The 49,602-nt window shown below is 69.5% G+C and carries 38 protein-coding genes and 5 pseudogenes; 13 read left to right on the top strand and 30 right to left on the bottom strand.

What is annotated here, in order from left to right; translation table 11 throughout:
• Positions 1-235: 235 nt before the first annotated feature.
• The 8 genes from AQJ64_RS43375 to AQJ64_RS43340 form a co-directional block, all read right to left on the bottom strand.
• A complete protein-coding gene (locus AQJ64_RS43375; RefSeq protein WP_055632324.1) occupies positions 236-1,177 on the bottom strand; it encodes a fumarylacetoacetate hydrolase family protein in 942 nt (313 codons plus the stop codon).
• Between the two features lie 213 nt (positions 1,178-1,390).
• Positions 1,391-2,197, bottom strand: a complete 807-nt coding sequence (locus tag AQJ64_RS43370; protein ID WP_055632323.1) for an amidohydrolase family protein — start codon at positions 2,195-2,197, stop codon at positions 1,391-1,393.
• A 12-nt stretch (positions 2,198-2,209) separates the two neighbouring features.
• A complete protein-coding gene (locus AQJ64_RS43365) occupies positions 2,210-3,388 on the bottom strand; it encodes an alpha/beta hydrolase (RefSeq protein ID WP_055632322.1) in 1,179 nt (392 codons plus the stop codon).
• Positions 3,389-3,609: 221 nt separating this feature from the next.
• Entirely contained in the window at positions 3,610-4,542 is a 933-nt protein-coding gene (locus AQJ64_RS43360; protein WP_055632321.1) for a quinone oxidoreductase family protein, read from the bottom strand.
• Positions 4,543-4,619: 77 nt separating this feature from the next.
• Positions 4,620-5,276, bottom strand: coding sequence for a TMEM175 family protein (locus AQJ64_RS43355; protein ID WP_055632320.1), 657 nt, complete (start codon positions 5,274-5,276; stop codon positions 4,620-4,622).
• Between the two features lie 74 nt (positions 5,277-5,350).
• Positions 5,351-6,886: an FAD-dependent monooxygenase gene (locus AQJ64_RS43350; RefSeq protein WP_055632319.1), complete on the bottom strand. Its 1,536-nt coding sequence runs from the start codon at positions 6,884-6,886 to the stop codon at positions 5,351-5,353.
• Between the two features lie 172 nt (positions 6,887-7,058).
• Positions 7,059-8,945, bottom strand: coding sequence for a TetR/AcrR family transcriptional regulator C-terminal domain-containing protein (locus AQJ64_RS47425; protein WP_079062305.1), 1,887 nt, complete (start codon positions 8,943-8,945; stop codon positions 7,059-7,061).
• Positions 8,946-9,109: 164 nt separating this feature from the next.
• Positions 9,110-9,424, bottom strand: a complete 315-nt coding sequence (locus tag AQJ64_RS43340; RefSeq protein WP_063788665.1) for a putative quinol monooxygenase — start codon at positions 9,422-9,424, stop codon at positions 9,110-9,112.
• A gap of 113 nt (positions 9,425-9,537) precedes the next feature.
• Here AQJ64_RS43340 and AQJ64_RS43335 point away from each other — a divergent pair, with 113 nt between their 5' ends.
• Positions 9,538-10,236 carry a TetR/AcrR family transcriptional regulator gene (locus tag AQJ64_RS43335; protein WP_055632317.1) on the top strand — a complete coding sequence of 233 codons (699 nt, stop codon included), beginning with the start codon at positions 9,538-9,540 and terminating at the stop codon, positions 10,234-10,236.
• A gap of 26 nt (positions 10,237-10,262) precedes the next feature.
• On the opposite strand, the pseudogene AQJ64_RS43330 reads toward AQJ64_RS43335, so the two are convergent.
• Positions 10,263-10,568: pseudogene (locus AQJ64_RS43330) on the bottom strand (Tn3 family transposase); the annotation flags it as partial.
• A 101-nt stretch (positions 10,569-10,669) separates the two neighbouring features.
• On the opposite strand from AQJ64_RS43330, the gene AQJ64_RS52560 reads away from it, so the two are divergent.
• Together AQJ64_RS52560 and AQJ64_RS43320 are read left to right on the top strand one after the other, a co-directional pair.
• Complete coding sequence (locus AQJ64_RS52560; protein ID WP_079062304.1) at positions 10,670-11,161, top strand: DUF3500 domain-containing protein; 492 nt, start codon at positions 10,670-10,672, stop codon at positions 11,159-11,161.
• Between the two features lie 213 nt (positions 11,162-11,374).
• Entirely contained in the window at positions 11,375-12,367 is a 993-nt protein-coding gene (locus tag AQJ64_RS43320; protein ID WP_240512475.1) for an amidohydrolase family protein, read from the top strand.
• Between the two features lie 401 nt (positions 12,368-12,768).
• Here the strand turns inward: AQJ64_RS43320 and AQJ64_RS52590 are convergent.
• Positions 12,769-13,044, bottom strand: a pseudogene (locus tag AQJ64_RS52590) (transposase); the annotation flags it as partial.
• A gap of 100 nt (positions 13,045-13,144) precedes the next feature.
• Positions 13,145-14,330, bottom strand: a pseudogene (locus AQJ64_RS51590) (transposase); the annotation flags it as partial.
• Between the two features lie 689 nt (positions 14,331-15,019).
• Here AQJ64_RS51590 and AQJ64_RS43310 point away from each other — a divergent pair.
• On the top strand, positions 15,020-15,679 hold the full coding sequence (locus tag AQJ64_RS43310) for a TetR/AcrR family transcriptional regulator (protein ID WP_055631991.1): 660 nt from the start codon (positions 15,020-15,022) through the stop codon (positions 15,677-15,679).
• A gap of 857 nt (positions 15,680-16,536) precedes the next feature.
• On the top strand, positions 16,537-16,707 hold the full coding sequence (locus tag AQJ64_RS43305) for a hypothetical protein (protein ID WP_157880838.1): 171 nt from the start codon (positions 16,537-16,539) through the stop codon (positions 16,705-16,707).
• A gap of 313 nt (positions 16,708-17,020) precedes the next feature.
• Here the strand turns inward: AQJ64_RS43305 and AQJ64_RS43300 are convergent, their stop codons facing one another.
• Entirely contained in the window at positions 17,021-17,563 is a 543-nt protein-coding gene (locus tag AQJ64_RS43300; protein ID WP_157880837.1) for a cupin domain-containing protein, read from the bottom strand.
• Between the two features lie 460 nt (positions 17,564-18,023).
• Positions 18,024-18,662: a TetR/AcrR family transcriptional regulator gene (locus tag AQJ64_RS43295; protein WP_063788656.1), complete on the bottom strand. Its 639-nt coding sequence runs from the start codon at positions 18,660-18,662 to the stop codon at positions 18,024-18,026.
• Positions 18,663-18,953: 291 nt separating this feature from the next.
• On the opposite strand from AQJ64_RS43295, the gene AQJ64_RS43290 reads away from it, so the two are divergent.
• The 4 genes from AQJ64_RS43290 (at position 18,954) to AQJ64_RS43275 (ending at position 23,183) form a co-directional block, all read left to right on the top strand.
• Positions 18,954-19,916: an MBL fold metallo-hydrolase gene (locus tag AQJ64_RS43290; RefSeq protein WP_055631987.1), complete on the top strand. Its 963-nt coding sequence runs from the start codon at positions 18,954-18,956 to the stop codon at positions 19,914-19,916.
• A gap of 220 nt (positions 19,917-20,136) precedes the next feature.
• Positions 20,137-21,861 carry a thiamine pyrophosphate-binding protein gene (locus tag AQJ64_RS43285; RefSeq protein WP_055631986.1) on the top strand — a complete coding sequence of 575 codons (1,725 nt, stop codon included), beginning with the start codon at positions 20,137-20,139 and terminating at the stop codon, positions 21,859-21,861.
• Between the two features lie 132 nt (positions 21,862-21,993).
• On the top strand, positions 21,994-22,338 hold the full coding sequence (locus AQJ64_RS43280; protein ID WP_055631985.1) for a hypothetical protein: 345 nt from the start codon (positions 21,994-21,996) through the stop codon (positions 22,336-22,338).
• Positions 22,339-22,421: 83 nt separating this feature from the next.
• Positions 22,422-23,183, top strand: a complete 762-nt coding sequence (locus AQJ64_RS43275) for a carboxymuconolactone decarboxylase family protein (protein ID WP_240512474.1) — start codon at positions 22,422-22,424, stop codon at positions 23,181-23,183.
• A gap of 1,068 nt (positions 23,184-24,251) precedes the next feature.
• On the opposite strand, the gene AQJ64_RS43270 is transcribed toward AQJ64_RS43275, so the two are convergent.
• On the bottom strand, positions 24,252-24,734 hold the full coding sequence (locus tag AQJ64_RS43270) for a hypothetical protein (RefSeq protein ID WP_055631984.1): 483 nt from the start codon (positions 24,732-24,734) through the stop codon (positions 24,252-24,254).
• On the opposite strand from AQJ64_RS43270, the pseudogene AQJ64_RS43265 reads away from it, so the two are divergent.
• The 3 genes and pseudogenes from AQJ64_RS43265 to AQJ64_RS43255 all read left to right on the top strand — a co-directional run.
• Positions 24,728-25,021 (top strand): annotated as a pseudogene (locus AQJ64_RS43265) (alpha-L-rhamnosidase-related protein); the annotation flags it as partial. The gene AQJ64_RS43270 and the pseudogene AQJ64_RS43265 overlap by 7 nt on opposite strands.
• A gap of 152 nt (positions 25,022-25,173) precedes the next feature.
• Positions 25,174-26,613 carry an amidohydrolase family protein gene (locus tag AQJ64_RS43260; RefSeq protein ID WP_244902733.1) on the top strand — a complete coding sequence of 480 codons (1,440 nt, stop codon included), beginning with the start codon at positions 25,174-25,176 and terminating at the stop codon, positions 26,611-26,613.
• 36 nt (positions 26,614-26,649) lie between these two features.
• On the top strand, positions 26,650-27,195 hold the full coding sequence (locus AQJ64_RS43255) for a TetR/AcrR family transcriptional regulator (protein WP_055631981.1): 546 nt from the start codon (positions 26,650-26,652) through the stop codon (positions 27,193-27,195).
• A 94-nt stretch (positions 27,196-27,289) separates the two neighbouring features.
• Here the strand turns inward: AQJ64_RS43255 and AQJ64_RS43250 are convergent.
• The 4 genes and pseudogenes from AQJ64_RS43250 to AQJ64_RS43235 all read right to left on the bottom strand — a co-directional run bounded on the left by AQJ64_RS43250 (position 27,290) and on the right by AQJ64_RS43235 (position 32,981).
• Positions 27,290-29,306, bottom strand: a pseudogene (locus AQJ64_RS43250) (acetoacetate--CoA ligase).
• Positions 29,303-30,904 (bottom strand): bifunctional 3-(3-hydroxy-phenyl)propionate/3-hydroxycinnamic acid hydroxylase MhpA, encoded by a 1,602-nt coding sequence (gene mhpA / locus AQJ64_RS43245; protein ID WP_055631980.1) that lies wholly within the window; start codon positions 30,902-30,904, stop codon positions 29,303-29,305. Before mhpA ends, AQJ64_RS43250 begins: the two are co-directional and overlap by 4 nt.
• Positions 30,901-31,839, bottom strand: coding sequence for a fumarylacetoacetate hydrolase family protein (locus AQJ64_RS43240; RefSeq protein ID WP_055631979.1), 939 nt, complete (start codon positions 31,837-31,839; stop codon positions 30,901-30,903). The genes mhpA and AQJ64_RS43240 overlap by 4 nt, the downstream gene beginning before the upstream one ends.
• A complete protein-coding gene (locus tag AQJ64_RS43235) occupies positions 31,836-32,981 on the bottom strand; it encodes a VOC family protein (RefSeq protein ID WP_055631978.1) in 1,146 nt (381 codons plus the stop codon). The genes AQJ64_RS43240 and AQJ64_RS43235 overlap by 4 nt, the downstream gene beginning before the upstream one ends.
• A gap of 137 nt (positions 32,982-33,118) precedes the next feature.
• On the opposite strand from AQJ64_RS43235, the gene AQJ64_RS43230 reads away from it, so the two are divergent.
• Complete coding sequence (locus AQJ64_RS43230) at positions 33,119-33,760, top strand: TetR/AcrR family transcriptional regulator (RefSeq protein WP_079062302.1); 642 nt, start codon at positions 33,119-33,121, stop codon at positions 33,758-33,760.
• A gap of 337 nt (positions 33,761-34,097) precedes the next feature.
• On the opposite strand, the gene AQJ64_RS43225 is transcribed toward AQJ64_RS43230, so the two are convergent.
• The 12 genes from AQJ64_RS43225 to AQJ64_RS43170 all read right to left on the bottom strand — a co-directional run.
• On the bottom strand, positions 34,098-34,754 hold the full coding sequence (locus tag AQJ64_RS43225; protein ID WP_055631976.1) for a TetR/AcrR family transcriptional regulator: 657 nt from the start codon (positions 34,752-34,754) through the stop codon (positions 34,098-34,100).
• 289 nt (positions 34,755-35,043) lie between these two features.
• On the bottom strand, positions 35,044-35,994 hold the full coding sequence (locus tag AQJ64_RS43220) for a zinc-binding alcohol dehydrogenase family protein (RefSeq protein ID WP_055631975.1): 951 nt from the start codon (positions 35,992-35,994) through the stop codon (positions 35,044-35,046).
• Between the two features lie 168 nt (positions 35,995-36,162).
• Complete coding sequence (locus AQJ64_RS43215) at positions 36,163-36,843, bottom strand: response regulator transcription factor (RefSeq protein ID WP_055631974.1); 681 nt, start codon at positions 36,841-36,843, stop codon at positions 36,163-36,165.
• Entirely contained in the window at positions 36,840-38,033 is a 1,194-nt protein-coding gene (locus tag AQJ64_RS43210; RefSeq protein ID WP_055631973.1) for a sensor histidine kinase, read from the bottom strand. The genes AQJ64_RS43215 and AQJ64_RS43210 overlap by 4 nt, the downstream gene beginning before the upstream one ends.
• A 103-nt stretch (positions 38,034-38,136) precedes the next feature.
• On the bottom strand, positions 38,137-40,365 hold the full coding sequence (locus AQJ64_RS43205; protein WP_079062301.1) for an MMPL family transporter: 2,229 nt from the start codon (positions 40,363-40,365) through the stop codon (positions 38,137-38,139).
• 1,290 nt (positions 40,366-41,655) lie between these two features.
• Entirely contained in the window at positions 41,656-42,018 is a 363-nt protein-coding gene (locus AQJ64_RS43200) for a DDE transposase family protein (RefSeq protein WP_055631972.1), read from the bottom strand.
• 153 nt (positions 42,019-42,171) lie between these two features.
• On the bottom strand, positions 42,172-42,897 hold the full coding sequence (locus tag AQJ64_RS43195) for a hypothetical protein (RefSeq protein ID WP_162252481.1): 726 nt from the start codon (positions 42,895-42,897) through the stop codon (positions 42,172-42,174).
• 140 nt (positions 42,898-43,037) lie between these two features.
• Positions 43,038-43,421, bottom strand: coding sequence for a RidA family protein (locus tag AQJ64_RS43190; protein WP_055631971.1), 384 nt, complete (start codon positions 43,419-43,421; stop codon positions 43,038-43,040).
• Positions 43,422-43,452: 31 nt separating this feature from the next.
• Positions 43,453-44,943 carry a carboxylesterase/lipase family protein gene (locus AQJ64_RS43185; protein ID WP_055631970.1) on the bottom strand — a complete coding sequence of 497 codons (1,491 nt, stop codon included), beginning with the start codon at positions 44,941-44,943 and terminating at the stop codon, positions 43,453-43,455.
• A 23-nt stretch (positions 44,944-44,966) separates the two neighbouring features.
• The gene (locus AQJ64_RS43180; protein ID WP_055631992.1) at positions 44,967-45,881 is read right to left on the bottom strand and encodes an MBL fold metallo-hydrolase; all 915 of its coding nucleotides are present in this window, start codon (positions 45,879-45,881) and stop codon (positions 44,967-44,969) included.
• 431 nt (positions 45,882-46,312) lie between these two features.
• The gene (locus AQJ64_RS43175; protein WP_055631969.1) at positions 46,313-48,517 is read right to left on the bottom strand and encodes an FUSC family protein; all 2,205 of its coding nucleotides are present in this window, start codon (positions 48,515-48,517) and stop codon (positions 46,313-46,315) included.
• A gap of 782 nt (positions 48,518-49,299) precedes the next feature.
• Positions 49,300-49,602: twin-arginine translocation signal domain-containing protein (locus AQJ64_RS43170; protein ID WP_159060349.1), on the bottom strand; the 303-nt coding region annotated here is incomplete at its 5' end.

Below are 49,602 nucleotides of genomic sequence, written 5' to 3'. Positions count from 1 at the left end.
CTGAGCAGTCGATGCGTGTAGGGCGCACCACGGCTTCGAACGTGGTGTCGCTCTTCGACGGCCAGCGTGCAGCGCCCGGAAGCCGCAGCCGCCTCGACTGTGCCCAGGGCGAGGAAGACCACCGCGAGCAGCAAGGTGGGCCCGGTGGCTCCTGGCCCGCCCGGTGGCGCCGCCGACCGGGGCGCCGATCGGGTCTGCCGCTACTGCGACAGGAACTCCGCACCGGCACAGTCGATCATCCGGCGTCCCTTACGACCGTGCGCTGTCGGCCGAGGTCGATCGCGCCGCCATCGGTGGCCACGGTGGCCTCGATGACGTCACCGTCCTTGAGGTACTTCGGATTCCGGGACTGACCCTGGAAGAAGAGCTTCCACTTGGTTTCCTCAGGAATCAGGGATACGAGGGTCTGAACCGCCTTCGGGGGCGCGCTGATGGCCGTACCGACAGGTGTCCCGGTCAGGATGAGGTCGCCGGCGTCGAGTCGCTGGAAGCGTGCCAGGCTTTGCAGCGCCTCGAGGGGCTGGTAGATCATGTCGCCGGCAACCGGCATGTTCTGCCGCAGCTCGCCGTTGACCCACAGCTTGAGTCGCAGGTCGCCGAACCGCTTGAGTTCGTCGGCGTCGAGCAGCACCAGGAGGGGGCCGACGGGCGTGAAGGTCGGATAGGACTTGCCCTCGTAGTACTGCGAGCTGGGCAGCTGGACATCGCGTGCCGAGACGTCGTTGGTGACCACCAGGCCGGCGAGGTAGTCGGAGAGCGTGCCCTCGCTGATCCGGGTGCCGACCGGCAGGTGCTTGCCCACGACAAGCCCGATCTCGACCTCGTAGTCCAGCAGGCGCACATGGCTGGGCCGGATCACGTCATCGAAGGGGCCGCTGATGGAGGACGACGACTTGCGGAAGAACGCCAGCGGCGCGGATTCCGGATTTCCGCCGGTGTCCTTGACGTGCGAGACGGAGTTGATCATCTGGGCGATGAGGCGACAGGGCGCGGTGACGGGCGAGATCGGCGACAGGTCGGTGACGGCGACGCTGCCGCCGCTCGCCGCCGCCGCGGCGACTGCCTGCCGGTCGGCGAGCAGCTGCCCGGTGGTGGTGGCATCGGTGTGCACGTGCGAGGCGCCGGTGGGGGTGAGGACCCACCACGCGTCGGCGGTGCGCAGGACGGACATGCTCATGTGGGGGCTACTTTCAACAGGCCGCGATGGCGATTCAGGGCGAGTTCGTTTCGTTGTCCTCGCGCGGCGCGCTGATCATCACGCGTTCGCGGAGTGGTTCCCGGCCTGGTGTGATGCCGGGGAAGTCCTTGTCGGGTCGGCTGTCCCCCAAACGGAGGGCGTTGTCCCGCTGGGGACGTGGGTGGCGACGCGGGCACGGGCCCCTTCCGCACCTCAGCTCCAGCCGATCCAGTCGGCCACGGCGCGGCCCATGACCAGCTCCAGGTCGCGGCCTCGCAGCCAGGGCAGTTCCTCGGTGAACGTCGTCACCGCCTCGTGCCACGAGCAGTGGAGACGCGTGATGTCGGTGCCCCAGAACATCCGCTCGGCGCCGTATGCGTCGAAGACCTGCCGCAGTACGCCGTGCGTGTCGGCGAACGGGTACGGGCCCGTTGCCATGCTCGGTACGCCCGTGGCCTTCACCGCGATGTTGGGGTGGCGCGCGAGGGCGAGCAGGGTGTCGAAGTGCGCGGCCGCGTCGGGCAGTTTCGCGAAGGGGTTCACCGCGAGGTGGTCGATCATCAGCCGCATCTGCGGGTAGCGCGCGGCGATGGCGCCGACGGCGGGCAGATAGGGAGGCAGGACCATGAGCCCCACGGGGATCTCGCGGCGGTCGGCGGCCGCCCACAGCCAGTCGAGGTCGCCCGATGCGATGCGGTCGGCCATCTCCGGGGCCGCCAGCATGAAGCGCAGGCCCAGCATGCCGGGTTTGTTCAGCCATGCGTCGACGAGGGAATCGTCCGCGGTCTCGTCGAGGGGGAACCAGCCGAGGGTCGCGAAACGCTCGGGATGCTGTTTCGCCGCCTCCACGGCGTAGTCGTTCGCGTCGGTGTCCCAGACCGCCGGACAGTTGACGGCGCGGTCCACGCCGGCCTCGTCCATGTCACGCAGGGCGGTGTCGATGGTGTAGGGCGCGCGCCAGTGGTGCGGCGGCGCGTTCTCGCCGGCCCAGAGGTGGATCTGTGCGTCGATGATCTGCACGGGGCTTTCCTCTCAGTTCGTGATCTCGGGGCTCGGCAGGCCACACAGGCGTGCCCTCACCCAGTCGGCGACGAGGGCGTCGCGGTCGTGCTTGTGGTTGTAGACGCAGTGGTTGCCGTCGGAGAAGACCACCATCCGCTTGTCGTCCGTGGGGGCGCCCCGCAGAAGGATCTGCGCGAGGTCGTTCGAGACCATGGGGTCCTTGCCGCCCTGCACGACCAGCAGCGGATAGCCGGCGTTGGGTCCGTCGGCGAGCGGGGTGACGGTCTTCCACACGTTCATCGCCCGGTCCGGGTCCTCTGTTCCGCAGGCGGCCACCATCTTCGAGAAGAAGGTCCCCATGGTCGGCGGTACATGCCACGGGGCGTGGATGCCGCCGTTGTCGACGCACGCCCGGATCCGGGTGTCCTGCGCCGCGACGGCCATGGCGACGCTGCCGCCCATGCTGTTGCCGATGAAGCCGATCGGGCGGCCCGGCGAGCGCTCGGCGAGGAAGTCGACGGCTCGCCCGTAGGCGTCACGCCAGTGATCCGTGAGGTAGTGATTGTGGGTGAGCCGCGTCTCGCCCTGCCCCGGCCCGTCGAGCATCAGCGCGTCGACGCCTCGCGCCGCGAGTGCCTCGCCGATGCTGTCGAAATCCATGCCCCAGCCCTCGACGCCCCCGATGACGAGGGCCGAGGCGACCGCGGTGCCACGTGCGGGAATCAGCCATCCTGCCAAGGGACTGTGGTCGGTTTTGACCGTGACGCGCACCCGGTCGGCGCTCAACGCGGCGGCCTGTGCGTAGAGCTCCGCGGCCCGCGCGAAGATCTGCCGGCGCTCGGCGGTGTCGCACAGCATCATCATCTGACTCATGCGGAGCAGGGCGGACGCACGCCGCAGGTACCCGATCCGGGTGGGCGTCCCGGCGACCTCCGTGGCGCTCTCGACGCGACGCAGGCACACCTCCGCGAGCTCCGTGGCGGCCGATCGCCAGTCCTGCCCCTCGACCACGCGGGCCCGCACCTCGACGGCGTCCGCGTAGTCGACGCCGTAGCCGGTCATGCGCTCCAGCGAGAACTGGCGCAGCGCGGCCTGCGATTCGACCGAGAGCTTCGATGTGACGTCCTCCGTCTCCGTGCGGCTGCCGACGAAGTCGAGGGTCACGACCGGTGCCGGGCGGTCCTCGGCGACCTCCTGCTGTGTTGACATTCCTGAAGCTCCTCCTGTGCGGTCCGACGCATGGCGCTACACCCGGCGGTTGTCCGGCGTAGCTGCGGCAGCGTGAGGTGCGTCTGTGACAGCCGTCGCAGGGAAATGCGCAGCACCGGAAGGCGGCCAGTCCGGGGTGACCAACAGCCGCAATTTCGATTACAACGTAGCCGTAATGGCGTGCCTGGGCAACGGACACCCGGAGCGACGTCCGGTGAGGGTCAGGGCACCAGGACGATCCGGTCGGACATGCCGGCGGTCGCGGTCCAGGCGTGCTCGACCTCCGCAAGGGGGACAGCGCGCGCTCTGACGTCGAAAACGCCATGCGTGACGGCGGATACCAGCTTGGGGAGCTCCTTGACGAAGTCGCGGCCGGGGACCGATCCGATGCCGGAACCGACGATCTGCAGTCGCGTCGAGCGCAGCGCCGCGGAGGGGATCGGTGCCGTCGGACCGGCGACCGAGCCGATCTCGATCCAGGTCAGCGGTGCACTGCGGTTGTCGCGAGCGGTGAGCATGTCGACCATGGCCCGGGCCGTGGGCTCTCCCCACACATAGTCGATGACGATGTCGACGTCGGCCGCCAGGGCGAGTTCGTCGAAGGTGCAGGTTTCGTCGGCGCCGAGGGCCCGCAGTTCGCCAAGGCGAGCTGTGTCGCGTCCGGCCGCGATCACGTGTGCGGCCCCGAACCGTTTCGCGACCTGGATCGCCATCCGGCCGGCGTTTCCGGTCCCGCCCAGAATGAGGACGCGTTGCCGACGCCCGAAGTCGATGCGTCGGCGCAGCGCGACCCACGAGGACATCACGGGGTTCATCGCCGCCGCGATCTGGACCGGATCGATTCCGTGCGGGAGGACAACGCTGCGCCGGACGTCGATCACGGTGCGCTCGGCCATGGTGCCGAGGAGGGTGTCGTCCAGGACGGCGTACCGGATACGGCCCTTCGGGTCGCGTACGACGCCGTCGATGCCGGGGACGAGCGGGAGCTCGTCGGTGCTGGTGTAGTGCGAGCCGGACGCCTGGGAGCGGACACGCGGGTGGAGGCCGGCCGCGAGGACCTCGACGACGACCTCGTCGGTTCCACGGGCGACGGGATCGGGGTGGTCACGGTACTGCGGTGGATCATCGAACGAAGTAACGACCGCTGCATGCACGGCAACAACCTCCGGTACTCAGAGCCTCGGCTCGCCGAGGAAGGGACTGCATCTCGAAAACGGCGATTCAGTGACGCCTACTGCTTGATGACCGTGCGCCCCGGCTGAGCCCCGGGGTGGGTGGCCCACCGGGCGGCCAGCGCGGTGAGCACGAAGACCACTGCCCAGCTGTACCTGGCGCCGCTCAGACTGACGAAGGCGAACGGGATCGACAGCAGGAAGGCGGCCGTCGGGAACGTGAGGAACAGCTGGAAACGCCGCATGATGTCGGGCGCGGCGTGTGGCCGCAGCAGGCCACGGGCCCGACAGTGGTGCAGCGAGTTGATCAGAACCAGTCCGGTGCCCCCGACGGCGGCGGCGTACAGGACGGCGCTGAGCTGGTATGGGCTGTCCTCGATGAGGACCTTCGTCGCGAAGGGGATCAGGATGATGCCCAGCAGCCAGACGAAGTTCAGCCACAACAGCCGAGGGCTGAACCCGCCGATGCGGCCGAACAGCCACTTGTGCGCCACCCAGTACGCGGCGATGACCGCGAAGCTCAGCAGGAACATCGCGTAGTCCGGGAGGTGCTCCCGGAACGCCCGCCACACCTCGGCATCGCTTGACCCGTGAGGCACCGGCAGCTCCAGGGCCAGAAGGGTCAGGGCGATGGCGACGACCGCGTCACTGAAGAAGACCAGCCGCTCGTTGTCGGCCACGGCGGGGCCGTCGGTGGTCTCACTCGCCTGGGTCATGTCCGATTCCTGGTCTCGTGGAGTGGGTCGGGGCGGGCTGCGCGTCCAGCGCGCACGCGGTGCCGGGGCGGCTGTCACCTCGGGACGAATACCTTGGCTGCGGTGGCGAAGGAGGACGCCCAATCGCTCGTGATGATGCCGCCGACGTATCCGTCGGGCCGGATCAGGATCAGCGCGTCGCTGTCGACGCCGTAGGTGCCGGCCAGTTGGCCGGTGGCGTCGGTGATGTAGCCACCGTCGATTCCGCCCTCGACATGACCAGCAGCATGGCGGGCGCGACGGCCCTCGCGGACGGCGTAGCGGCGCAGTTCGGCGCCCTTGGCCGGCCAGGTCAGCTTGGGCAGGGCCTTGGTGGCCTCGGGGCCGAAGGCCAGCAGGGTGAAGTGCGGTCCCCGGAGGAGGTCGAACAGGCGGCTGGTGCCGGGTGCGGTGCACGGCGCGTCCGGCGCGCGGTCACCCACATGCAGGGTCCTGGTGGCCGGAGCGTCGGCGGGGGCGAGCGGGCCGCCACGGTAGGAGAGCGAGAGCTGACGCTCCTCGTCGCCGCGCTTCAGGCCGGCGACACGGTGGTTGCTGAGGCTCTGATAGAGCTCATTGGACTTGCCGAGGACGTTTGCGGCGATCGGGAGCCGCTCGGCCTCGTAGCTGTCCAACAGGCTGTCCGGCGCGCCGGCGAGCGCCTGGCCGAGCTTCCAGCCCAGGTTGTAGGCGTCCTGCACACCGGTGTTGAGTCCCTGCGCACCGGCCGGGGTGTGCACGTGGGCGGCGTCACCCGCCAGGAAGACCCGGCCCAGGCGATAGTGCTCGACGAGTCGGACATTGGGCCGGAACACCGAAGTCCAGGTGATGTCGCGGAGCTTGAGGCCGGTGAGCGCGTGGAACCGGTCCGCCAGGGCGGCGTGGTCGAGATTCGGTGTGTCGCCCGGCTTCAGCCGGATCATCACCTGGAACTGGTCGGAGTGCGGCAACGGGCACGCTCCCGCGGATGCCTTGGGCCACATGTGCCACCGGTCGCGGGACAGTCCGTCGATCGTGCAGTCGATGATGAGGGTCTTGTCGGACTCGTCGGTGTCCCCGACGAAGCCGAGCCCGGTGGCCACGCGGACCGCGCTCGCTCCGCCGTCGGCGCCGACGAGGTACTTGCTGCGCACCAGCTCGCCGGTGGAGAGCGTCGCCGTGACGCCGTCGGCGTCCTGCTCGAAGCCTTCCAGGGCGACCCCGTACTCGATGGTCAGTCCGAGGCGTTCGAGCAGGCGGTGCAGGATGGCGTCGGTGCGGTGCTGCGGCAGCAGGAGGATGTTCGGATAGGGCACGTCCGGGGTCGGCTTGTTCCGCTGCTGCATCTTCCATGGCGCGGTGACAGGCCCGAGGTGGAGTCCGGCGAGCGGGTAGGGTCCGCCTTCCGCTTGCGCCTCGTGGAGCACGCCGAAATCCTCGAGGACTTCCTGGGTGCGTGGCTGGATCCCCTTGGCGCGGGACCCCTCGAAGGCGTGTGGCGCCTTGTTGACGACGCGGACGCGAAGACCGCGCCGCAGCAGGTCGCAGGCCAGGGCGGAGCCGGTCGGGCCGGCTCCGGCGACGAGGACGTCGATGTCGGGAGTTTCTGTCATGGTGATCGACCTCAATGGTTCTCTCGAACGGGCAGCGAGCGGACACGCTGTGGTGTGGGGCTCTTTGAACCGGACCATGCGCCCGCTCTGGCGGCGGGCGGCGCCCCACTGCATGGAGTGGTTTCCGGGCCGCTGTCGAGCTGCCTGGTTCATCTCGTGCTCAGGTAGTGGTCTACGCGGATTCTTTTCGGATACAACGTAGCCGTTTATGGAAGAGGGGGCAAGCGGGGCGAGCTTGGGGGGCGCAGCATGCCGGGCATCCTGGTGGTGGGGGGCCGCCCAAGTCGGCTGGATCCGTCTCTGCGGGGCATCCCGGGACGTGCCCGGGTGGGCGCCTCTCCGGTTCTGTGGAGCGCCGAGGCTGTCGGCGTGCGGCCTGCTCCAGGCCGTCAAGGAGAAGGTCCAGGCCGAACCGGAATTCCTCGTGTACCGGTACGGAGGTCAGCTCGTCGGCGGCCGCTGTAGTGCTGGGGTGGATGGCCGGGCCGAGCGAGTGGAAGCAGTCCCGTTGTTGCATTTGGTCATCGGGGTTCGGTGTTCCGGGTGCGTGCTGCTGGATGGCGAAGCCGATCACGTGGTGGCTGATGGCGGTGAACGCGCGGGCAGCGAGGGGGACTGTGAACCCGTGCACCAAGAAAAGCCCGCCGAGTCGTTCTCTGGCGCGGAGACCGTGGGGGCCGATGGGGATCTGGTCGGCCAGCAGGGGAATTGCGTGGGAGTGTCGGCGCAGTGTGTGGTACAAGGCATTCGCGGCGACAGCTACGCCCTCCAGCCAGGGCAGGTCTTCCAGGTTGTCGGGTGTGACGCGAACTTCGCCCTGAATTCTCTCTGCTACGAGGATGAGGAGTTCGTCCTTGCTGTTGATGCGACGGTAGAGCGTCGCCGTCCCGGACTCGAGGGTCTCGGCGAGTGTGCGCAGGGTCAGTGCCTGGATTCCGATGTCGTCGATGAGCTTCAGGGCGGCGTCGACGATCCGGCCGACGTCCGTCTGCGGACGCCCGCGCTGATGGGCAAGTTCGGGTGCCCGGTTCGCCCACCAGGCGGGACTGCCCGGCACGGGCTGGATCTCCGAAGCCAAGTAGCAGCCCCCATCGGTGGTCGTTCTTTGAACTTGCGTGGTGAGGAGCCCGGCAAGTTTCGGAGTCATCGTATCCGTTATGAGGCTCGCGCAGTCTCCAGGGCGTCGTTGCCTGTCGGCCGTATCCCTTGGGTGTGCTCGTTGTCGTGTCCAGCCCCGGAGGGGAAGCTTGCCGATGGGGTGATGGCTTCGGCCGTGTAGTGCCTGCCTCGGGGCGGGGGTGCAAGGTCGTGCAGATGTTCTTGGCGGGTGCTTCAAGTGGTCATCGACGTACACGCAGGGTGCCATTGAGAAGATGTCCGACACGGTGGTCGCAATCCGTTGTCGGACCCCCTCCACGCATCTGAAGGTGTCGACCGGAACTATTCGCCCAGGTGTGATACCGACCGGGGTGTCTTCCGATCGGATCGCATCCGCCTCCAGGTGCCCGGTGCGCACGTCCTCGGTCTTCGCGGCCGCCACGGCGGGGCGGCGCCCGCCCTTGCCGGCCTCGGCCTTGGCGGCGCGTAGGCCGTCGTACGTGAGTTCGCGTTGGAGTTCGCCGGCGGCGGCGAGGGTCTGCACCATGAACTTCACTGTGGACAGCAGCTCGCCGGTGCGCGGGTGGCGGGCGGTGAGGTCCATGCCGGAGAAGGCGCCGTCGTGGATGCGCAGGGCGAGCCGGTCGCGGTGCAGGATGTCGAGTACGTCGAGGATGCGCCCGGTGCCGCGCACCAGGCGGAACATCTCGGAGATGTGCACGGTGTCGCCCGGCCGCGCGTAGTCGAGCAGCTTGCCGGACTTCGGCCGCTGGAGCGGGTGGAGGCGGCTGGGGGTACCGGCCTCTTCCTCGAAGCGACCGGGTCCTCGGTCCCGGCCTCGTCCAGGACGAGGTTCTGCCGGTCTGCTGGTAGGTCGAGACCCGCTTGTGGGCCAAGTTCGCCACCGAGGGCCCCTCTCCGTGCGGAGGATCGGACCCTGTCTGTCGTCAAACCCTGTCATCAATCACCATCGGATCTGATGGGATTCGGGCCGCCGTGAACCCATTGCGCGGGTTCATTGGATGCCCGCCGCGCCTGTCGTCATGCGCGTTCGACGACAGGCGGGCGGCATGCTCGTCGGGATCGGTGGGGTGCCCCTCAGGCGCGCCGGGCACCCCACCGCGCTCAAGCCGGGTCGGCGGGCAGAGCGGAGTAGGGATGGACTTCGATCCGCATGGGCGGCTCGGCGAGAAGGCCGATGATCTCGTCGCGCAGTTCATCGGCGAGCGGGCTGTTCTCGTAGGCGTCCTTGGCCTCGTGGCTGCGGAATACTTCCATGTTCCACAGCACGTCGGGGTCGGCGTCCTCGCGGGCGATGATGAACCGGTCGGAGGATCCCGACTTCTCCATCCCCTCGGTGGCCAGCGTGAACAGCTTGTCGCCGAGTCCGGGCTTGGCGCGCATCTTGATGAGGTAGGCGGGCTGGTCCTGCAGTGCCATGGTCTTCTCCTCCTGCTTTTCGCGTCGGGTGTCCGGTCCGAGCATGGCCGGTCACTGGAATGTCGTTCCAACGGAACTGTGGAACAGCATTCCATCCATGTCAAAATGAGGACGTGACATCACGGACGCGCAAGAAGCCCGAGCGGCGCCCCAGCCCTCTGACCCGCGAGCAGATCATCGAGGCCGCCATCGGCCTGCTGGACACAGCGGGTGAGAGCGGGCTGACCTTCCGGGCGCTGAGCGAACGCCTGGCCACCGGTCCCGGCGCGATCTACTGGCATGTGGCGGGCAAGGGCGAACTCCTGGTCGCGGCCACCGACCATGTCGTCGTCGCCGCGCTGAGTGAAGTGGCGGGGGCCGAGCCGACGGGCCGGATTCACGACGTCGCCCTCGGCCTCTTCGACGCGATCGAGCGGCACCCCTGGCTGGCCCCTCAGCTCACCGCTCAGATCTCCCACAACCCCGCCGGATCGGTGACGACCTGCATCTTCGAAGCCATCGGCCGCCAGGTGTACGCGCTGGACGTTCCCGCGAGCAGCTGGTTCACGGCAACCTCCGCCCTGATGCACTACATCCTCGGCGCCGCCGGCCAGAACGCCGCGAATCTCGCCCTCGTACGCAGCCTTGGTCCGGACACCGACCGCGACGCCTACATGGACTCCGTGACGGCCATATGGAAGCAACTCAGCCCGCAGGAGTTCCCCTTCGCCCGGGCGGTCGCGGATCAGGGACTCGACCACGACGACCGCGCGCAATTCCTCGCCGGCATCGACCTCATCGCCGCGGGCCTCACCGCCAGACGTACAGACTGATCAACGTCCTTGCCCGCTGCTGACGCTCACTCCGCCTCATCTTCGTCGTCCTCATCGAGCCCGGAGAAGTCCGGGTCGCGCAGCGGTCGCAGGGCGCCGGCGGCGGGGGCGGGGGCGGGGGCGGATGCGATGAAGCTGCAGCGGCCGAGCAGGTTCAGCTTGCGGTGCTTGAGCGGGGAGAGGCGGGCGATGTCCTTATCGCGGAGCTCGTGGCCTTCGGCGCGGAGCTGGGTGACGGCGGCGTCGACGTACTTCGTCGTCCAGAGCACGACGGCGTTGAGGACCAGACCGAGCGCACCGAGCTGGTCCTCCATTCCGTCCCGGTACGCCTGCTTGGAACCAACTGCCGCCGGGCTTCGGGCTGTCGGGCGTGACCGCCCTCCGCCGGTTCACCGCAGGTCGCCGAACGTGACCCCGCTGCACGTCGCCGCACGTGAATCCGAGTGGATCAGGGCTTCAAGATCATCCTGGCGGGGGAGCTTCACGGACCCGGCTCTGGCACGTCGCGTCGACGACATCGACCGCCGGGCCGAGGCGGGCAGCGGATACACCGAGGAGGACCACGCGCGCGTGGCGATCACGGTCCCTCCCCGAGGCATCAGCGCACGCGACCTGGAGGAGGAGCAATGCCAGGGGCTGCGACGACTGCTCTCCCCGTACACCGGCCGGGGCCCGGAGGACCTCGCCAAGTACCACGGCGCCCACCACGCCTCCGGCAGCGTCCTCGACGAGGTCCACTTCAGTCGGGCCGGCAGCCTGGAGGCCGGCCCAACCGCACTACTACCGACTTCACGGCCCCAACGTCCTCATCGCGTACGACGACACCCAACGGCACGCCGACCACGCCCACTCGGTTTGGCGCGACCCGGCCTCCGACTTCGGCGTGGACGTCCTCGCGGAACACCGGGCACGGACCGCCCACTGACGGCGCGCGATGTCGCCCGGTTCAGCCAGAGATCAACTCGACATCTCTGACGCTTTGCTCGGTTCACTTCGCTTCAGCTATTGACGATGATGTGCGCACACTTGATGATTTCATCATCATGATGGCGTTGCTCTGGAGACCCTTCGTTTCGAAGCGCAGGGGCCCTGCGCTTCGGTCACTCCTGGAGACGACGAACAACGCGAGGAGTAGCGCATGACACCGCCGAATGCCCCCGGACGGCCGCCGCTGGCCGGGGGCATCGACGTCCACGCCCACTACATCACCCCACGTTTGCGGGCCGCGATGGAGGCGGCGGGCCACGGGCAACCCGACGGGATGCCCGCCATCCCCGACTGGGGCCCCGAGGCGGCGCTGGCCGCGATGGACCGTACGGGGATCGCCGCGGCCCTGCTGTCGGTGTCGTCGCCCGGAGTGCACTACGGCGACGCGGATGCTGCCAGCGACCTGGCCCGTGAGGTCAACGACGAGGGGGCGTCCCTCGTCCAGGCCCACCCGGAGCGTTTCGGACTGCTGGCCTCGCTTCCGCTGCCGGACCTGCCCGGTGCACTCGCCGAGACCCGGCACGCGTTGGACGACTTGGGGGCGGACGGGATCACCCTGCTCACCTCGTACGCCGGCCGACATCTGGGCGACCCGTACTACGAGCCGCTGATGGCCGAACTCGACCGGCGCCGCGCGGTCGTCCTGCTCCACCCGACCTCGCCACCGTGCTGGGAAGCGACCAGTGCGGGCCGCCCCCGCCCCATGCTCGAGTTCCCCTTCGAGACCACGCGTGCGGTGACCAACCTGATCCTGGACGGGGTCCTCGACCGGTATCCCGCCATCCGTTTCATCGTCCCGCACGCGGGAGGCGCGCTGCCGGCTCTCGCGGACCGGGTCGCCGCGTTCGCCTTGGCCGGCGGTGGCCCGCCCGTCGACGTCTTCGGCGCCTTGCGTGGGCTCTATTACGACCTCGCCGGCTTCGCCCTGCCGCGACTGCTCCCCGCCTTGCTGACCCTGACGGACGCTGACCACCTCCTCTACGGCAGCGACTATCCGTACACCCCGGACTGGGTCGTCCATGGGCTGGCCGAGGCTCTGGCTGACAGTGACTGTCTGACCGGCAACGGCCTGGAGCCGACGCGCCGCGGCGCCGCGGCGACGCTCTTCCCCAGGCTGGCTTCGGCAACGAGCGCACGGGGCTGACCCGCACAATCGTCTCTCCCGCTCTGCTCCCGGACGGAGTCGAAGAGGGAGGTCAGGGCCGGAGTCCCGGCGAGGCTGCCCAGAAGGACATGAAGCGACTGCCGCTCCGACGTGCCCAGGTCGGCAAGGATGTCGCCGTCGAGATCGACGAGGGTGCGGTTCAGGTCGGCCAGGACCTTGCGTCCGTCGGCGGTGATGCCCACGGCGTACCGGCGACGGTCCTGTGGATCCCGGGTGCGCTCGGCATATTCGGCGCGCTCCAGGTCGTCGAGACTCGTCACCATCGTCGCCGGGTCGATGGGCACAGGAACGAGCCGAGCGCCAGTTGCGGCAGGGCTCCGTTGCGACAACACCAGCACGAACAGCGAGTTCAAGGCGGCACGGTGGCGTCGTACGCACCGTGCGACGGTGGAGTGGTCCACGCGGCGGTTCGCGGTGATGGTTCGGCAACCCACGTCGTCCCAGCAAGCCTGCTCGATGCTGCGGGAGGAACGCACTCCCTTGCCGTAGCAGTACGGGAGCAACGCAATCAGCCTCGCGGGAGGGGAGGCCGCCCCGCCCCGTCCGTCGTCACGGTAACTGTTTTCGAACGCCGACAGGTCAAGCAACTCGACGACGTCGAGCACCTTCCAGCACAGGCGCTCGGGCGGCAGCCACTCCCGCACATTCCGCGGCATCTCAAGATCACGTTGACGGTCGCGCGACAGGAAGTTTCGCCCCACCAGCCAAGAGTCCGGCGTCTCCCTGATCCCTGGAACCGAACAACGAATCGCTCTTCACCTTCACCGGGCAGGAGCCGTGCGACAGCCTCGCCAGGTGCGGGCGGAGGTGTCGGAACCCGCGCCGGACGCGAGTCGGGGTGAGAGCAACCCCGGGGCGGGTGGTTTCCTCCCAGGGCTTGCGCTGGTCGGTGGCGAGCGGGGCGGCGAGGCGGAGTTGGGTGTGCGCGGTGATCACGAGCCAGGTCCAGCGGTCCGCCGCCTCTGGTTCACGTAGCCGCGGCCGGGTCCAGCCCAGAGACTGTCTGAACAGACGAAAGGTGTGTTCCAGGTCGAATCTTCGCAGGTAGCAGGACCAGACGAAGTCGACGTCGGCCGGGCTGGCGCGCCGGTGGCCGAGGACCACGGCCAGACCGGTGGCGCGTCGCGGTCGCCGGGCGAGTGATCGACCTTGAGGCGCGGGCTTCGGCCTTGCCGTAGCGGGGTGTGTCGTTCACCGTCGCCACCGACGGTTCCGTCCAGGCCTGCGGCCTCGCGAGGCTGAACTCCTTGCCGTGCTTGGGCGGCCGGCCGCCCTTGGGCTGGTAGACGCGAGGTGGGGCCGGAAGCCGCAGGGCACGGCCCGAACGCAGGCGCCCCACCAACTCGACGGGAAGGTCGCGCAGCAGCCAGGCCAGGCGCATCACGTCGTAGCCGGCGTCCATCACCACCAGGATGTTCCGGTCGCCGCCTTGCCGTCGGCCGGCCGCGATCAGCCTCTGGACCACCTGCCGGAGCTGGCCGGCGGTGACGGCCACCGCATCGTCGGTGGGCCCGAGGCGGATCGTGTCCAGCACCGCGGTCCACGAGGTACGGTCCGGAGTCAGCGCGGCGACGAAGGAGTACGGCCAGCCGGGGATGATCTGCGCGGCCGCTTCGGAGCGGCCATGGACGTGGCAGAACAGCCGTTCCGGCGAGCACGCGGCGTCCGAGCGTAGCCACGGGTAGACGTCCACGGGTGAGCACGACCCGCCCGTCCAGGCGGCCACGGTTCAACGCACCGTACAGCGAGCCGTATCCACGCTGGTGCTCGGCGAGCAGCGACAACTCCACCGGCGTCGTGTCGGGCCGTCCGCGCACAGAAGTGCGTCGGTCAGTTCGAAGAACGCATCCGCTCGCGCGGACAGACACCCGTAGAAGACCGTCCGAAAGCGTGACAGCTCAGCGAACGCGTGCCGCTCGCTGACCTGTTGCAGCACACTCATCCCCACGGCCTTCCTTGTGAACCCCTGGATCTCGTCGCAGAGTTCAGGATCACGAGGAAGGCCGCCCTCATACCCTGCAATCACTCCGAAGAGTGACCACTCGACCGGGCCCGAGGTTAAGGAACAAGCTGAGAGAGGGTGGAGAACCGCTTGGCCGAAGACCACCACGGGCTGCTGGGCGCGCAGCAGCTCATCCGCCAGTCGGTGCGCTCGCGGAAGTGACGCATGTGCCGGTGCTCCGGAGTCGCGGTGCTTCCGGCATCGAGGCCTGTTCAGTGCCCGTTCCGGTGCGGTCCCCGCACAGTGTCCTGGAAGGGCGGGACTGCCGTGCGGGTGCGGCCTGTCGACCAAGCGCGGGTGCCGGTGTCCGGAGACCGGAGCGCCCCGGCCTGATGCATCGACGACCTCTGCGCTGACATCGATGTGCCTGCCGGCCGATGAGGTGGCGGCCCTATGGCCGGCGTTGACGATCCTGATCGGGACGTTGACGATGCAGGGCGTCCCGCCCGGCCGCCGCCGAAAACGGATACGATAAAGCCGAAACTCTTTGTATGGGACACGCGTCCTCAGTCGATCTCGCCGAAAGGGTGACCGTTTTCATGGCTTCGGAGGCCCAGCCCGTTCCGGGAAGTGCCGCCTGGTGGGCGAGCCGGACACCTGCTCCGGCGTACCGGCGCGGGCGCCCCCCGATGGACGCCGGCCGAATCGTCGACACGGCTCTGAAGCTCATTGACGAAGTGGGGATCCAGGCACTGACCCTGCGTATGCTGGCCGATGCCCTGGAGTCGGGTACGGCGACGCTCTACCGGCACTTCACGGGCAAGGACGAACTCCTCGCCCTGGTCGCCGACAGGATCCTGGGCGAAGTCCGCGTCCCGCCCGAGGAGCTGGACGGCCTGTCCTGGCGGGAAGCCGTCAACGCCGTGGCGGAGGCTTTCTATGGCACTCTGTGCCGGCACCCCAACGCGCTGTCGTTGCTGGCGGCCCAGGTTCCCGTCGGTCCCAACGCTCTGCGAGCCAGGGAACGGCTCATCACTCTCTTCCTGGGCCACGGGTTCCCGGTCGGCCTGGCCGCCCGTGCCTTCACGGCCATCGGCCACTATGTGATCGGCTTCGCCATCCAGCAGCACGGCCCCGGGGCCCCGGGGCCGGAGGACCATGCGCAGCTGCGGGACTACTACCTCTCGCTCGATCCGGCCGCCTATCCGGCCACGATGGCCGCGGCCGACGAGCTGACCTCCGTACCGGTGCACGAAGAGTTCTGGTTCGGCCTGGGCCTGCTCCTCGACGGGCTGGAACAGGCCAGAGCCGTCTCGCTGCGGGAGCCCGAAGCAGCCGCGGGGCACTGAGCCTGGCAGTGCGTGTCGTGTCCTCGGCCTCCGCCGGCGTGTCTGTAAAGAGAACCGCTCGGCTGGCAGGGCTCCGCATCGAACACGGCGAGCGCGATGACGGCGCCGGTGTGACCGATCTCGGTACGAGGTGCTCACCGTGGCGTTGCGCGCGGCGGGTATGGCGGCGGTCATGTGCGCTCGTTCGCCGTGCGGGAACCGTCGCCCAGGATGCCCGGGGCGGGCTGCTCCGCTCGTGTCGGCGAGGTCGGGACCGGGCGAGCCTGTGTGCCACGAACACTCGGACGGCTCGCGCCGTGGGGTGCTGGGCGGGGCCCCGCGATTCTGTGGAGTGGCTCGCCGGAGCGGCTGTGTGGCGTCGGCACGGCGCTCGCCCGCTGTCGGTCGTTCCGCCGCTCAGTGCCAGCCGATCCACTCGGCCACGGCGCGGCCCATGACCAGCTCCACGTCGCGGCCTGGCGGCCAGGGCAGTTCCTCGGTGAACATCGTCACCGCTCGTGCCATGAGCAGCGCAGACGTGTGATGGCGCTGCCCCAGAACCTCCGCTCGGCGCCGTACGCAGCGACTACCGCGTCGGGCAGCTTCTCGAAGGGGTTGACCGCGAGGTGGTCGATCGTCAGACGCGTCTGCGGGCGGGCGGCAATGTCTCCGACGGCCGACAGGTACGGGGCATCACCATGAGCCCCACGGGGATCTCGCGCCGGTCGCCGGCCACCCACAGCGGCCCGGACCTGGTGGTGACGTGCGCCGGAGAGGTTCCCTGCACCGACTGGCTTGCGGAGGCGGAGGCAGGGGCGGGGGCGGGGGCATGGTCGACACCGACGCCCAGGTGATCGGCCAGGCCCGCCGTGCCCGGCGTGTTCGCCGCGGGCGACGTCACCCTGCCCGACCGGCGTGCACCGTTCTGGTCCAACGCCGTCTCCCAGGGCAAGGTCGCCGCCGCCTCCCTGCTCGGCCGCCCGCACACCATGCCGCCCCTGGACGACTACTCTGGACCGAGGCCGTCGGCCTCACTTTCAAGGTGGTAGGGCCTCTGCCTCTGTCCTGAGCACTGCTCCGGACCCACCAGTGTGGCGGGCAGCGTGGTTGAAGGGCGCGCTCTGCTCACCTGGACATGGTCCGACGGGCGTTTCACCGGCGTCGCCTATGGCTTGCAGAAACCGGCCACCGCGCTCCGCGCACCGGCTGGTCGGGCGCGCACCTGAGCAGCCATGGCCTTCTGGCGGAACATCCGCCCATCGGCGGCATGAGAACGGGACAGGCAACGCCTCATGGCCGAGCCGGAAGTCGGCTTCGAAGCCCTGGGGCTCCCCAAGGGCTTCGAGCAGCAGATGGTGGGGCCTATTCGGGGAGTTCCCGCGGCAGTGCGTCGGTCATGCTGCCCAGTATCAGGCACGGCTCGGTGCCGCGGTTGCTCCAGCCGTGACTGGTGCCCTGGATCACCACCGTGTCGGACGGCTTCAGCAGGATCTCGTCCTCGTCGAGGACGAGGTAGATCTCGCCCCGGACGATGTGGAAGACATCCAGTGTGTCGGTCTTGTGCATCGTGGGGTGGCGCGGCTTGTCGGCCTGTGTGGGCTGGTGGTTCTCCGCGGCTACTTTGTTGAGGTCGGCGAACAGCTTCTCGGCTGTTTCCGGGTCGGGCTCCGGCCAGAACTCCATGGCGCGTACCAACATGCCGTTCGGGAACGGGGAGCGGGCTGCGCCACCCTCGACCGAGCGATCTCCGGCGATGCTGTTGTCGACCGGGGTTTCGCGGGTCTTCCACAGCGTTGCGCGCCAGAAGAACCCGGGAAATTCCTGCTGGTTGGATACGCCCGTTTGGAGAACGGCCGATTTGCCCTTGTCGTCGAGGCCGACGACGTAACGCTTCAAGTCTGCCATGGTGATCCTCTGAGTGATTGCGGAACGCAGGTGAGCACGCGCCGGAGAAACCGCTGGACAGAGCGGTGGCCGATATGAGGAGAACTGGCCTCGGCTGCGGCGGTGAAGGGGCCGACCCGTTTCGAATACATTGTTGCCACTATTGATTCGTTGCGTCAAGGGGCGATTAATGAATGGTGCGTGCTTGTGGAGGGCGCAGCAGGGTAACCGTGTGCAGGGCTGGAGATGCCAGCTGAAATTCCGCGTGCTCGACGGCTGCACCCATGACCGGCTGGATTTTTCACCGGCTGAATCACGGTGAAGTAAGCGTAATTCCGTATGCGGTTCGGGAACGCGGAAAGGGAAGTGGGGCGGAGGGTGCCGTCGCGGCTCGCGACGTGATGGACCTCCGCCTATTCGAAAGCGAACAGCCTGCTGAGGCGCTGTTCGAAGCCGCCCTCGCGTGCATGCTGAGAGCGAATTACTCGCCCAGTTGTCCTGCGGTATGTGGAGTGGTCGTGTGCCTCTCTCCCCCCGGCCACAGTGCGCGGGCGGCGTCCGGCAGGCCGTCAACTCCCGAGGGGCCCAGAACCGTCAGCTGGAGAATGAAACCGGGCATGATTGTCGCGATCAACTGTGCGAGTTCTTCCGCTGTGGCTCCCTGGGGCAGGGCGCCGGCGTTTTGGTGCTCCCGCACGATCTTGACGACCTCGGCGCAGGCCTCGACGATTGTGGCCTTGATCCGCTCGGTCAGCGCCGGGATGTACAGGGATTCGGACCACACCAGCAGCGTGAGGGCGGCGAAGCCGTTCTCCGCGTGCTTCGCCTTGATGACCTCGAAGAGGTCGGCGAGCGCTTCTCCGATGCCGACCGTGGGTCTTTGATCGGCAAGTTTGCGGACTTCGGCGACCACCTCGCCGAGGTTCTCCTCGGCGATCGCGACAATCATGTCCTGTTTGCCGGCGAAGTACCTGTACACGGCTCCCGTGGACAGGCCCGACTCCCTCAGCACGTCCTGCATGGTCGTCGCGTGGAAGCCGTTGCGCACGAAGCAGCGCCTCGCGGCACTCAGGATCTCCGCACGGCGGGCGTCTAGGTACTCCTGGCTCACCTTGGGCATGCTGGCAGCGTACATGGAAAACGAGCGGTCGTTCTCCTTGACGCCGAGCCGCGATCCGTGCACAGTGGGAAAAGACAACGGGCGTTCGTTTTTTTACGTCTGGCGTGCTTCAGTAGACCCCTGACCGGGCCCCCTCAAGCACAGGACGGCAGCCGTGCGGCTGCGTACCCGAGCCAGCCAGGCACGGCCGGCCACTCAGCGCTCCGAGCTCGCTCGTCGGCCCGTGTCCCCGCTCCTGGAACTCCCCGCCGAGCCGTGGGCACCGCGGACCCGCCAGAAGGAGAAGGAATTATGAAGAAGCGATTCATCGTCGCCGCGGCCGCCGCGGTGCCCGTGGCGCGCCTGGCCCGCAGCTTCGCCTCTTCGCCACTGACTGCGCCTCCCCCTCTGCCCGACTCGATTCCGATTCCCGAGGCCAAACCACCGGCGGACCTGGACGTCGTCGCGGTGCCGACCGGCGTCAACAAGCGTGTCGCCGCCTACGGATACCGCGGCGGGTCGTTCTTCGAGAAGCGCGACTTCAACATGGGTGCCGTCCTCATCCGGCACCCCAGCGGCGATCTGCTGGTCGACACCGGGTTCGGACGCGGTATCGACCAGCAGATGACCACCATGCCGCCCTTGTTCCAGCGCATGACCAAGTACGAGGTGTGGAAGCCGGCCCGGGACCAACTGGAGTCCGCCGGCTACGACTTCGGCCGGCTCGCGGGCATCCTCCTCACCCACGCGCACTGGGACCACGTGAGCGGCCTCCCGGACTTCCCCGAGGTGCCGGTGCTGGTCACCGAGCGGGAGAAGGCCGCCTTCGACAGGGAAGGCCTGCACGGCTACCTCGGCGCACCCTTCAGCGCGAGGGGCATCCCCTGGCGCGTCATCCGCTTCGAGTCCGGGCCCTACCTCGGCTTCCCTCGCAGCCACGACGTTCACGGCGACGGATCGATCGTCTGCGTGCCCGCCCCTGGGCACACCCCGGGCAGCATCATCGTGTTCGTGACGCTCGCCCACCACGTGCGGTACGCCCTGGTGGGGGACCTTGTGTGGCAGCGCGAAGGTCTCACCCGGCTGGAAGAACGCCCCTGGCTGGTGCGGAAGTTCGCCGATCTGGACGCGGACGGCAACCGACGCAATCTCCTGCGGATGGCCTCCGTCCTCCAGCGCATTCCCGACATGATCGTCGTACCCGCCCACGACCAACGCGCCTTCGCCGAGATGACCACCCTCCCCAACGTGATCACCAAGGGCCGCATCCTCTGACCGCGCACGGCCGTGGCTCGAAGAAGGCCGCCGACACCTCGTACCGGACCGTAGGCGTCCGAGGGGGCCCGACGGCTGAGGCCGAGCTTCGACCGACCCCAGCGTTCCACCGAAACCGCTGATACGACCCTCTTGCGACCCGCGGTCTCGATGACGGCCAAGGTGCCGCGTACCAGCGGTGAAGCACCCACACGTTCTGAGCCGATGAAGAGAGAAACTCGTGACGAAAGCAAGCGGTGACACCGCAACGGAAGACAAGACCGAGACGGACGGGTCCCTGGTCGCGCACGCTGTGGCGAGGGCCCTGAAGGACAACGGGATCGACCGTATCTTCCTGGTCACGGGTGGCGATCTGCTGCTCTGGCAGGCGCTGCGCGATCACGGCATCGCCATGCACCTCGCCCGCAGCGAAGCCGCCTCCGTCGTCATGGCCGACGCGTACGCCCGGGTGACGGGCAAACCCGCGGTGGTCTACGGACAGTGGGGGCCGGGTGCGGCGAACGTCGCCGGCGCGCTCGCGGACGCCTGGTGGGCACACAGCCCCCTCGTCGCGATCACCAGCACGGTGTCCACACAGGTCGAGTACAAGAACGAGTACCAGGAGCTCGATCAGCCGCCGATGTTCCAGGCGGTCACGAAGTGGCAGGCGCGTGTCACCCGGGCGGACCGCGCCGGAGAACTCGTCGCACAGGCCGTGCGCACCGCGGCCGCGGGATGCCCACGGCCTGTGCACCTCGACATCCCCTTCGACACGATCATGGAACTCGCGCCGAACGCCCGCTATGCGCCTGCCTTCACGCCCACGCCGCCGGCCCCGTCGGCGAGCGCGGTCGACGACATCGTCAGCAGGCTCGCCCGCAGTGACCGGCCGATGATCCTCGCCGGGAACGGAGTGCTGCTCGCCGATGCCGCGCCCGACCTGGTCGCACTCGCGGAGACCGCGTCCGTCCCCGTCCTGACGACACTCGGCGGGAAGGGCGCCATACCCGAGAACCATCCCCTGTCGGCCGGCGTCGCGGGCCGGTACTCAAGCAAGATCACCAATGAGATCGCGCACGAGGCGGATCTTGTCCTGGCCATCGGTACGGATCTCGGAGGGCTGGCGACCGACACCTACAGGCTGCCCTCGGCCGCCACCGAGGTGGTCCAGGTCGACCTCTCGCCCGAGGCCATCGGCCGGACCCGCGACGTGCAGGCGGGCGTGGTCGCCGATGCCGGCGAGTTGTGCCGCTCACTCGCCGCGGCGCTGGCCTCGGAGCCGGTCACCGACGCGCGCCGCACGTGGTGCGAGTCCGTCCAGGAAAGGCGCGCCGCCTGGAAAGAGGACTTCCAGGCCGTGGCGCGCCGACCTGCCACCGGGCACGTCCGGCCCGAGGCCATCGTCTCGATCCTCCGGGAACTCACCGACGAGCGCGACCTGCTCGTCGTGGACACGGGCTTCATGGGCGCCTGGGGCGGCGCCCTGTTTCCCGTCCACTCGCCCGGCCGGACGTTCCTGCGCGCCGCCGGCACACTCGGCTGGGCCTTCCCCGCCGTACTCGGAGCCCAACTCGCGGCGCCGGCGGGGCAGCGTGCCTTCGCACTGGTCGGCGACGGCGGCTTCGGTTACAACGTCGGAGACCTCGAGACCGCGATGCGACTGGACATCCCGGCGGTGACCATCGTCCTGAACAACGCGAGTCTCGGGTACGAGCACGTCGGCTTCCAGCACGCCCTCGCAGGCGACGTCGTGCACGAGGTCTGCGATTTCATCGACGTCGACCACGCGAAGGTCGCCGCAGCGTACGGACTGTTCGCGGCTCGCGTCGATACGGCGGAGGACTTCCGGGGAGCACTGAAGCAGGCGATCGCCGGCGCCCGCCCGGCACTGATCGACGTCGTGGTCGACAAGGAACGCATCGCCCCGGTCACCACGTTCGACGCGCTGCTCAAGCGCGATGTCTGAGGCGAGCCGGTGACGGCGACGTAGGCATCGTCGACATGACGACGTACTGATCGGCCGGTCCACCGGTGTCTCACCGCCCCGGAAAGGCACCTGAACGCTCGGTGCTCGGCTGTCGAGCACAAGGAGACCACCATGCGACTGCCACTGATTCCCCCTGCGGAGCTGACCGCCGAGCAGCTTCCCCTCTATGAGGCCTTCGAGAAGATGATCCAGGCCGAGGAGTACCAGGGCTTCGAGGTCCGCGACCCCGACGGGGCCTTCGTCGGGCCGTGGGGCGTGATGCTCCACTTCCCCGACCTCGCCGTGCCGCTCGGCCAGTTCATCGACGTCGCCCAGAAGCTGCCGGGCCTGAGCGAGCGGGCGCGGCAAGTCGTCATCCTGACCATCGGCGGCAGGTCAATGTCGCCTACGAGCTCTACGCGCACACCCCGCTTGCCCTGCGCGCCGGGCTGCGCCCGGACCAGATCGCGGCCCTGAGCGCAGGCTCGCGCCCGGCCGACCTGGGCGAGGACGAGCTCCTCGCCGCGGATGTCGCCTCCGCCCTGCCCCGGGGTGGCGCGGTGCCGGGGCCGCTGTACGACGCCGCGGTCGCGAAGTTCGGCCGGCAGGGCTTCGCCGCGGTCGTTTTCATCACCGTCCACTACCTGGCGCTCGGCACCCTGCTCAACGCGTATGACGTGCCCGCCGGCCGCGCCGCGCCCCAGACCGACCAGGAGCGAATCATGCCCGATATCAACGAACTCAAGGCGATGCTCGAGCACCCGGAGGACTTCGGTACGTTCGGGCGCTTCACCGAGACACCGGTCGAACAGATGTCGCCGGAGACGCGCGAGGCCTTCGACTTCACGCTGAAGCTGCGCGGCCTCGTTCCGGGGCCGCACAAGATCTGGGCGGCGAACCCGACGCTCCTCAAGACCATCGCGCCGGTAGGGGCGTATTTCCAGACCAAGTCGACGTTGTCGAAGGCCGAGATCGAGATCGCCACCTGCGTGATCTGCGGGCGCTGGGGCGCCGCGTACGGCAGCTACGAGCACGAGAAGATCGGTGTGATCTTCGGAGGGCTCGACGCCGAGAAGGCGCAGGCGCTGATCGCGGGGCTCCCCACCGCGTTCGACGACCCGCGGCAGCAGATGGTGTACCAGCTCGCCTCGACGCTGGCCGCTGCGCGCATCGTGCCGCAGGGGATGTTCCAGCGGGCGCAGGAGCTGCTCGGTGACGCCGGCATCGTGGACGTGACGGTCCTGATGGGCTGGTTCAGCGCGGTCTCGCTCACCCTGATGGCCTTTGACGTTCCCTCGAACGCCGTCGGCCTCGACCAGTAGGCACATCGAGGCGCCTTCACCAGCAGCCTCGTCGCGTAACGCCTGGCGAGGTTCGCCCCTGGTCCTGGCGGTCCTCGAGCGCGGGGCCTGCGTGACGGTCCGCCGAGTCGGCGGACCGTCACGCAGGTCGTGATCCGGGACGGGCAGTCCTTTGACACTCGTCGTGCCACGTGGTGTCCAGTGCTGGTTCATGGTGCCGGAGGGATGCGTGGGGGCGCCCCTGCCCGAGAGCACGACTGCCACCGCGGAGTAGGCGGGGACGTCGACAGCGCGCACGGTGACGGTCCCGTCGTGGACGGGCACCCGGTTCACCTGGGTGGGCGTGACGGCGGTGTTGGTTCCGGTGTCGGCTGTGGACGTGGTCGCCGTGACGTTCTTCTTGGTGTAGCCGGTGGCGTTCAGTGTCGCGTCGACCTTCTGCTGATCAGCGGTGTCGTTGGCGAGTACGACGCCCTTCTGCCCGTGAACGTTGGTGAAGGCGACGGCGTTGGTGAGGCCGCCCGCGTCCGTGGCCACGGTGGAGAACCGGCCGTCCCCGAGGCCGGCGTCGGCGGAGAGCAGCCGGTAGGCCCGGGTCTGCGGCCACAGGGTCGCGGAGGTTCCGTCCCAGTCGTAGATCGCCTGGGCGATGACGCATCCCGGGCAGTTCTCCTGCGGGTCCAGCGTGACATTGCCCGGGAGCGCCGACATGAACGCCGCTCCGGTGATGATCGGCTGGTTCGCGAAGTTGATCAGGGTGTTGGCGACATAGGTGGTCGCCTGATTGCCGACGACCTGCGGGGCTTTCGTGTCGCCGTAGTAGTTGTGGTTCCACTCGTTGATGCGCGACAGGGTCGGCCGCGTAGGTGTGGTACGAGACGCACGGGATGTCCGTCGCCGACAGCCTCGGGTCCCGGAGGATGGTCCCCATCGCCCCGAAGTCCCCGCCCTGTTTGTCGTCGCCGTCGCCGCCCACGGTGACCGTCCGGTCGACGGCCCGGATCGCACGCACGGTGTAGAAGTACAGGTCGGCGGCAGCGGACTGCTGGGATGTGTAGGGGCTGCCCGACCGGTTGACCATCGAGGAGGTCATCGGCTCGTTGAGGATGTCGATCTGGTCGATCTTCGACGAGTAGTGCACGACGACCTTGCGGATGATGTCCTGCCTGTTGGTTCCGCATGGGTGAGCCAGGCCGGTGCCTGGAGGATGTTCGGCTGCGTGGTCGTCCGGCTCGCCTTGGCGTGATCGAGCCAGGAGAGCACACTCCAGTCCCCGTTCTCCGGGTTCTGGACGCCGTCGACGTTGCCGACGTAGTCCTGAAGGGTCGTCCCCGCGAACTTCCCGGCGAAGAGCCGGTCGACGTGCAGGGCGCCCCGTTCGAGTTTGACGCCGACACGCTGCAACTTCGGGTGGACGTCGTCCTGGTGGTCGCGGCTGGGCTCGTTGGCGAGCCCGAACAGGGCGGGTTGCGCGGCCGGGTTCACCACCTGGGCGAAGTCGGCGGTCAAGGCGGTCGGTGCGGCGGTCGACGCGGCGGACGCCGGGTTGGCCGTCGGCAGGGCGCCGACCATGGTGGCGGTTCGAGTGCTCCAACGAGCAGGTGAACCGGCTGCACGAGAACGTGGTGTGGAGCCTGCGCGGCAACTTCGTCGACCTTCCCACCGACTGCCCGCAGCGCGACGAGCGGCTCGGCTGGACCGGCGACATCCAGGTCTTCGCGCCCACCGCCGCCTTCCTGTACGACTGCCACGGCATGCTCGGTTCCTGGCTGCGCGACGTCGCCGTCGAACAGCACGACGACGGAACCGTGCCCTGGTACGTACCGGCCGTCCCCGGCGGCCCCCAGTGGACAGCAGCCCTTGACGTCACCCTCTATAATGGAAACACTGTAGCCGTTATGGCCTGCCGGGATTCCGCCTGATCCCGGCCACCGGTGCAACCTGCGGCCCGCTGATCCGCCACAAGCGCGACGGACGGCCCGCAGTCCCGCTGCCGCACGGGTTCGCGCATGTGGCGGTCTCGGCAGCCGACATGAACCGCCGCCCAGGCGATGACGCCTCTGGCAAGGAGTTGCGACATGTACGCGAAGAGTCACGCCCTCGCCGGCGCGGGGTCGGTCACATGAGCCGCACGTTGTTGCGCGGCGCGCAGGTGATCAGCATGGCTCCCGGCCGACCGGATGTGGAGCGCGTCGACATCCTGGTCGATGGCGACAGCATCGCTGCTGTGGGCGAGCACCCGGGCAGACCCGACGACGACACCGTCGACTTCTCGGGGCGCATCGTCCTGCCCGGCCTGATCAACGCACACCTGCACACCTGGCAGGCCGCGCTGCGGTGCGTGGGCGCCGACTGGACCCTGTTGCAGTACCTCACCCACCTGCACGGCGGCATCGCCCGCCACTACAGCCCCGACGACCTGTTCATCGGCACCCTCGCCGGCGCGCTGAACCAGATCAACTGCGGTACCACCACGATCGGCGACTGGTGTCACAACAGCCTGTCGCCCGCGCACGCCGACGCGGCGGTGGCTGGACTGCTGGAGTCGGGGATCCGCGCGGTTTTCCTGCACGGGACGCCCTATCGGGCGCCAGACGTCGCCCACCCGCTCCCCGAGATCGACCGGCTGTTGGAGGGCGCCGTCGGCGGGCACACCTTGCTCACCCTCGGGATGGCCGTCCAAGGGCCGCAGTATTCGACGCCCGATGTTGCGGTGGCGGATTTCCGGGCCGCCGACGAGCGCGGTGTCGTCGTGTCGATGCATCAGAGCGGCGGTGAGCCCACGGCCGCCTGGGACGCCGTGCGCACCGCCGGCCTGTTCGGGCCCCGCACCAACGTCGTCCACGGCTCCGGCCTGACCGACGACTGGGTCAAGACGCTGGTCGAGGCCGGCGTCAGCTTCACCACGACCCCCGAGAACGAACTCGGCCAGGGCCACGGCACCCCCATCACCGGACCACTGCTGCGGCTCGGCGCGGCACCCTCGCTCGGCACCGACGTCGACAGCGTCGTGCCCGGCCAGCTCCTCACCGCCGCGCGTATCGCTCTGGCTCACCAGCGCGCCCTCGATCACGAGCACCACCGGCGGTCAGGCGGCGCGGCATCCGAGCGACCGTCGATCACCGGCAAGCAGGCGCTTTCCTGGGCGACGGTCGAAGGAGCCCGAGCACTCGGCCTGGCTGATCGAATCGGCCGGATCGAGCCGGGCATGCAGGCCGACCTCGTCGTCATCGACGCCCGCGCACTGAACCTTTGGCCCGCCCATGACCCGATCGCCGCGGCGTTGCACGCCGAGATCGCCAACATCGAAGCCGTAATGATCGCCGGCCGATGGCGCAAGCGAGAGCACTCCCTGCTCGGAGCAGATGTCGCAGGGGTCAGGGGACGACTGCTGGACTCCGGGGAACGGCTTCTCCGCGTGTTGGACATGCCCGGCATACCGCGGTCCTGATGCGGTGCCACCTGTTTCGGAGGGGAGGAGCGCCCGGTGCCGCGCAAGGCTCTGAACAGGGAGCAGATCGTCCAGGCCGTTGTCGGACTGCTGGACGCTGAGGGAGCCGACTCCCTGAGCATGCGTCAGCTTGGCAGCCGCCTCGGTGCCACGGCGGCGGCGGTCTACTGGCACGTGAAGGACAAGGAAGAGGTTCTCGTGCTGGCCGCCGACGCGGTCTGGAGGGAAATTCAGCTGCACGACCTGGAGGGGAGCGGGTGGCGGGCGGCGGTCACGACCATGGCCAACGACCTGCACGCGATGACCTTGCGGCATCCGTGGCTCGTACCGGCCATGAGTTGCCATGCCCCGCACGCCCCTGGCAGAGCCCGCTATGAGGACCACCTGCGCGCGGCGTGCGAAGCCGCCGGGTTCACCGGGCGGGAAGCGGAGCAGGCGACGAAGACCGTGCTGACGTTCGTGTTCGGCACCGCCTTCGGTGAACACAAGGGCGAGGCCACCGCGTCGACCGCCGAGGATCTGGCCTTCGGCCTGCAGGTGATTCTCGACGGTCTCCAAGGCCGACTCGACGCTCGGCCATGAGCACGGCGCCGGTTCCGTAACGGTGCCCAACGGCCGCCGCCGACGCGAAGTGGCCTGCGGCAGCGGCCGCTTCGAGCAGCGAGATGAGGCGATATCACGTGCCGTGTGTCGCGTCCCGACGTGCGGCGCCGAGACGGGTGAAATACGCGAGGAGGTCGGGGTTGTCGACAGCCGCGGGGCTGACGACCTGGTCGGCGGGGGCGCCTTGGAGCAGGCGCTTGACGGGTACTTCGAGCTTCTTGCCGGTACGGGTGTGGGGGATGCCCGGGGCCTGGAGGATCTCGTCGGGCACGTGGCGGGGTGAGGCACCGGTACGGATGGCGTGGCGGATCTTGTCCTTGAGGGCGTCGTCCAGTTCCACTCCGGCGGCGGGGACGACGAACAGGGGCATCCAGTAGCCGCCGTCGGGTTCCTCGGCGCCGATGACCAGGGCTTCGGTGATCTCGGGGAGGCGTTCGACGACGTCGTGGATGTCGGCGCTGCCCAGCCGTACGCCGTTGCGGTTTGAGGGTGGAGTCGGAGCGGCCGTGCACGATCACCGAACCATGGGAGGTGAGGGTGATCCAGTCGCCGTGCCGCCACGCGCCGGGGTAGCCGGTGAAGTAGGCGTCCCGGTAGCGGCTGCCGTCCGGGTCGTTCCAGAAGTACAGCGGCATGGACGGCATCGGACGGGTGACCACCAGCTCGCCGACCTCGTCGACGACCGGCCGGCCCTCGGTGTCGTACGCGGCCAGGGCGACCCCCAGGTAGGGGACGGACAGCTCGCCCGCCCAGACGGGTGTGGTGGGGGCGCTGCCGGCGAAACCGGAGACGACGTCCGTGCCGCCGCTGCTGGAGGCGAGCTGGACGCGCTCGCCCAGGTGGTCACGGACCCAGGGATACGCGGAGGCGGGCAGGGTGGAACCGGTGCAGCCGACGGCACGGACGGACGACAGGTCGTGGACGGACGGGTCGATGCCGAACTTGGCCATGCCCAGGAGGTATTGGGGGCTGGTGCCGAAGAGGGTGACGTGGTGCCGTGCGGCCAGTTCCCACAGGATGCCGGGTCGGGTGAGCGGGGCCGGGCTGCCGTCGTAGGTGCAGGTGGCCGCTCCGGTCAGGAGTGTGGAGACGGCCAGGTTCCACATCATCCAGTGCGTGGTGGTGTACCACAGCAGGCGGTCGCCGGGGCCCAGGTCGGACTGCAGGCCCAGGGTCTTGAGGTGTTCGAGCACGACACCGCCGTGACCGTGGACGATGCCCTTGGGCAGGCCGGTGGTGCCGGAGGAGAACAAGATCCACAGGGGATGGTCGAACGGCACCGGCGTGCAGGTGAGTTGCTCGGTGCGGGTGGAGGCATCCTCCCAAGGGACAGTGAGTGCAGGGTAGTTCTCCTGGGGCCAGGCCAGTCCCACGTGGTCCACCAGGACGGTGGCCTCGAGAGTGGGCAGCGCGCGGGCCAGTTCCAGTACGGCTTCCCGGCGGTCGTGGGTGGCGCCGTTGAAGAGGTAGCCGTCGGCCGCGATCAGGACCGTGGGCTCCAGCTGGGTGAAGCGGTCGGCGGCGGCCTTGGGGGCGTAGTCCTGGCCGCACACCGACCAGACGGCACCGATGCCGGCGGCGGCGAGGAAGGCGACCATGGCGTGCGGGGTGTTGGGGAGATAGCCGACGACCCGGTCGCCGGGGCCGACGCCCAGGTCGCGCAGGGTGGCGGCGACGGAGGCGACCTGGGCGCGCAGCTGCTTCCCGGACACCTCGTGGCCGGCCCCCGTCTCGTCCAGTGCGATGATCGCGGGCCGGTCGTCGCTGAGGTGGCGCAGGGCGTGATGGGTGTAGTTGAGGGTGGCTCCGGTGAACCAGCGGGCGCCTGGCATCCTCTCCTCGGCCAGCACCTGCTCGTACGGGGTGGCCGCGTCGACGTCGAAGTACTCCCACACCGCGCTCCAGAACCCTTCGAGGTCCGTGACGGACCAGCGGTGCAGGGCGGGGTAGTCGGTGTGGTCGTGGGCGACTTGGATCCCACGCTGCCGGGTGACCCAACGACCGAAGTCCGCGATGCGGCTGGTGGTGGTGGCCTCCGGGTCAGGGGCCCAGAAGGGCTTCCCCGGCGGGGTGAGCCGTGCACTGGTCATCGTGATGCGCTCCTCGACAGGGCTGCGGTGGCGAGCGGTTCGGCGGGGGATGGGCGCCGGGTGGTGCACAGCAGCGGTGCCCAGGCGGCGGTGTCCGTGAAGTTGGCGGCGCCCGCCGGGACGACGTCCACGACGATTCGGTCGGGGCGCAGCAGGACGGCGTCCGCCCGGCCGCCGCGCAGCCAGGCGGCCAGCGTGCCGTCGTCGCCGAGGTCGTCCGTGCGGATGAGCCGTGCCCCGATCGCCTCGGCGACGGCTCGCAGCCAGGGTGCGACAGGAACGGCGCTCAGGAGGGTGAAGGAGTCGCCGAGCAGGTCGTCGAGCCGGATCCGCGCGGCGTCGACACTCACCCAGGGCTGCGGGCAGGCCGTGCCGACCAGTTCCCGCCCGCCCAGGCGGGCGCGCCGCCGTACGAGGGCGCTCCGGCTCAGGGCCGGACTGAGGTCGCGGCCGGCCGCCTCCCGCAGGGCCGGGACGCGGCAGGCGGCGCTCGTGAGGCTCCGGCGCAACGCTGCGGCACGGCCCTGGCCGCCGGTCATGGCCCAGCCCATCGCGACGGCGAGGCGGATCATGTGGCGGGCGTGCGGCTTGCGTTCGTTCTCGTAGGTGTCCAACAGGCTCTCGTGGGCGCCCTGCTGGATGACGCGGCCGATCTTCCACGTGAGGTTGTACGCGTCGCGCATTCCGGCGCACAGTCCCTGGCCGATGAACGGTGGGGTGAGGTGGGCGGCGTCGCCCAGCAGGAAGACGCGCCCTCGGCGCCAGCGGTCGGCGACACGGGCCCGGAAGGTGTACTCAGCCTGCCGGATCACCTCGACATCGCCGTCGTACGACACCTCCACCCACGGGGCGATCAGCTCCCGTACGCGTCGGTCGTCCAGCTCTTCCCCGTCCCGCAGGCGGAACTCCCAGCGGTAGCGGTCCTCACCGATCCGCATGAACGTCGCGGCCCGGGCGGGGTCGCAGACCTGCTCGACACCCTCCCAGGATCGGACGGGGAGGTGGGTGCGGACGTCGATGACGCTCCAGCGTTCCTCGAAGCGCAGGTCCTCCCATACGGCGCCCATGGCCTCGCGGGTGAGGCTGCCGGCTCCGTCGCAACCGAGGAGGAAGTCCGCTTCCAGGTACTCGGGGACCTCACTGCCCTCACGGCGGAAGCTCACCCGCACGGGACCGTCGCCGCTCGGGTCGATACCGACGACCTCCACCCCGCTGAGCAGTTCGGACTCCGGCCGTCGGGCCAGGGCCGCGCGCAGCAGCCTCTCCAGCTCCGGCTGGTCGAACATGCTGGTCTGCGGGAAGCCGTGGTGTCCGTGTTCGGAGCGCCGGAACTCGCCGATCACCCGGTGCCGTGCGTCGAGCAGCCGCAGACCTCTCGCCGGGCGGGCGAGGGCGGCGAACTCCTCGTGGACGCCGGCGGCCTGCAGGATTCGCCGGACCTCGTCGTCCGTGGCGACGACGCGCGGCAGCGGGTAGACGTCCCGGTGGCGTTCGAGGAGGACGCTCTGTACACCGCGGCGGGCGAGCAGCAGTGCGGCCGTCACGCCCACCGGTCCCGCACCGATGACGACGACGGGATGCCGGGAGCCGGCGATCACCGTGCGTCCCTGACGGGGGTGCGCTGTTCGCCGAGGTCGATGCGCCCGTCCGGTGTGGCGATGGTGGCGGTGATGACATCGCCCTCGTGCAGGTAGTGAGGGTTGCGGGCCTGGCTGTTGAAGAACGCCTTCCACTTCAGCGCGGGCGGCAGCAGCGCGCCGATCTTCTCGACCGGCTTCGGCGGCGCCTTCAGGGCCGTGCCGCCCGGGGTGCCGGTGAGCAGCAGGTCGCCGGGGTCGAGGTGCTGGAAGCGGGCCAACAGTGTCAGTGCCTCGGCCGGCCGGACGATCATGTCGGCGAGGGTCCGGTCCTGGCGCGGACTGCCGTTGACCGACAACCGCAGTCGCAGATCGGGGAGGTGAGGGAAGTCCTCCGGCTCCAGCAGCGCCAGGTAGGGCCCGGTCGGCGTGAAGGTGGGGTACGACTTGCTCTCGTAGAACTGGCTCTTGGTCAGCTGGATGTCACGGGCGCTGACGTCGTTGGTGAGGACCAGCCCGGCGACGTAGGCAGGCAGGTCGCGCTCGGCGACCACGGTGCCCACCGGGACGGGTGCGCCCATGACCAGGCCGAGTTCGACCTCGTAGTCGAGGAACTTCACGTGCGCGGGCTTGACGACGCAGTCGTGCGGGCCGCTGACGGAGCCGGAGGCCTTGCGGAAGAAGGTGGGCGGGATCTCCCCTGTGAAGCCCGAATCACGGGCGTGGCTACGGTAGTTGACCATCTGCGCGACCACCCGGCACGGGGTGGTGACCGGAGGCAGCGCGGCCAGGTCCGCGACCGGTGTGCCCGTCTCGCCGGAGACGGCTGCCTCCTCTACCGCTGCACGGTCCGCGAGCAGCTCGGCAGTGGTGACGGCCTTGGTCTCGACGCGGACGGCGCGCTCGTCGCGCACCACCCACCAGCCTTCCTCGGTACGCAGGACGTTTGTGCTCATGGGGTCATCGCTTTCAGCAGGCCCAGCATCCGGGCGGGATCGAGTTCGCTGTCGTCGCGCAGGGCGCGCAGCAGCTCGCGGAGTTTGGCGGGTGACGGATTCGTGCCGAGGAACTCGCGGGTGACGGGCGGCCCCCACTGGGCCAGCCCGCTCGCCGACAGCGGAGCCCACCCCGGCTCCACGTCGGCGGAGAACAGGTCGCCGTCCGCGAAGTGCTCCACCATGAACCGGTCCGGGTCACGCCAGTAGTCGAAGATCTGGCTGCCCTGGATGTGCCGGCCGATACCCCAGCTGCGCTGATAGCCGCGCTCGGCCAGATACTCCCCGCCCGCGGCGATCGCGTCGAGGTCGGTGACCTGGTAGGCGGAGTGGACGTAGTGCGTTCCCGGTCCCAGATGCATCGCCAGCGTGTGATGGTCCACCGGGACGCTTCCCTGGTCGCAGCGGAAGAACGCCATGACCGGGCCGCGTTCCCGCTGCCCGTCCAGGAAGTGGAAGTCGCTGATGATCATCCCGAGCGTGTCGAGATACCAGTTCATGCTCCGGGTGAACACCCGCGTCTCCAGCACCAGATGTCCCAGTCGCTGGATCCGCGACGGCTCGCGCGGCGGGCGCTGGGTGGCGTTCGTGCGGCGGTGATCCGTCCCGAAGTTGAGGACGAGAGGCCGCTGTCCGGGGAGCTCCGGCAGCTCTTCGGCGCAGTGCACCACCCGCACCGGTAGGCCGGACGGGTCCAGCAGGTCGACCCGCTTGCCGCCGCCAGGGACGTCCGCGTCCCGCACGCTGGTCCCCGTCGCACGCGCCAGCCGGTCCAGATCGGCCCGCTCCGCCGCGCGGAACGCCTGGCCGATGAAGCGGGACGTACGCCCTCGGCGGATCACCACGCAGGGCGAGCCGGCGAAGGTGCCGCGCAGCCAGAGGGCGCCCGGCGTACGGGCGGCGACGGAGAACCCGAAGTCACGCGCGAAGACCTCGGCGCGGTCGAGGTCGGGCTTCTCGAACTCCACCCAGGCGATGTCGGCGACCTTGATCACCGGATTCCGGGCGCGCCCGGGGTGCTCGCCGCGCAAGGCCCCCTGCTCGCTGTGGAGATCCTGGTGTGCGGTCCTGAGGTCGGCCGGGGCGGTTGGGGTTTTGGACATGGCGTCCTCCAAGCAACATTGCCTTAATGAGGAAATCATCAACTCTGCATATTCCGTCGTCAATGGTTGGAGCCTGGTTAACTGATGAAAAAGTCAGAGATGCTGACTTGGTCATGAAGGTTGCTGGACTCTTCTCCATGTGCACATCAGCGCCGCCTGGCAACCGGTTCGAGAGGCGCCGTGCAGCGACCCGCAGCGCCCTCGTGTCCGCGGCCCGGCAGATCCTCGTGGAGACCGGTGACACGGGGGTCAGCATCCAGGCCGTCGCCGACCGGGCGGACGTGGGATTCGGGTCCTTCTCCAACCACTTCGAATCGAAGGCGGAGCTGTTCGACGCCGCGGTGTCGCAGGCCCTTGAGGAGTTCGATCAGGTCATCGACGAGCGGCTGCGGGGGACCGACGACCCGGCCGAGCTCGTCGCGGCAGGCTTCCGCCTCACCGCCCGGATGGCCGACTCGCATCCGGATCTGATGCGCATCCTGCGTTACCGCGGCCTCGCTCAGATCCACTCCGAGAAGGGTGTCGCCCCGCGCGCTCGACGCGACCTGGAACGGGGCACCGCCACCGGCCGCTTCACGGTCGGCGACCCGGCCATCGCCCTGTCCGCCTTGGGCGGGGTGTTGCTGTCGTTGGTCGAGCTGAGGTTCTCCCGCCCTGATCTCCACGGCGAGGAGGCCGCCGCGAGCCTGGCCGAGATGGCCTTGTGCATGCTGGGCGTGCCGGATGCCGAGGCTCGCGAGATCGCCCGGTGTCCCCTGCCCTCCGGTGTCGCCGACTGACGGCGCCGCGATTCCCTCGTCATACCATCGACGCGAGGGGGTCCTCGCCGCAGACGTCCAGGGATTCGCTATCCAGCCCAACGGCTCCGGGGCACTGCATCCCGATGACCAAGCGCGCCTGCCGGACCATTGCCCCGCCCTGACCCCGGTCCCTGAGTCGACGGTGAAGGGCACGGCCGACGACCTGACCTGTCTGCCGCCGAGAGAGGAGCTCCGGTCTGGCCTTTGGCCGGCTCCTCGACGACCTGGAGCAGGCCAGGCGCGAACTGTCCGACCTGGTCGACATGTCCAGCGGGCGCTGACTGCGTGCCCTGTCCCGCCAGTGCGGCGTGCCCTCTCATGCGGCGGAGCCTTGGCGGCCTTCCACGGCGGAGAGGTCGGGCAGGGGCAGTCGGCAGATCGCGTTGGCCTCGTCGGCGGAAAGGCCGAGCATGCGCAGCAGGTCCTCGGTGACCTGGTCGGTGGCCACCGCTTCGTCTCGCTCGGGGTGGTCGTGCAGGAGCTGACCGAGGCAGAGCTGCGCGCCCGCGACGGTGACCAGGGCGAGTTCGGCGTCGCGCACACTGAAGCGGCCGGCGCGGACCGCCGTTTCGATGTCACGCAGGGCGCGGGCGGCGATGCCCTTGTCCGACGCGGCCAGGGCCAGTCCGTTGTTCAGTAGGACCTTGCTGAGTTCTGGTTGGCGGCGGTGCAGGCGTCCGGTCAGGCGGAAGCTCTGCGCGAACACCTGCGCGGGGTCGGCCAGATCCGTTGTCAGCTCGTCCAGCAGGTCCCCGTACGCCTCGAGCGCGTGCTCGATCGCGACCTGGTAGAGCTGCTCCTTGCCCTCGAAGTGGTTGTAGAACGATCCCATCCCCACGTCGGCGGCCTGGGTGATCTCCAGGACCGGGACGTTCGTCCTGCCGGCCGCGAGGAAGGCCGTGGCCGCTTCGATGAGCGCGGCGCGGGTGCGCGCCTTCCGCCGTTCTACGCGGCTCGGGACATCCTCGGTCATGCCTGCTTCCTCTCACGGGTTCAGGCCCACCCTATCCGCGGCCCGTCAGGGATGAGGAGATCATCACTTCTGGCTGGCTGGCTGGCTGGCTGGCCGGCTGGCTGGCTGGCCGTGCCGAGCGGTGGTGGCGGTGACGGTAGCCGGTGACTCGTACCTTCGCTGGACTCCTGGGCGGCGTCAGCCGATGCTCGGACTCCTGCCCAGCCCCGCGCACGGCGTGCGGGATCTTGTCGGGGTCGATGTGACCGCCGACATGGCCCGCGTGTGTAAGACGGGGCATGCCGTCGTGTCAGCCGACGGTCAGGACGGGGCGGGGGCCGGCGGGGGCCGTCCACGCCTGGCTGACCTCGGAGAGGGGGTAGGCCTGAGCGTCCGCCTTCACCTTGCCGTCGGCGATGAGCTGCACGTAGGCGGCGACCTGGACGAAGTAGCGGCGCATGTCGAACGAGCCGATGCCACTGCCGCTGAGGCGGAACGGGCGGCTGCGCAGCAGTGAGGCGGGCACGGTGGCTTCCTCGCCGGCCGCGCCGCCGATCTCCACGTAGCTGGTGGTGCCCGCGCCGGGAACGTACGCCAGCGCCTGGAAGGCCGCCTCGGCGGCGCCGCCCCACAGGAAGTCCAGGACGAGGTCGGGTGCCTTGCCGTCGAGGGCCGCACCGATCGCCGCAGCGTCCGCCTCCTTGGTGCCGGTGATCTCCACCGTCTCGGCACCGAGACCGGCCACATGCTTGAGGTCGTCCGCACCGCGGCCCACGCCGATGATCCGCCGCACGCCGAGTGCCTGGGCGTTCTGCACGGCGAGGCCGCCGGCCGCGCCCGTGACCCCGATGATCACGACGGTGTCCGGGGTGCCGTGTTCGTCCGCGTGGCCGGTGAGCGGCATCCAGGACGACATTCCCGGGTTCACGCCCACCGCCACGGAGACCGGGTCGATTCCGTCCGGGAGGGGGAGCGCCATGGTGATCGCCATTCGCTCGGCGAAGGTGCCCCAGGGCTCCTCGACGTCACCGGTGTACACCAGCGTGCCGTCGGCGGTGCGGGCCACCGCGTCCACGGCCGGTACCAGCGGGAACTGCCCGGTGCTGCTGTAGTGCCCGCCGGACGCCTTGGCGCGCACCACAGGGTGGATGGCTGTCGCGACGAGCTCGACGATCTGCCGGCCCGAACCCGCTTCGGGCTCGGGGAAGTCCTGGTACTCGGGTACGGCCCCACCGGCCGTCGCCACCACTGCTGCCTTCATCACTGCTCTCCTTCTACTCGGACAATCACGCTGCGTGCCCATGCTGATAGGGATCGGCGCCGGAACGCCCGCAACCGGCTTCGGGCCGAGCAACTTTATGGCTACATGGTAGCCATAAAAAGGCTCGAAGGGGAACCGAACGGGGCCGCCCTGACGCCGCCCGGTCCCTCAGCGGGCTGGCGGCGGAGGCTGTACCAGGCCCGACCGGTAGGCGACGGCGACGAGTTGGGCGCGGTCGCGGACCTCCAGTTTCGCCATGGCGCGTTGGATGTGGGTGCGCACGGTCAACGGGCTGATACTGCACGCGCTCGCGATCTCGTCGTTGGACATCCCCTCGGCGGCCAGGGCCATGACCTCGCGCTCGCGGGCGGTGAGATGGGCCAGGCGCCCTGACGGCACCGGGCAGTCCCGAGACGTGCGGATGGTGAGGAAGTGGGTGATGAGGGAGCGGGTGGCCCCGGAGGAGAGGAGTGGCTCGCCGGAGGCCACGGTGCGGATGGCGGTGAAGAGTTCGTCCACGGTGGCGTCCTTGCCGAGGTACCCGCACGCGCCGGCGTGCAGGGCCCGGGCGACGTACTCCTCCGTCTCGTAGGTGGTGAGCACGAGGACACGGGTCATGGACAGCTCCGGAGCCTTGCCGATCGCGGCTGTGGCGGTCAGTCCGTCCGTACCGGGCATGCGGATGTCCATGAGGACGACATCGGGGCGGTGGATATGTGCGAGATCCACCACTTCCTTGCCGTCGCAGGCTTCACCGACCACCTCCATGTCCTCGCAGGAGTCGATCAGAGTCCGGAAGGTGGCCCGCATCAGGGCCTGGTCGTCGGCGAGCAGGACACGGATCGTCATGGCGTTCGTTCTTTCTCCGGTGCAGGTGGATACAGCGGTAGTGCGGTGGTGACCTCGAAACCGCCTTCGGGTCGGGGACCGGCGTGAAGTTCGCCGCCCACGGAATGGGCGCGTTCCGTCATGCCCATGAGTCCGAAGCCGCGGCCCTGCGAGAAACGGGCGACGGGAGCGGTGGCTCCCTCGTTCGCGACCGTCATGACCAGGCGGGCGTTGGAGTACGCAAGCTGAATGTGTGCGGCTTTCGCGGGCGCGTGCTTGGTGACGTTGGTGAGGGCCTCCTGGAGGATCCGGAACGCGGTCAGATCCACTCCCGGAGAGAGCGGTCTGGGCTCTCCCCGGGTGGTGACCGTGACGGTGATGCCCACGGACTCGCACGCCGTGATCAATTCAGGCAGGCGTGCGAGTCCGGGGGCCGGCTCCAGGGGAGCGGAGTCGGGGTCGCTCGCCTCGCGCAGCAGTCCGACGGCGGACTTGAGTTCGCGCAGCGCCGAGGTCGTGGTGCCGGTCAGGTCGGCGAGAATCTTCTGCGTCTCGTCGGGACGGCCTCGCAGGAAGTGAGCGGCGGCGCCCGCCTGAACTTTGGCCAGGGCCAGGTGGTGGGCGACGACGTCGTGGAGGTCGCGGGCGATGCGTAGGCGTTCCTCGGCGACGCGCAGGCGGGCTTCCTCCTCGCGGGTCTTCTCGGCGTGTTCGGCGCGGGCGTGGACGGCTTCGAGGTAGGCGGTGCGCAGCCGGGCGCCGCGTCCCAACGCCAGGGGCAGCAGCAGCCACAGGATGGGGCCACCCTTGAAGTCCGAGGGGTCGTTGATCACCACGGTGGTCACCACCGCCGCCACGGTGGTGAACCCGTAGATGTGGGTGGTCTTGTCGTCGGTGCCGGCGGACAGCCGGTACAGCCCGGCCATGAGGGGTGCCAGAAGCAGAGGGGTGACTGCGTAGCCCAGGGGGATGGTGATCACCGTGGCCAGGGCGACCATGACCAGGACGGTTCGTGGGCGGCGACGACTTGCCAACAGGGCGAGGCAGGAAAGGGCGGCGAGGGCCTTGGCCGGCCAGTCCCCACCCAGTGAGGGGGAGTCGGAGGCGGTGAACGAGTCGCCGACGGCGGCGCAGGTCCACAGCGCCAGGGACATCACCACACCGGCGGCACGTGGGCGGAAGTTCGCGTACTCCTGTGTTGCGCTCGTCATCGGCACTCCGGGTGAGTCATGGACTTGCTCCGTGCGGTCGGCACGAGCCGCCCGTGGACTTCGCCATGGACGGCTCGGGAACAGCTGGTCCGGGAAGGAACGATCAGACGCGCACCTCGGCCGGGCTGTCCGCGGCACGGCCGTCCGTTTCGGCGCCTTCGGCCGACCGGAGAGTGAGCGCCTCACCCTCGATGTCGACGCGGGGCAACAGCCGGTCCAGCCGGCCCGGAAGCCACCAGGCCCGGTCTCCCAACAGGGCCAGGACTGCGGGGACGATCGTCATCCGCACCACGAAGGCGTCGAAGAGAACGGCGGCGGCCAGGCCGAACCCGATCATCTTGATCATGGAGTCCGTCTCGGTGACGAAGCTGGCGAAGACCGCGATCATGATCAGTGCGGCGGCGACCACGACCCGGGCGCTGTGCCGGAACCCGGTGGTGACCGCCTGCGCGGGCCGCTCCCCGTGGACGTATGCCTCGCGCATGCGCGAGACGAGGAAGACCTCGTAGTCCATGGCGAGCCCGAAGACGATGCCCACGAGGAAGATCGGCATCAAGGTCATGATCGGCCCGGTCTGGTCCACGCCCAGCAGTTTGGCGCCATGGCCGTCCTGGAAGACCAGGACCACCGAACCGAGGGCCGCCAGCACCGACAGCAGGAATCCGAGGGCCGCCTTCATCGGGACGAGTACGGACCGGAAGACCACCAGCAGCAGGACGAAGGCCAGACCGATCACGACCGCGAGATAGGGGAGCAGCGCGGCCTGGACCTTGTCGGCGATGTCGATGTTCACCGCGGTGGTCCCGGTGACCTGGAAGGTCGCCCCGGCCTGGGACTCGATGCCCGGACGCTCGACCCGGACGGCCTTCACCAGGTCCTTGGTCTTCTCGTCCGTCGGCGCGGTCGACGGCACGGCCTTGAAGATCGCGGTGTCACCGGCGTCGTTGAACTTGGCCGCGGAGACAGCCACGATCCCGTTCGTGGCTGCGACCTCCCTCGAGATCACCTTCACCGCGCCCGTCGCGTCTGACGCGCCCTTGGCGTCCACGACGATGGTCAGCGGCCCGTTGAAGCCCGGCCCGAACCCCTCGGCCAGGTCGTCGTAGGCACGGCGCTCGGACGTGGAGGTGGACTTCGCCTCGTCTCCCGGCATGCCCAACTGCAGACTCGCCATCGGCAGAGCGATTGCTCCGAGGCCCAGCACGCTGAGCAGGAGCATGGGTACGGGACGGCGCAGCACGAACCGTGACCAGCGGGTGCCCCCGTTGTTGTCCGTGCTCTGCGCGTTGCCGTGGCCCTTGGCTGCGGCGTTGCGGGAGGACCGCGACAGAGCGGCGTTCGGCCACATGCCGAACAACGCCGGGACCAGCGTCAGCGCGACCACCACCGCGACGACGACGGCCCCCGCGGCGGACAGACCCATCTTGGTGAGCATGGGGATGCCCACCACTGACAGCCCCACCAGCGCGATGACGACGGTGAGTCCGGCGAAGACGACCGCGGACCCTGCGGTGCCGACCGCCAGTCCGGTCGCCTCGTGTGGTGTGCGGCCCTTCGCGCGCTCCTCGCGGTAGCGGGAGACGACGAACAGGGCGTAGTCGATACCGACGGCGAGACCCAACATCACGGCCAGAGTGCCGGCCGTGTCCGACAGTCCGAAGATGTCGGCCACCGCTGTGATCGAAAAGAGGCTCACGGCGACACCGACGAGCGCGGTCAGCAGCGGCAGTCCGGCGGCGGCCAGAGAGCCGAAGGTGATCAGCAGCACCACGGCGGCCACCGAGATACCGACCACCTCGGACACACCGCCCGGCCCGCCGCCGCTGTCCAGCGCCTCACCGCCCGCCTCGACGGTCAGGCCCGCATCCCGGGCCTGGTCGACGACCGCCTGCACATCATCCCGGCTGGTGTCGGTGACATCGGCGACCTTCACGTCGTAGGTGACAGTCGTGTACGCCGTCGAACCGTCCTTGCTGACCGCGTCGGTCCGGAAGGGATCGTCGGCTCTGCTGACCTGAGGACCGCCGGCGAGCTTCGCCACCGCTTTCTCGATGGCCGCTCTGTTCTCGGGCGCTGTCACCTTCTGCCCGCCCCGGGCGACGAACACGACGCGGGCGGTCGCGCCGTCGGCCAAGACGCCGGGAAAACGCTCTTGGGCCAGGTCGTAGGCCTTCTGCGCCTCGATACCCGGCATGGAGAACCTCTCGTCGGAGGTTCCGGGCGCCTGGGAGGCGGCAAGGCCGACGGCGACCATGACGGCCAGCCACATCAGGACGACGGTCCATCGTCGCCGGAAGGCCAGACGGCCCAGTCGATCAAGAAAGGTAGCCACGCGGGACTCTCCACATCTGCTTTCGGGAACCCGCTCAGGCTTTCGGGTAGCGGTTCGTGCTGTCATCACGCTTCTGATGGGAGCCTCACTACTGACGAGGCAGTACAGCGGTGGTCGGCAGATCCTCCTACGGTGCGACGGGCCCATCCCGACCCGGACCGGATCGGACGGCTCCCGACTGTCCACGGAGGCGCCGTCCTGCTTGGGCGGGGGCGGGGGAGGTGGGCGCCGCCGAGCACGCGCAACGCTGCCGTCGGAGTACGCCGTTTCGAGTACGACCAGTGCTGCCGGCTGCCGGCTGCCTCTGGCACTGCTCAGGAATCACCGGAGGCCTGTTCTGTGACCGGATCCCGGACGGCGCCCGGCCCCGGCCCGGCGGCCTCAGGCCCAGCTCCCTGGTGACGTGCGACTCCGTGTCCGAGAGTGACAGCGCGGGCCTGGCTTCGAAGTGGCTGGGCAACCGGGACTCCGCTGGGGCCTCCGTCCTGTTCGCCCACCGGCTGGTCGTCATCCAAGCGTCGTACGTTGCGGATTGGACCTCCAGCTCTTCGGTCACGCCCACGGGGGTCGCATGCGCCCCGGCGACCTTCGGGACGACGGGCGTCCTCAGGTCCTCCATGCCGTCGTTGACCAGATCGACTCCGGCAATGCACTCCAAATGGACGATGTCCACGACTTTCGGCGAAGTCGCGTCTGAGTTTCGGCCCGGGACCGATGTCGCCGGCGACGGCCATGACGGCCCACCGGACTCGTGCGAACCCGCACCTGGCCGGGCGGGCACTCCCCGGGCTGCCTCTTCCTCCATGCCGCCCGGCCCTTCCCTTGTGCATGCCAGGGCCCAGAAAGGCGCGTGCGGCACCCGCTCTCCTTGCAGTCGGGCGAACAGGAGATGGAGCGACAGCACCGGCGCCCGGTCATCGTGCCGGGCCGGGATCCGCTCAAGCCGGAACAGCCGTTTCCCGGCATGCCGGTACCACACGGGAAGTGCGGCGATTTCGGTCAGGCCGTACCCGTCCTCCATCAAGGTGCCTCTTCTTGTTCTGTCGCGCCCCGGCGACCTGCCTGCATGCCAGGAAGAAAATCCAGGTCGATCCAGCCGTACGACAGGCCTGGCGATGTCTGCAAGCGCACGCGCCCGGCGTCGGCTCGGCCATGAGTCACGCCGTGACGAACGGTGAGCCGGGCTGAGGGGGCAAGCCGGAAGCTCGTAACGGATACGATGTGGCCGATAAGGGGGTTTGTCAAGCCACACCCCTATGACATGGAGACGGAGACCTGATGCTGAGGACGTCAGGAGGTCGGCTCTCCGAGGAAACGACGACTGTTCCGCGGCGCTTGGCGCGAGAGCCAACGCGGATGGACGCGGCGGCCGTCGGCGCGGATCGCGCCGCGCAGGGACTTGCCGTCCACCGCGGCTGCTGCCCGCACCGGGCCAGACGGCGGGTGTTTGTCCTCGTCGGCGGCGCGGGAGGTGTCCGCACGGGCGGTGAGCCAGCCGCTGATCGCTGCGTCGAGGGCGTCGCCGTCGACGCGTTGCAGTACCCGGCGCACGGTCGTCTCGCTGGGGGCCCGGTAGGGCCGGTCCGGATCGCGCAGCGCGGCCCCGCAGTGGAGAAGGAGCTGGTCAGGGGCGTCGGCGGCCTCGACTGACACCCGGCCTTCCAGCACGAAGGCAACCGTGGTGCTTCAAGCGGGGCTCTGCTGACCGTCATCGCCGGCGGCCATCTACACCAAGGTTCCGGCGACTACGGCCCGCTGCTCGGGGTGTTGGGGAGGGGGCGGTTGCCGGGGCGCGGGCCGGTTGGCTCACAGGCCGCAGCGGCCGGCGGTGAGTGCGGTGATGGCGCACTCGGCGGCGTGCCGTGCCGCGAGTGCGGAGGGGCAGGGTGCACTGCTGTGAGAGGCGCGGGCGGCCGGCCCGCTCGTGATCCGCCACTGCCAGGCGGTGGGTGCGGTGGGTGGGGTGGGTAGTGAGGGGTGGAACCAGACGGGTGCCGGAGCTGGGGGTGCGTTCTGCGCTGTCTGGAGCAGAACGTCGTATGTCACCCCGTCGCCCGCTGCGGTGGCGGCATACCTTCGGCCGTTGTCGTGGACGGTCCAGTCCAGGGGTGTCGGGGTCGACTCCGACACCTCCAGGAGGGCGTCGGCGAAGTCGGCCAGGCTCCGGTACAGCGCGGCGCGTACTGCCTGGGTGTGGTCTCGGCCCCAACGGCATGGGGTCCGTTCGGAGATCTCCTGCGCGAGGGCGTGCGCGGCGAGTTCGTCCAGCGGGTCCGTGGTGCCGGGTTCTGCTTCGGCCAGCACCGCGGCGGCGCCCCACGAGAGATCGTCTCGGGTCATGGCGGTGCCCCGGGCCAGTTCCCACAGGTTGGCCGGTCCGAGGTCGTCGACCGTGCGCCGGATGCAGAGGACGGCCGTGTCCGACGGGGCCGGGATTTCGGCGTTCAGGAGGCCCGCGCGCACGTATGTGGCCGCGCACACGTCGCCCGGCTCCAGCACGCCCGGCGGCACCGACCCGGCTGCTTGGAGCACCCGTTCGTGGATGCGGCGTACGGGATGGGCCCCGCGGGGAGGTGCCGGTCGTCCGACCAGTGCGCACAGGGCGTCGAGCAGGTGCGTCGGTGGAACCCTCAGGTTGGTGCACGCCCTTGTCGGACGACCGGCCATCGTGATCAGTCGTCCAGTACGGCCAGGGCGTCGATCTCGACGAGCAGTCCCGGCGGAAGCTGCATGTAGACGGTGGTGCGGGCGGGGAAGGGCTCGCCGACGGCCGCCGCGAAAGCCTCGTTCATCTCGGCCATGTGGGCGGGGTCGGTGAGGTACACGCGGAGCATCACGACGTCTTCCAGGCCCGCGCCGGCCGCCTTGAGGACGGCGGTGACGTTGCGCAGTACCTGCGCGGTCTGCTTGCCGACCGTGGTGCCGACGACTTCGCCGGTCTTCGGGTCGAATGGGAGCTGCCCGGAGACCTGCAGGACGGGGCCCTTGCGGATGCCCTGGGACAGTGGGGCCGGCAGCGAGGGTGCGTTCTCGGTGGTGATGATGGTTCTGGTCATGGTGTGTCCTTGAGAAGGGTCGGTCGGAGCGTCAGCTCCAGACCTGTCGTTCCTGGCTGCGGGGGTCGTCCACCTGGGTCCACTCCGCGTCGATGCGCATGGTGGCGCGGCGCTCGGTGTCGTACGGGTCCCAGCCCGGGTCGCCGGTCCTGGCGAACCGGATCCAGACCTCGTGTACGCGAGTGGCGAGGTCCGCGGGGGGCTTGTCGGGGCCGAGCAGGGCGTTGGGGCCGTTCAGTTCGGGCCGTTCCACGAGGTCGAAGACGAAGGGCAGTTCGACCGCGTGGGTGGCGCCGAGCTCTCCGTCCAGGGCCTTCGAGCGCCAGGCGAACTCGTAGGTGTAGGTGGCGGACTTCGGGTGGGTGGCGTGGGCGCCGGCCAGGGCGCGGCTGCCCGCGCCGAAGAGCGCGTCGGCCATGATGGCCGAGCGCAGTTCCGCGTGGGACGCCTCGGGGCGCGACTTGCGGTACGTCTCGACGAGCTGCGCCGGGTTCGGGTGGGAGCGCGCGGCCGCCTCGTCGACGTCCGCTGCGGTCGAGGTGGCGTACTTGCCGACGGGGACCAGGTAGAGGTTGCCCTCTTCGGTGTTGGTGCCGACAAGCAGGTCGACGTCGGCGCTCAGGCCAGCGGCGACGGATACGGCAGGCTGGGTGTCGAGGACGAGGCTGAAGGGGCTGAGGCCGATCAGCGGGTCGCCGTGGGTCTCGGTCTGCAGGTCGATGCCCGCGAGCTGGGAGGCGGCCTCGACCAGGCGCTCGTCGGAGACGTCCGCGAAGGCGTCGACGTGGGGCGCGATGCCCAGGGCCTCGGCTGCCGCCTTGGTGACGCGGGCGGCCTGCTCGGTGGTGAACGCGCCCAGGCCGCTGCCGCTCTGGACGATCGCCCGGCGGAACAGGCCGGCGGCCTCGGGGGTGGCGAGGACGCCGCCTACGGTGGTCGCCCCGGCCGACTGGCCGAAGAGGGTGACGTTGTGCGGGTCACCGCCGAAGGCGGCGATGTTCTCCCGCACCCAGCGCAGCGCGGCGACGACGTCGAGCAGGCCGCGGTTGGCGGGCGCCCCGGGGATGTCGAGGAACCCGGCGATGCCGAGCCGGTAGTTGAGGGTGACGAGGACGACGCCGTCACGGGCGAACGCGGAGCCGTCGTACATGGCGGACCGCGTCGATCCGGCGACGAATCCGCCGCCGTGGACGAAGACCATGACCGGCAGGTCGCCCCGCTCGGCGGCGGGAGTCCAGACGTTGACGGTGAGGTAGTCCTCGCCGCGGCTCCAGCCGGTGCCGAAGTAGGGGGTCATCTCCACGTTACCGAGCTTGCGTTCGGACTGCGGGGCGTTGGGGCCGGGAGCGGTGGCGTCCCGTACACCGTCCCACGGCCCGTGCGGCTGCGGCAGCGCGAAGCGGCCGGCGCCGCGGGGCGGGGCGGCGTAGGGGATGTTCAGGAAGGTGAGGGTGTCGCCTTGGCGCCGGCCTCGGACGGCTCCCTGAGCGGTGGTGACGACGGGTTCGGGGTAGTGGCTCATGTCTCCGTGTCTTTCCGCGGGCCTCAGGCCTGCTCGGTGTACGGGGCGAAGGGCGCCCAGCCCCTGATGGCGAACTTGCTTCCCTCGCGGACGACTTCGGCGGCGCCGTGACCGCCGAGGTGCGCGGGGAAGACGAGGGCGTTGTCGTCGACCGCCGCGCCCAGGAGCTTGCGGCGGGTGGCGCGGGCTTCGGCGGGGTCCTCGCAGAAGCAGCTGTTGGCGTCCGGCTCGTGGATCTGGATCGGGCTGTGCATCAGGTCGCCGACGAACAGGGCCCGGTCCGATCCGGACTCCAGCCGCAGCACCGACGAGCCCGGGGTGTGGCCGGGGGCGAGGTCGAGGCGCAGGTTGCCGTCGATCTGGTAGCCGTCCTCCCAGAGATGGGTCAGACCGGCCTCGTGCACGGGGGCGACGCTGTCCTCGAAGACGTTCTGGTTGCCGCGGCCGAGCAGGGTCTTGATCTCGTTGGCGGGATTCCAGTAGTCGAAGTCCGCCTTGGCCATCAGGTAGGTGGCGTTGGGGAACGTCGGCACCCAGGTCCGGCCGTCGAGGTAGGTGTTCCAGCCGACGTGGTCGACGTGCAGGTGCGTGTTGATCACGATGTCGACGTCCTCGGGACGGACCCCGGCGCGGGCCAGGTTGCCCAGGAAGTCGGTGTTCAGACGGCTCCACACCGGCGCGTACGGCCGGTCCTTGTGGTTGCCGACGCCGGTGTCGACCAGGATGGTCTTGCCCTCGCTGCGCAGCACCCAGGTCTGGATCGCCGAGTTGACGATCCCGGTCTCGGCGTCCAGGAAGTCCGGAACCAGCCAGGAACGGTGGGTCTCCCACGCCTGCGCCGGGCTCTCCGGGACGAATACTTCGGGCGTCAGGTCAACAGGACCGTAGTACTCCCAGACACGGGTCACGGTGACATCGCCCAGGGTGATGGTGTCCACGGTTCTCTCCAGTTCGATCGGTTCCGCGCGCTCGGGCCGCAGGCGCGGGCGAGACACGGATGAGCAGCTGCTCATGACGGGTAGTGGGGGTGCCGCGCCCCAGCGGGGGCCGTGCACCGGTGGCGCCGTGACCGCGGTCGCGGCGGCTTCGGCCTCGGGCGGTCCCGCCGCCGAGGTCGGTGCGGGCATCAGACCGTGGTCCTTGCCAGTGGAAACAGGGCCGCCCCGTCCGCGTCCGTCCGTGGACGACCCTGCTCAGCCATGGTGCGTCTTGCCGGACGTGCTGCGGTATGCGTCACGTGACTGCACCTGGACCCCAGCCTCTGCGCTGATCCGGACGCAACGCGAAAACCGGAGGAGCCGTGCGTCGATCCGGTCCTGCGCGTGCGTGGGAACAGCCTGCGGTTCATCACCGGCCGGCACCAACCCGCTCAGGAGGCGGCTGCTCGTCCCGGGCTGGGCAGCGAGGAGACCTCGCCGCCCGCGGACGGAGCCACGGGGTCTTCGGCGGCCGGCGCGGGCGGGTCCAGGGCTTCGGTGAGCGCGATCAAGGTTGTGTCGAGACGGTCGATGTGGAGCAGCAGGCGCCGTTGCGGCGACGGTCGTCCGTGACGCATACGCCGTTCGCCGGAGAGCAGGGACAGTGCCCTGGTGACCTTGGGGCGTGCCGAGTGGGAGGCGGTGCCCGGCCGACGACTCGCGAGGCGGATCAGGCGCGTCACTCTCTCCTGGGCGCGGCCGGCCGCCGCGGTGACCTGGGTGGTGTACGCGGCGTCGTCGCCCTGCGGGAGGCGCCCGGTCACGGCGGCCAGACTCCGTGCGTGGTAGGCCCCGGCTTCCAGCAGTTCCAGCAGGTGGCGGGCGCGATCGCGACGGGCGCGCTGGGGATTGAGCGGGTGGGTGAGCGGCAGACAGGCTTTGCGGAGGGACTCCAGTGCCTGGTCGAGATCATGGGCCGCGCGTATCAGGCTCGTCGTGGTGTCGGTGCTCAGGCTCCGCGTCGTCGCATCCAGGAGGCGCCTGAGGACCAGCAGGAAGTGGACCAGTTCCTCGTCGCTGGCCCGGCGGACCGTGAGGGGCAGCACGACCACGGTGGCAAGGACGCCGCAGGAGACTCCCAGCGCGGTTTCCTGCACGCGCAGGACGAGCACGTCCGTCGAGAAGGTGTCCAGCAGCGAGAGCAGCATGCTCAGTGCGCCGGTGATGAAGAACGTTACCGCCCAGTAGGCGTCGGACGGGGTGTAGAAGATCCCGAACATGCACACCAGCAGCAGAACCAGAAGCAGTGGTCCGTATGGTCCGGCAAGGGCGGCGAGGCCGTAGCCGAACACCGCGCCGAGGACTGTGCCGGCCAGTCGGCGGACGCTTTGCAGCAGGACTTCGCCGGTGCTCTCGGTGTTGATGAACACGACCCACGTTGCCACGACGGCCCAGTACCAGTGGTCCGGGGACAGCAGGTGACCGCCGAGGATGGACAGCGCGGAGGCGGCGGTCACCTGGAGGGCCTGCCGGGTTGTTCCGCGCTTGCGGTCTTCGGAGTCTGCTTCGCGGTACCGCTTGACACTGAACGCCCGTGTCCGCGGTGTCGCGGGCGCGTGCGGAGCCGTCCTGGTTGCCGTCGGGGAGCTGCCGTGCGGACCGAGAAGGCGCACGGCTGCCGCTAGTTCGTCGACGCCGTGGAGACAGTCCTGCAATGGTGCCGACGCGGTCGGCAGGATCGCCGGGGCGTCTTCCCGTGCGGCGGTAACCGTTCCCGGGGTGGGCTGGTGGCGGAGGAGGCGGATCTGTGCCGCGAGCTGTTCCCGTGCGGCCCGGTCCGCGAGATCGTCGGCGGCCGGTGCCGTGCGGACCGCGCGGACCGCCAGTACGGTGAGCCGCTGGGCAGCAACCTCCGCGCGTGAGATGTGCCGCAGGATCTGGCCGTCGGTGGCCTCGTCGACCGCGCGCTCACCGAGAAAATCCTCGATCAGGAGCACGGCCTCGTGCAGCCTGTCCAGACGGCGCTCCAACGACAGACTCAGCGCGTCGGCGTCCTGTCCGGAGCTGAGCAGGGCGGCCGTGTCCCGCAGGACGTCGCGTAGCCGCCCGTCGAAGGTGCGCCGCAGCCGGGCGAGAACACGGGACGCCGTCATGAATCCCGGGCAGTAACAGACGGCGACGACGGCCCCGAAGGCGACCAGGACGGCCGCGTCCATCTGCGGCAGTTGGGCCACTCGTGCCCCGGTGAACTGCGCCAGGAAGAAGGCCATGAAGCCGAAGATGCCCACGCCCTGCCCTCTGGCGCCGTACCGGCGGGCGTGGACGGCGACGTAGATCAGCAGCAGGAACACGGTCCCGGCCGCGACCGGGTACGGCGTCAGCACGGCTCCGGCGGCCAGGGCCGCGAGGGAGATCGGAGCGCCGAGTCCCAGTGTGATGAGCTGGTCGCGCGGGTGCAGGTCGCTGATGGCCAGTGAGGTCACCATCGCGGTGAACCCACCGACCAGCAACTCCGTGTCGGACTGCCCCAGGGCCGTCAGGGCGATGAGGGACGCGGCGGCGCCGAGGACGGCGCGCATCGCGGAGGCCAGACGCATCAGCCCGGGGTCGACGGCGGCGAAGCGGTCCCACAGCAACGCCGTCTTCCTTGCCACCATGACGGTCTCCGTACATCCTTCCGTGAGCTGAGTGGACGGGGCGATCTCCGGCCGACGGCGTGGAGGCCGTCGTCCCCCGGGATGTCCGCCCGGGGTCCTTCGTCGCCGCGGCGAACCGAGTGCCGGAAGGAGGGGCACCGGAGGCCCTCGACGCACCGCTGCCGCGGCACCAGTCTCGGCGTGTCGGCGATCTGTCCGGTATGCGTCAGGTGACTGCTCTTTGAAGGCGCGGCGGGTTCAGGACTCATCAGGCGCGTCGGCCGCCCGCGAGCCGACTGGGCGATGTCGGGACGGCACAGCCGGCCGCGCCTGGCAGGTTGCGTTGTCGGGACCGGAGTGGGGAGTGGTCGAGCTGGAGGCCCTCGGACTGCGGCTGGGTTCTGCACTGTGCTTCCGCGGAACACGGCGGTGAGTACTCCACTCTGCTGAGCCTGGGACAGTACCTGGGCAGCCCAGGTGGTCACGGGGCGCCGGCCTGTGCCGGGTGCCGGCGCCCCGCTCGTGCCCGGCGGTCGCCGGCCTCATCCGCTCATCGCCGAGTGGCAGCGGGGCGGGCGCTTGCGGGGCCGGGTCGTCTTTCCGGCCGGTCAGATGCGGCTGAATCCCGCCCAATCCTTGATCTTGAAGTTGCTGCCGCTGCGCTCCACCTCGGCGGCACCGTGGCCGGGAAGGTGCGCGGGCAGGATGAGGGCCTTGTGTCATCGGCGACCTGCTCCACACTCCGCTGCAGCTCGAACACCCCGAGTTCAACAGCTGCTTCGAGGGGGACGAGAAGCAGGCGCTCACACCGCTCTGTCGCTTCCCGACTTCAGCTGGATCACGGACGAGCCGGGAGTGTGTCCAGGGGCGGGGTGGAGCGTCAGGTGGGAGTCGAGGGTGTACGAGCCCTCCCACAGCTTCACCTGACCCGCCTGGTGCACGGGGAGCACACTGTCCTCCCAGACGTTCTGGTTGCCCTGCCGGTATCTCGGCCGCACAGGGCCCAGCGGGTGCGCGGAGGCGTTGGCCGGCTGGACCAGTGGGCCGCCCAACAGCCCGGCGGCGCCGACGCCTGCCGCTATGCCGACAAATCCGCGTCGGCTCAG

It is taken from the genome of Streptomyces griseoruber, assembly GCF_001514205.1.
In the GTDB taxonomy this organism is placed as follows: Bacteria; Actinomycetota; Actinomycetes; order Streptomycetales; family Streptomycetaceae; genus Streptomyces; species Streptomyces griseoruber.
The sequence above is the reverse complement of the archived record's forward strand: the minus strand, read 5'-3'. Positions and strand labels throughout refer to the sequence as shown.

Bases quoted from the DNA above. Each gene is read 5' to 3' on its own strand.
- AQJ64_RS43375 (WP_055632324.1), bottom strand. From the start codon at position 1,177: ATGAGCATGTCCGTCCTGCGCACCGCCGACGCGTGGTGGGTCCTCACC.
- AQJ64_RS43365 (WP_055632322.1), bottom strand. From the start codon at position 3,388: ATGTCAACACAGCAGGAGGTCGCCGAGGACCGCCCGGCACCGGTCGTG.
- AQJ64_RS43355 (WP_055632320.1), bottom strand. From the start codon at position 5,276: ATGACCCAGGCGAGTGAGACCACCGACGGCCCCGCCGTGGCCGACAAC.
- AQJ64_RS43350 (WP_055632319.1), bottom strand. From the start codon at position 6,886: ATGACAGAAACTCCCGACATCGACGTCCTCGTCGCCGGAGCCGGCCCG.
- AQJ64_RS47425 (WP_079062305.1), bottom strand. From the start codon at position 8,945: ATGACAGGGTTTGACGACAGACAGGGTCCGATCCTCCGCACGGAGAGG.
- AQJ64_RS43340 (WP_063788665.1), bottom strand. From the start codon at position 9,424: ATGGCACTGCAGGACCAGCCCGCCTACCTCATCAAGATGCGCGCCAAG.
- AQJ64_RS43320 (WP_240512475.1), top strand. From the start codon at position 11,375: ATGACACCGCCGAATGCCCCCGGACGGCCGCCGCTGGCCGGGGGCATC.
- AQJ64_RS43310 (WP_055631991.1), top strand. From the start codon at position 15,020: ATGGACGCCGGCCGAATCGTCGACACGGCTCTGAAGCTCATTGACGAA.
- AQJ64_RS43300 (WP_157880837.1), bottom strand. From the start codon at position 17,563: ATGGCAGACTTGAAGCGTTACGTCGTCGGCCTCGACGACAAGGGCAAA.
- AQJ64_RS43295 (WP_063788656.1), bottom strand. From the start codon at position 18,662: ATGCCCAAGGTGAGCCAGGAGTACCTAGACGCCCGCCGTGCGGAGATC.
- AQJ64_RS43290 (WP_055631987.1), top strand. From the start codon at position 18,954: ATGAAGAAGCGATTCATCGTCGCCGCGGCCGCCGCGGTGCCCGTGGCG.
- AQJ64_RS43280 (WP_055631985.1), top strand. From the start codon at position 21,994: ATGCGACTGCCACTGATTCCCCCTGCGGAGCTGACCGCCGAGCAGCTT.
- AQJ64_RS43270 (WP_055631984.1), bottom strand. From the start codon at position 24,734: ATGGTCGGCGCCCTGCCGACGGCCAACCCGGCGTCCGCCGCGTCGACC.
- AQJ64_RS43240 (WP_055631979.1), bottom strand. From the start codon at position 31,839: ATGAGCACAAACGTCCTGCGTACCGAGGAAGGCTGGTGGGTGGTGCGC.
- AQJ64_RS43235 (WP_055631978.1), bottom strand. From the start codon at position 32,981: ATGTCCAAAACCCCAACCGCCCCGGCCGACCTCAGGACCGCACACCAG.
- AQJ64_RS43230 (WP_079062302.1), top strand. From the start codon at position 33,119: ATGTGCACATCAGCGCCGCCTGGCAACCGGTTCGAGAGGCGCCGTGCA.
- AQJ64_RS43225 (WP_055631976.1), bottom strand. From the start codon at position 34,754: ATGACCGAGGATGTCCCGAGCCGCGTAGAACGGCGGAAGGCGCGCACC.
- AQJ64_RS43220 (WP_055631975.1), bottom strand. From the start codon at position 35,994: ATGAAGGCAGCAGTGGTGGCGACGGCCGGTGGGGCCGTACCCGAGTAC.
- AQJ64_RS43215 (WP_055631974.1), bottom strand. From the start codon at position 36,843: ATGACGATCCGTGTCCTGCTCGCCGACGACCAGGCCCTGATGCGGGCC.
- AQJ64_RS43210 (WP_055631973.1), bottom strand. From the start codon at position 38,033: ATGACGAGCGCAACACAGGAGTACGCGAACTTCCGCCCACGTGCCGCC.
- AQJ64_RS43190 (WP_055631971.1), bottom strand. From the start codon at position 43,421: ATGACCAGAACCATCATCACCACCGAGAACGCACCCTCGCTGCCGGCC.
- AQJ64_RS43185 (WP_055631970.1), bottom strand. From the start codon at position 44,943: ATGAGCCACTACCCCGAACCCGTCGTCACCACCGCTCAGGGAGCCGTC.
- AQJ64_RS43175 (WP_055631969.1), bottom strand. From the start codon at position 48,517: ATGGTGGCAAGGAAGACGGCGTTGCTGTGGGACCGCTTCGCCGCCGTC.